The sequence below is a fragment of the Nocardioides sp. 31GB23 genome (genome assembly GCF_040012395.1).
Taxonomy (GTDB): Bacteria; Actinomycetota; Actinomycetes; order Propionibacteriales; family Nocardioidaceae; genus Nocardioides; species Nocardioides salarius.
Window position 1 is genome coordinate 1 of sequence record NZ_JBDYKJ010000030.1, and the last position, 52,192, is coordinate 52,192.

Here is a 52,192-nt window from a genome sequence, read left to right on the forward strand (position 1 = left end):
CGCTCGTCACTGCTCGACCAACGGCGGTCGTTGGTCGAGCAGCGAGGGCCGAAGGCTCGAGCGACGCCGAGACCCCGTGAGCACACGGCGTACGGCGAGCACGTCGACCAAGGAGGGTCAGGTGCCGTGCCGGCGCTCGCGCAGGGCGTAGGCCCGGATGGCGCGCAGGAAGTCGACGCGACGGAAGTCGGGCCAGTAGGCCTCGCAGAAGTAGAACTCCGAGCGGGCGCTCTGCCACAGCAGGAAGCCGCCGAGGCGCTGCTCGCCGCTGGTGCGGATCACCAGGTCGGGGTCGGGCTGGCCGCGGGTGTAGAGGTGCGAGCCGATCATGTCGACGTCGACGACGGCGGCGAGCTCCTCGATCGAGGTGCCGCGCTCGGCGTGCTCGAGCAGGAGCGAGCGCACCGCGTCGGCGATCTCGCGTCTCCCGCCGTAGGGCACCGCGATGTTGACGAGCATCCCGTCGACGTCGCGGGTGGCCTCCTCTGCCGCCTTGAGCCGCTCGGCGGTCGCGGCGGGCAGCAGGTCGAGCGCCCCCACGGGGTGCAGGCGCCAACGTCGCTGCACCGCCAGCGAGTCGACGGCGTCGCCGATGATCTGCAGCAGCGGCTCGAGCTCGCTCGCGGGCCGGTTGAGGTTGTCGGTCGAGAGCAGCCACAGGGTGACCACCTCGATGCCGACCTCGTCGCACCAGCCCAGCAGCGGCTCGATGTTGGCCGCCCCGGCCCGGTGGCCGTGCGCGGTGTCGTGCCCCACGGCGCGCGCCCAGCGTCGGTTCCCGTCGAGCATCACCCCGATGTGCCGCGGCAGGTTCTCGGGCAGGCGTCGCAGCAGCCGAGCCTCGTACGCCGGGTAGAGCACCCGCCGCACCCCTCGCTTCCAGTCCGCCACCTGCTCAGGCTACGGCCTGGGCGCTGCGACCCGCGCCGGACACGTGATGTTTGCCCCAGCGGGCCGCTCGAGCACCCCACGAGACGGACCGGACCGGTAGATTGTGACGGCATGAGCGCCCACCTCCCCGAGTCGGTCCGTCACGGCGTGGATCACCTGCAGGAGTCGGTGCACCACAAGTTCAACGAGATCAAGCCCAAGCTGCGTGGTTGGCTGCACCTGGGCATCGCCCCGTTGACGCTGGCCGCGGGCATCGTGCTGGTCGCGCTGTCGCCCGACACCACGACGCGCATCGGCTCGGCTGTGTTCACCGGCTCGGCACTGCTGCTCTTCACGGTCTCGGCGATCTACCACACCGGCACCTGGTCACCGCGCACCTGGGCGTTCCTGCGCCGCTTCGACCACTCCAACATCTTCGTGCTGATCGCCGGCTCCTACACCCCGCTCGCGCTGATCCTGCTGCAGGGCACCGAGCGGGTGGTGCTGCTGAGCACCGTGTGGACGTGTGCGGTGCTGGGCGTGCTGTTCCGGGTCTTCTGGACCGATGCCCCGCGCTGGCTCTACACCCCGATCTACATCGCCATGGGCTGGTCGGCGCTCTTCTTCATCCCCGGCTTCATCGACGGCGCCACCTCGCGGCTGGGCACCGGCATGGCCATCGGGGTGCTGGTCCTGATCGCGGCGGGCGGAGTGCTCTACACCCTCGGCGGCGCCGTCTACGGCTTCAAGTTCCCCGACCCCAGCCCGCGGTGGTTCGGCTTCCACGAGGTCTTCCACACCTTCACGATCCTCGCCTTCGTCACCCACTACGTCGGCGTCTCGCTGGCGACGTACTCGCTGCGCTGAGCGGTCTCAGCGCAGCACCGCGACGACCACCACCACCACCGCGGCCGCCGCGACGACGAGGGCGGCCAGGGCCGCCGCGACCCGCGGCGCTCGCGCCACCAGCACCTCCGCCGACCAGGCCAGCACGCTGAGCGCGCCCACCACGACGGTGACGTGCAGCAGGAGCGCCAGACCGGTGCCCAGCACCGCACCGGCCACCCGGAACCGGCCCCAGGCCAGCGCCAGCACCAGCGGCACCACCAGCGCCCCGGCCGCACCCGCCACGAGCTCCGCGGCGAGGGAGCTCTCGGGGATCCACGGCATCCCCGGGGCCAGCGGTCCGCTGCGGTCGAGCAGGTCCCAGGTGGCGCACCAGCCCAGCCAGACGATGATCAGCAGGCTGGCGACCACCGTGAGCCGGTAGCGCCAGCGCTGCCACGCCGGCCACGGCTGGTCGCGTCCGAGCAGCGTGACGAGGGTGACCGCCGACCACGCCAGCCAGCGGCGTACGACGCCGGTGCCGGTGTCGGCCATCGCGTCGCGGAAGACGCGGTCGGCCTCGACCCGGTCGACCACGTGCCCCTCGCTCGAGACGTACGCCGCCGCGCCGTCGTCGGCGGGCCCCACCAGCGCGTCGTGCACCAGCGCCGCGGGCAGGTGGGCGCCGGTGCGCGGCACCAGCCACGTAAGCACGGACGGCACCGACGTCAGGTCGCTGGTGAAGGTGGCCGGGTCGGCCGGGACGAGCAGCTCCCCGAGGTGGCGGTCGTCGTAGGCGATGCGCCGGAGCATCGCCCAGGTCTCCTCGCCGTCGGCGAAGCGCCGCTCGAGCAGCACCCGGGCCGGGGCTCCGCGGTCGGGCGGCTGGGTGGGCGTGCCGCCGTCGTGGAAGCGCCCGCCCTGCCCGCCGACCGGTGCCCTCACCGCTCGACGCCCACCGTCGCGCCCTCCCGGTGGGCCCCCTGCGCCGCTCCCCCCGGGGCCGCGCCGGTGGTCGAGCGGACCACGAGCTCGGTGGCGAGCTCGACGTGGTCGGTGGCCTCGGCGTCCTGCCGTGGGTCCATCAGCCTCAGCACGTGCTGGGCCGCCACCCGGCCCTGGTCGAGGACCGGTTGGCGCATCGTGGTGAGGTCGAAGAGCGCGGCCATCTCGTGGTCGTCGACCCCGACGACCGAGAGGTCCTCGGGCACCCGCAGCCCCTCGCGCCGCGCGGCCCGCAGCACGCCGAAGGCCATCTCGTCGGAGGCGCAGAAGACCGCCGTGGGCCGCGGCGAGAGGGCCAGCAGCCGGTGCCCCGCGGTCGTCCCGCCCTCGAGCGTGAAGCCGCCCTCGAGCTCGAGGTCGGGGTCGGGGTCGATCCCGGCGTCGCGCAGCGTGTCACGGTAGCCGCGCACCCGGGCCCGCGGCGTGGCCAGGCTCAGGCTCGCGTCGTTGAGCATGCCGACGTAGGCGATGCGGCGGTGCCCCAGCTCGAGCAGGTGCTCCACCGCGGTGCGCGCGACCAGCTCGTCGTCGACGCGCACGCTGGGCCACTGCGCCACCCGGGCGCCCACCGTGACCACCGGCATCCCCTGGTTGCTGAGCCAGTGCACCTCCTGGGGCGTGGGGCCCAGCCCGACGATGAGCATGGCGTCGACGCGCTTGGTCAGCAGGTGGGTGCCGAGCACCCGCCGTCGCGCCTCCTCGTCGTCGTCGAGGTTGTAGAGCAGCACGTCGTACCCGCGCTCGCGCAGCACCTGCTCGGCACCGGAGATCACGGTGGCGAAGAACCAGCGGGTCACGAAGAGCACCACGATCGCCACGGTGCGGGTCTGGCCGCCGCTGGCCAGGCCGACCGCGTGCGGGGACGGCACGTAGCCCAGGCGCACGGCCGCCTCCATCACCCGGCGCCGGGTGTCCTCGGAGACCCGGGGCAGCCCGCGCAGGGCTCGCGAGACGGTCGCCGTGGACACCCCGGTCTCCCGGGCCAGGTCGTGGATGCTGGTCATGACACTTCCTCTTTGTACCGGTCAACCATGTGGCTTACGGTGGAGCCATGAGCACACCTTCGCGACTGCCCGACGGCTCCACCCTCGAGCTGGGCACGGCCACCGCGTCCTACCAGGTCGAGGGTGCGACGGGCGAGGACGGCAGGGGTCCCTCGATCTGGGACACCTTCACCTCGCGGCCCGGCACCGTCACCGACGCCAGCGACGGCACCACCGCCTGCGACTCCTACCACCGCTGGGCCGAGGACGCCGACCTCGTCGCGGGCCTCGGCGTGCAGTGGTACCGCTTCTCGATCGCCTGGCCGCGGGTGCTGCCCGAGGGCCGCGGCCGGGTCGAGACCCGTGGCCTCGACTACTACGACCGCCTCGTCGACGGCCTGCTCGAGCGCGGCGTCAAGCCGACGGCCACGCTCTACCACTGGGACCTCCCCCAGCCCCTCGAGGACGCCGGCGGTTGGCTCGAGCGCGGCACCGCCGAGGCGTTCGCCGACTACGCCGAGGTCGTGCACGAGCGGCTGGGCGACCGGGTGGGGCTGTGGGCCACCCACAACGAGCCGTGGTGCTCGGCCTACCTCGGGTACGCCGCCGGCGTGCACGCCCCCGGTCGCCGCGAGGGCGGGGCCGCCCACCGTGCCGCCCACCACCTGGTGCTGGGTCACGCGCTGGCCGCCGAGCGGATGCGCGCCGCCGGCGCCCGCGACGTCGGCATCGTGCTCAACCTGGCCCCGGTCTGGCCCGAGCGCCCCGAGGCGGCCGACGTCGCCGACGGCGTCGACGCGATCCGCAACCGGGTCTGGCTCGATCCCCTGGTCGACGGCGCGTACGACGACGGGCTGCTGCGGGTCGCCCCCGAGCTGGCCGACCCCGAGCTGGTCCGCGACGGCGACCTGGCCCTGGCCCAGGGCTCGGCCGACTGGATCGGCATCAACTACTACACCCCGGTGCGCCCCGACGTGCCCGACCCGGCCCGCGCCGAGGGCCAGGAGCACCCCGAGGGCGGGGCCTACCCGGGCGTGGCCCCCTTCGAGCTGGCCGTGCGCGAGCCGCGTACCGACATCGGCTGGGAGATCGACGCCTCCGGGCTCGAGGAGCTGCTGGTCGAGACCCACCGACGCACCTCCCTGCCGCTGCTGGTGATGGAGAACGGCGCGGCCTGCGCCGACGACCGGGTCGAGGACGGCCGGGTCGACGACCAGGACCGCATCGGCTACCTGCGCGACCACCTGGGCGCCACCGACGCCGCACGCGCGGCGGGCGCCGACGTGCGCGCCTACCTGGTCTGGACGCTGCTCGACAACTTCGAGTGGGCCTACGGCTACACCAAGACGTTCGGGCTGGTGCACATCGACCCCGCCGACCAGACGCGCACGCCCAAGGCGTCCTACGACTGGTTGGCCGGGGTCGCACGCGAGCGCGCCGAACCCTGAGGGCCCCCCTGCACCCTCCCCCCGCTGCGGGGGGAGGGTCATCCCTTCACACTGCCGGCGAGCAGCCCGCGCACGAAGTAGCGCTGCAGGCCCAGGAAGACCGCGAGCGGGATCACCAGGGAGACGAAGGCGCCCGCCGAGAGCAGGTGCCAGTCCTCTCCTCGTTGACCCACGAGGTTGACCAGCTTGACGGTCAGTGGCGCCACGTCTGGTCCGCTGAAGACCAGCGCGACGAGCAGGTCGTTCCACACCCACAGGAACTGGAAGATACCGAACGCCGCGATCGCCGGCGCCATCAGCGGCAGCATGATCTTGGTGAAGATCTCGACGTGGCCGGCCCCGTCGACGCGCGCCGACTCGATGAGCTCGCCGGGGATCTCGCGCATGAAGTTGTGCAGCAGGAAGATCGCCAGCGGCATCGCGAAGATCGCGTGCGAGAGCCACAGCTCGTAGAGGCCACCCGCCGGGGCGTCGCGCCCGGCCAGCGGGCGCAGGTTGAACGGCGGCGAGGTGTAGAGCGAGAGCAGCGGGATCAGCGTCACCTGGATCGGCACGATCTGGAGCGCGAACATCGCCACGAACAGCGCGTCGCGCCCCTTGAACTTCATCCAGGCGAAGGCGTACGCCGCCAGCGTGGCCAGCGTGATCGGGATCAGCACGCCGGGGATCGTGATGACGATCGAGTTGACCAGGAAGGTCGTCAGGCTGGCGCTGCCCTCGCCGCCGAGCACCTCGCGGTAGTTGTCGAGGGTGAAGTCGGGGTTGGTGAAGACGTTCCACCACCCGTTGCCCTTCGCCTGGCTCTCGGGACGGAAGGAGGAGACCAGCAGGCCGAAGGTCGGCAGCGTCCAGAGCAGGGCGATGACCAGGCTGACGCCCGAGGCGGTCTTGCTGGACAGGCCCTCGCGGGCCGCCCGGGAGGCCGACTTCTTGCCGGTCGTGGGGCCAGGGGTCTCCTTGACCATCGCCGGCTCGGGAGTGGGCGTGGTGGTCATCGTGCCTCCAGCTTCCGCAACTGACGGACGTTGTAGATGATGATCGGGCTGACCAGCGCGAAGATCACCACGGCCAGCGCCGCGGCGAGGCCCTGGTTGAGCGAGACGAAGTACTGGAAGTAGTACTCGTAGGCCAGCACGCTGGTCTCGAAGCGACCACCGGTCGAGGTCTGCACGATGTCGAAGACCTTCAGGGTGCCGATGCTGATGGTCGTCAGCACCACGATCAGCGACGGTCGGATGCTGGGCACGGTGATGAAGAAGAACATCTTCAGCCCGCTCACCCCGTCGAGGCTGGCGGCCTCGACGATGTCGTCGGGGATGGCCTTGATCGAGGCCGAGAGGATCGTCATCGCGAAACCGGCCTGGATCCAGACCAGGATGATGATCAGGAAGAACGTGTTCCACGGGTCGTTGAACAAGAAGTTGTAGGTGTCGAAGCCCAGCGCCTTCAAGATGCCGTTGAGCAGGCCGATCTGGGTGTTCTCGGTGCCCTTGTACTCGTAGACGAACTTCCAGATGATCGAGGCGCCCACGAGCGAGATCGCCATCGGCAGGAAGACCAGTGCCTTCGCCAGCTTCTCGAAGCGGGAGCGGTCGACCAGCACCGCGTAGACCAGGCCGATGAAGGTCGACAGGGTCGGCACCAGCAGCACCCACAGCAGCGTGTTGCGCAGCACCGTGAGCAGGCTGGAGCTGGTGAAGATGTCGATGTAGTTGTCGATGCCGACGAAGTTGTCGCCGTTGGCGCCGAAGAAGGACTGGTAGGCGGTCTTGAGCGCCGGGTAGAGCAGTCCGACGGCCACCAGGAAGAGCGCCGGGCCGACGAAGGCCGCGGCTTGGATCCGTTCACCGCTGCGCGACTTCAGTCGCGCGGTCACCAGCAGGATGGCCGCCATCACGCCGACGAACAGCACGATGGCGATGACCATCTGGATGAGCTTCTCGGGTGTCGTCACGTCGTCCTACCCCGTCTCTCTCTCGTGGACCGGCCGGGTGGCCCGTACGCCGGGTCGCGGGGCTGCCGCGACCCGGCGTACGGGACCGTCTCGATCAGTTCGGCCAGGAGTCCTCGATGTTGGACAGCGCGGTCCCGCTGTCGTCACCGGTGACCCACGAGGTCATCTCCTTCCAGAAGGAACCGGCACCCACGGCGCTGGGCATCTGGTCGGAGCCGTCGAAGCGGAAGACGGCCTCGGGGTCCTGGAAGGTCTCGGCGGAGAGCCGGTCGATCGGGCTGTTGAGCAGCTCGATGTCGAGGCCGGTGTTGGCGCTGACCCAGCCGCCGGCCGGGGTGGCCTTGGCCTTCTCGTTGGCCCACACGTCGCTGGAGAGGTAGGTCTGGAAGGCCTGCACCTCCGGGCGGTCGTCGAAGGCGACGGTGAACTCGCCACCGCCGAGGACCGGGCGACCCTGCTCGTCGTTGGTGGTGGGCAGGTAGAAGGCGAAGACGTCGCCGTCCTCGGCCACGGTGGTCTGGTCGTCCCACTGGGCGGCGTAGAAGCTCGCCTGGCGGTGCATCGCGCACTCGCCCTTGGTGATCGGCAGGCCGCCGTCCTGGAAGGTGGTGGTGGCGATGGAGTTGACGTCGCCGTGGCCGCCGTTGACGAAGTCGGGGTTCTTCACGATGCCGCCGACACGGTCGAGCGACTCGACGACCTGCGGGTCGTCGAAGGGGATCTCGTGGTTGACCCACTGGTCGTAGACGTCGGCGCCGGCGTCACGCAGGAGCGCGTCCTCGAGCCAGTCGGTGAGCACCCACCCGGTGGCCTCGCCGGACTCGATGCCCACGCACCAGGGCTTCATGTCGCCCTGCTGGGCGATCTCCTCGGACAGGGCGATCATGTCGTCCCACGTCTCGGGGACCTCGTAGCCCTCCTGCTCGAACATCGTCGGGGAGTACCAGACGAACGACTTGACGTTGGCGCCCAGCGGGGCGGCGTAGAAGGTGTCGTCGACGGTGCCGTAGCCCTTCCAGTCCTCGCCCCAGAACTCGTCGACGTTCTCGGCGGTCGGCTCGGGAGCCGGCACCACCGAACCGGTGTCGACCAGGGTGGCGAGCAGGCCCGGCTGCGGGACGTAGGCGATGTCGGGGGCGTTGCCGCCGCGCACGCGCACGATGAGCTGGGTCTCGAACTGGTTCGAGCCCTCGTAGCTGACCTCGGCGCCGGTGCACTCGGTGAACTTCTCGTAGGACGCCTTGTGGGCGTCGGACTCGGGCTCGATGATCGAGGTGTAGACGTTGACCTCGGTGCCGCTGAGGTCGCCGAACTGGGTCAGGTCCTCGCAGCCCTCGACGCCCTCGCCGGGCGAGGTGCCCTCGGCGGTGTTCGTCTCGCTGGTGCTGGTGTCACTGGCACAGCCGGCCAGGACGAGGCCGGTGGCGGCCATGGCCGCGATCGTCGCGTGCCGGATCTTGCGTGAGCGCATCTGGCTCCCTCTCTCTGACGTGCTCCGGGCGGGTGGTGCGTTACCCCCGATGCAAGCGCTTACGCACGTCTGACGTCAAGGATCCCCAGGTCACGACTGTGTAACGCAGGTCACACGGGCGTCTCCGGCGTCGCCGGTGGTCTGGACCAGTGCCGTCGCCCGTCCGCCCAGGCGTCCCTACAGGGCGCTGCTGAGCACCGTGCGGCCCGCCTCGTCGCGCACCACGACCGCCGTCACGTCGGCGCGCAGCAGCGCCGACTGCAGGTTGCAGGTCATGTCGTCCCCGCCGGTGCCCAGGAACTGCCCCGCCGGCGTCAGGCGGCCCGTCCCGTCGCGGAACGCGGCCTGGTAGACCGCCCCCTCCTCGAAGCCCGCACCCACCAGGCGCAGCTCGGTGCCCCACGTGTGGGCGACCAGTCCCGCACTCTCGACCTCGATGCCCGCGCCCTCCCCCGGCGTCTCGACCTCGAGGCTGATCGCCTCCAGCGGCACGGCCGGAGGCTCCGGCGCGGTGGCCCGCCCCAGGCCGACTCCTGCGCCGAGGGCGAGCACCACCACGGCGGCGGCCGCGGTCAGCAGCGTCGTACGACGCCGGGAGCGCGAGCGCGCCGCCTCGTGCTCCTCGGCGCGCTCGCGCCGGTCGCGCTCGGACTGCTCGGCGGCGATGGCGCCGCGGATGCGTGCCCCCAGGCCGGCGGCCGGGGAGGGCCGCTCGTCGAGGTGGGTGGGGTCGACGGCGTCGAGGCGCGCCACCAGGGGCTCGAGGTCGGCGACCTCGGCGCGGCACGCGGCGCAGCCGTCGAGGTGGGCGCGCACGGCGCCCGCCTCGAGGTCGTCGAGGTGGCCCAGCACGTGGGCGCCCAGCAGCTCGCGCAGCTGCTCGTGACGGTCCTGCTGCTGGTCGTCGCTCACGGCGCCACCCCCATCTCGTCCATCGCGGCGCGCAGCGCCTTGAGCCCGTAGAAGACCCGGCTGCGCAGCGTGCCCACCGGCACCCCCAGCTCGGCGGCGACCTCGTCGTAGGGCCGTTCGCGCAGGTGGGTCTGCACGATCGCGACCCGGTGGTGCTCGCTGATGCGGCTCAGCGCCTCCTCCACGACCCACTGTCCCACCAGCCGCTCCGAGGGGTCGCCCTCGGTGCCGCCGGTCTCGTGGAGCGCGGCCTGCACCGCCTCGTCGCCGGCGAGCGCCGACTGCCAGGGCCGCACCCGGGCGGCGCGCGCGTGGTCGATCACCACGTTGCGCGCGATCCCGAAGAGCCAGACCCGCAGCGACGCGAGCGCCGGGTCGTAGCGCTCGGCGTGCCGCCAGGCCTTGAGGAAGGTCTCCTGGGTGACGTCCTCGGCGGCGCCGCGGTCACCGAGCGAGCGCAGCACGAAGCGGTAGATCTCGGGCCCGTGGCGCAGGTAGGCGGCGTGCACGGCGTCCTCGTCGTGCAGCCCCTCGCCGTCGCCGCCGGGCCTGGCCGCGCTCCGCCCGGGCCGGCCCGTCCGCGCCGCGCGCGCCGTCCTCCGAGCACCCGCCCACCCCTCGACCTGCGTCCCCATGCTGATGCCGCCGCCCTCTCCAGGACCCGTCGCGCCCATCCCTGTCGATGAGTACGGCGCCGACCTGCTCACCGTTCATTCGGAACCGGGCCCGCCGGGGATGGCCCGAGCGCGAAGTTCGGGCCGGGTCGACGCGAGGTCCGGGCCTGGTCGGCAATTGCGGGGAGGGATGAACGCGGGGCGCTCGGGCGGCGTACCCACCCCTGACAGACCACCGCGCCCCGCCGGGGCGCGCTCGCGCGGCCGCCAGGTCGCACCCCAGGAGAAGGGCACGACATGACGACACCCAGGACCCGAGGCGCGCGGCTGCTCAGCGGCGCCGCAGCCGGGGCGCTCGCGCTGGCAGCGGTCGCGGCCGCCCCCAGCGTCTCGCAGGCGGCCGAGCGGCCGTCCGAGCAGCGCAGCTCGAAGGCGGACAACGAGGCCGGGCTGCGCTCGGCCGTGGCGAAGGCCAACCGCAAGGGCGGGCTCGACCGCGTCAAGCTGCGCGACGACGTCCGCTTCAACGGCCGCCTCGGCGGGGCCATCGAGGTCACCGACGACCTGGTGCTCAACGCCCGCGGCCACACGATCGACGCCGCCGGCGTCGACCGCGTCTTCACCGTGGCCGACGGCGCCCGCCTGGTGGTCAAGAACGCGCGGCTGCGCCGCGGGGCGCCCGCGGCCGGCGAGAGCGGCGGGGCGATCCTGGTCAACGGCGAGCTGGTCGTGCGCAACACCTCGATGCTGGCCAACCAGGTCACCGGCACCGGCGCCTCGGGCGGCGCGGTCTTCAACGACGGCGGCAAGGTCCTCATCTCCGACTCGCGCCTGGCCCGCAACACCGCGACCCGCGCGGGCGGTGCGATCGAGGCGAACGAGGGGCTGACCCAGCTCATCGGCACCCGCCTGGTCAAGAACTCCACGGGCGACGAGCCCGGCAACGGCGGCGGCCTGCACCTGACCGGCGCCGGCGCCGTCGAGATCACCAGCAGCTGGATCGGCGGCAACTCCGCGGGCGCCGAGGGCGGCGGGCTGTGGAACTCGGCCGACGGCACCTTCGTCGTCGAGCGCACCCGCGTCGAGGGCAACACCGCCGGTGGCGCCGACGCCGACCAGGGCGGCGGCGGCATCTACAACGACGGCGGCTTCCTGCAGGTCACCGGCTCGCACGTGAACGACAACATCGCCTCCGGCGCGGCCGGCTCGGGCGGCGGCATCCTCAACAACCTCGGCACCCTCGAGGTCGTCGAGTCCACGGTGGCCGACAACGAGGCCCCGCGCGCCGGCGGCGGCATCGAGGCCGTCGGCGGCGACACGACCGTGCGCCGCTCCTCGCTCGAGGACAACACCGCGGGCGCGGCTCCCGGCAACGGCGGCGGCCTGCACCTGACCGGCACCGGCACGGTCGACGTCGTCGGCTCGACGGTGCGCGGCAACCTCGCGCTCGCCGAGGGCGGCGGGCTGTGGAACAGCGCCGGTGGCGTCTTCACCGTGCGCGGCTCCGAGGTCACCGACAACGTCGCCGCGGGCGCGGCCGCCGACCAGGGCGGTGGTGGCCTCTACAACGAGATGGGCGACCTGACCGTGCGCGGCAGCACCGTCACCGGCAACTCCGCGCCCGGCGCGGCCGGTTCCGGCGGCGGCGTCTTCAACAACCAGGGCACCCTGAGCGTCGTGCAGAGCGACGTCACGGGCAACGACGCCCAGCGCGCCGGCGGCGCGATCGAGGCCAACGTCGGCACCACGCGGGTGCTGCGCTCCTCGCTCAACGACAACACCGCGGGCGCGGCGCCCGGCAACGGCGGTGCGGTGCACCTGACCGGCGCCGGCAGCGTCGACGTCACCGGCACCGAGGTCAGCGGCAACACCGCCTCGGCCGAGGGCGGCGGGCTGTGGAACAGCGCGTCGGGCACCTTCACGGTCACCGGCTCCGACATCGTCGGCAACACCGCCGGCGGCAACGACGCCGACCAGGGTGGTGGCGGCCTCTACAACGACGGCGGCACCCTGACCGTGCGCGACTCCACCGTCGACGACAACTCCGCGACCGGCACCGCCGGCTCGGGCGGCGGCCTCCTCAACAAGGGTGTCCTCGAGGTCACCGGCACCACCTTCGACGCCAACACCTCGGTGCGCGCCGGCGGTGCGATCGAGACCACCGACGCCACGACCGTCGCCCTGCGCGACGTCGTGATGACCGGCAACGACACCGGCGCCTCGCCCGGCAACGGCGGCGGCCTGCACATCACCGCCGCGGGCGTGGTGACCTACGACGGCGGCCGGGTCACCGGCAACAACGCCGACAACGAGGGCGGCGGGCTGTGGAACAGCAGCACCGGCATCCTGACCGTCACCGACGTCGTCATCTCCGGCAACACCGCGCCGACCAACCCCGACAACCACAACGACGGCGGCGTCTTCACGATCGACGGCACCCCGGTGCCGCCGACCCCGTGACCCACCCGCGCTGAGCGCCACCGGCGCTCACGCACACCCACCGGTCCGTCCGGGGCTCCTCGCCCCGGGCGGGCCGGTGCCACGTTCGGGGCTACTTCAGCTCGGCGGTGAGCAGGTCGCCGGCCAGCTCGGCCAGCGACGGGGAACGCAGCTCGGGTGCGCGCAGGTGCGTGGGGTAGGCGTCGCGCCCGCTGCGGTCGACCCACCCGGTGCGCAGCCCGGCGCGGGCCGCGCCGTCGACGTCCCACGGGTGCACCGCCACCAGCATCGCCTCGTGCGCCTCGACGCCGCACTCCTCCAGCGCGTGCGCGTACGCCGCCGCCGCGGGCTTCCACGCCGGCGCGTCCTCGACCGAGAGCACCAGGTCGACGTGGTCGCGCAGCCCGGCGCGGTCGAGCAGCCCCTCGGCGACGCCGGCCGAGCCGTTGCTCAGCGTCACGACCCGCAGCCCGGCGGCGCGCAGCGCCCGGATGCCCGGGCCCACGTCGCGGTGCACGGTGAGGGTGGCGAACCGGCCCATCACGTGCTCGACCGCGGCCTCGACCTGGTCGGCGCCGGTGCCCTGCTCGAGCAGCCGCGCCCGCAGCAGCCCTGACGCCACGTCGGCGAAGGGGGCCGGCGCCCCGGCGAGCCCCAGGCCGAAGCCGTCGCGGAGCACGCCGGCGAACCACGCCTGCCGCTCGTGGGCGGCCAGCCCCACCTCGGTGAAGGCCTCGTCGAGGGGCGAGAGGTCCGAGAGCGTCTCGTTGACGTCGAGGACCACCACGCGGGGGGCACCGGTCTGATCGTCCATCCGGCGAGCCTAACGACGCCCTGGCCGGGGCCCACCACCCCGACGGGGCGGCCGGGTGGTGCCAGACTGCGCTCGTGGTCTCCCCCCTCCTCAACGACAGGTACGAGCTCGGCCCGCTGCTGGGCTCGGGCGGGATGGCCGACGTGCACCGGGCCACCGACCGGCTGCTGGACCGCCAGGTGGCGGTCAAGGTGCTGCGCGACGTGGCCGGCGACCCGGCCGACCGGGCCCGCTTCACCGCCGAGGCCCGCACCCTGGCCAACCTGTCGCACCGCGGCCTGGTCACCGTCCTCGACGCCGGCATCGACGAGGAGCACACGTTCCTGGTGATGGAGCTGGTCGAGGGCCGCTCGCTGTCGGCCGCGCTGGCCGAGGGCCCGCTGGGCGCGGTGGAGACCGCCCGGGTGGGCGCCGAGCTGGCCTCCACGCTGGCCCACACCCACGACCGGGGCGTGGTGCACCGCGACCTCAAGCCCGCCAACGTGCTGCTCGGCGACGACCGCCGGGTCAAGCTGGCCGACTTCGGCATCGCCCGGCTGATCGGCGACACCGTGCGCCACACCCGCACCGGCACCGCGGTGGGCACCGCCGCCTACCTCTCCCCCGAGCAGGTCCGCGGCGAGGACGTCAGCACCGCCGTCGACGTCTACTCCCTGGGCCTGGTGCTGCTGGAGTCGCTGACCGGCGAGCGCGCCTTCCCCGGCAGCCCCACCGAGTCGGCGATGGCCCGGCTGCACCGCGACCCCGACGTGCCCAGCACCCTCGACGACCGCTGGCGGCGGCTGCTGCTCGCGATGACCGCCGCCGACCCGGGGCAGCGCCCCGCCGCCCACGAGGTCGCCGCGTCGCTGGAGGACCTGCGCGCACCCCAGGGTGCCGACCCGACCGCGGTGCTGACCGCCCCCGTGCGGGTCACCGCCCGGGTGCCGGGCGAGACCTTGCCCGACCGGGCCGGCGCCGCGGTCGCGCACGCCCCGGGCCGGCTGTGGGCGCGGCTGCGCGAGACCCCGGCCCACCAACGCGGTGTGGCCGGCGCGGTCGCCGCCGTCCTCCTGCTGGTGCTCGTCGCGGGACTGGCCTCCGGGGGCGACGACGCCTCCGGCGAGCAACCCCCTGCCCAGCAGGGCCGAGGCCAGGACCAGCAGGGCCGGGGCCGATGAGCGCGCCCGACGACCCGCTGCACCACGCCGTCGACGTGGCCTGTGACGCCCGCCGCGCCTTCGAGGTCTTCACCGACCTGGGCACCTGGTGGGACCCCGCCTCCACCCCCGACGCGGCGGCCTTCGGCGGGATCGAGGTCACGCCCGGCGTCGGGGGCGAGGTCGTGCTGCACCTCGACGGGACACCCCGGCCGCTGGGCCGGGTCACCGCCTGGGAGCCGGGCGCCCACTACGCCCAGACCTACCTGCCCCACTGGTGGGGCCCCGAGGGCGTGCGGCCCACCTGGCTCGACGCGACCTTCACCGACGAGGGGGGCGTGTGCCTCGTCGAGCTGCGCCACGGCGGCTGGGACTCCACCAACCTGGTCCTGCGCCAGCGGTGCACCGACTGGCCCGACCTGCTGGGCCGCTTCGCCCGCGCCTGCGCGGGGTGAGGTGACCTCACGAGCGCGTCGTACGGTGGAGACATGGCAACCATCGAGCTGACCGAGGCCAACTTCGAGACCCACGTGAAGGAGGACGACATCCTCCTGGTCGACTTCTGGGCCGACTGGTGCGGGCCCTGCAAGCAGTTCGCGCCGACCTACGAGGCGGCCTCCGAGGCCAACTCCGACATCACCTTCGGCTCCATCGACACCGAGGCCCAGCAGCAGCTGGCCGCAGCGGCGGGCATCCAGTCGATCCCGACCCTGATGGCCTTCCGCGAGGGCATCCTGGTCTTCGCCCAGCCCGGCGCCCTGCCGGCCCCGGCGCTCGACCAGGTCATCCAGGCCGTGCGCGAGCTCGACATGGACGAGGTCCGCCAGCAGGTCGAGGCGCAGCAGACGCCCGAGGGCTGAGCGGCCCGGCGCCGAGTGCCCCGCTCAGGGGCGCGCGGCGTCGTTCCTGTCGTCCCCGTTGTTCCTGTCGTCCCCGTCGTGCCCGCCCTCGTGCGGCTCGGCGGGGACGTCGCCGTAGACCCCGGTCGCGCGGCCGTGCTCGACCTTGCGCAGCTGGCGGAAGAGGCTCCAGCCCAGCAGCGCCACGGCCAGCGCCATGCCGGCGAAGATCGCCAGCGCGCCCCAGCCGGCCTTGACGTCCTCGGGCTCGGGGACCTCGTCGGTCAGCCGGACCAGGTCGAGGACCGGGGCGAGGTGGACGACGAGCTCGGGCAGCAGCATGCTCACAGCGTGCCACCCGGGGCCTCGATGCCCGCGAAGAGGTCGTCCTCGGGCGTCGTCGAGGCGATGTGGCTCACCACGAGCTCGTAGTCCTCGGTCGGCCACACCTCGACCTGCAGCTCGCGCGGGATCGCGAACCAGTGGCCGTCGGGGTCGATCTGGGTGGCGTGCGCCAGCAGCGCCTGGTCGCGCACCCCGAAGTAGGCGCCGCACTCGACCTTGGTCGTGATCCGGGCGTCCCACTCGGGCTCCGGCTTCCAGGTCTTCAGCCGCTCCTCCCACGGCGACTCCAGGCCGTGGGCCTGCATCGCGGCGTGCAGCGCCTCCATGCGGGGGCGGTTGAACGAGTGGTGGTAGTACAGCTTCAGCGGCTGCCAGGGCTCGCCCGCGTCGGGGAAGCGCCCGGCGTCTCCGGCGGCCTCGAACGCCGCGACGCTGACCTCGTGGCAGCGCACGTGGTCGGGGTGCGGGTAGCCCCCGCGCTCGTCGTACGTCGTCAGCACGTGGGGGCGGACCTGGCGGATGATGCGCACCAGCGCCTCGACCGACTCCTCCATCGGGGCCAGCGCGAAGCAGCCCTCGGGCAGCGGCGGCTTGGGGTCGCCGTCGGGCCAGCCGGAGTCGACGAAGCCCAGCCAGTGCTGGGTGATGCCGAGGATGTCGCGCGCGCGCTCCATCTCCTGGCGGCGCACCTCGGTGATGTTGGCCAGGATGTCGGGGCGCTCCATCTTGGGGTTGAGGATCGAGCCCCGCTCCCCGCCCGTGCAGGTCACCACGTGCACCTGGGCGCCCTGGTCGACGTAGCGCGCGGTCGACGCCGCCCCCTTGCTCGACTCGTCGTCGGGGTGGGCGTGCACGTGCATCAGGCGCAACCCCTCGTAGGGGCGGCTGCCGTCGTGGTGGCTGGCCGGCGGGGCGCTGCTCGGCTGGGGGTGCTGCGACATGGGTTCCATCGTAGGTGTCACCATGGACGGGTGACCTCCCAGGACCTCCTCACCGAGCGGTACGGCGCCCCGTCGCCGTGGCGGCGCCGCTCGCTGCTCGCGGTGGTCGCCGTGGTGGCCGCGGCCTCGCTGGGCTGGCTGGCGTGGACGACCCTGGTGCACGCGAGCCCGCCGGTGCGCTCGGACATCGTCGGCTTCGAGGTCGTCGACGTCCACACGACCACCGCGGTGGTCGACGTGCGCGTCGAGAGCGACGCCACCGACGTGCAGTGCCTGGTGCGCGCCTACGCCACCGACAAGGTCGTCGTCGGCGAGCGGGTCTTCACCCCGACCGGTGACGGGCGCACCGAGATCAGCGTGCGCACCGAGCGGCTCGCGACCGCCGTGGAGAACGTCGGCTGCACCGCCGACGGCCAGCTCCGCCCCCGCTGACGGGCCCGTCCGGCCCGCCGCGACCCCCTCCGGGGGCCGCTCTCATCCCTACGGGCGGACGTCTCGGCCTGCGCTTTGGGCCCGGGATTGTTAAGGTGGTCGTTCTGACGCTCCCGCCGGGCCCGCCAGGACGAAGGCCCGCGACCGAGTCGAGCGCCTCTCTGGTGCTCCGACCACGTCAGATCCGCACGAGACACACCCAACGACAACGGGTGCGGACGACCACACCCTGACGCACCCCCCGTAGGAGCCACCCATGACGCAGTCGACCGAGCCGGGCAAGATCTGGCTGACCAAGGACGCCTTCGACAAGCTCAACGCCGAGCTCGAGGACCTCAAGGGCCCGGTGCGTGCGGACGTCATCGAGCGCATCAGCAACGCCCGCGACGAGGGCGACCTCAAGGAGAACGGCGGCTACCACGCCGCCCGCGAGGAGCAGGGCCGCATCGAGGGCCGCATCCGCCAGCTCGAGGACATGCTGCGCCGCGCCGAGATCGGCGAGACCCCTCCCGACGACGGTGTCGTCGAGCCGGGCATGAAGATCACCTACAAGTTCGTCGGTGACGACGACGACGAGGCCGAGACCTTCCTGCTCGGGGCCCGCGAGATCGAGGACTCGGTCGAGGACCTCAAGGTCTACTCCCCGCAGTCCCCGCTGGGCCAGGCCATCAACGGCGCCAGCCGCGGCGACACGGTCTCCTACGAGGCCCCCAACGGCAAGATGCTCGAGGTCGTCATCCTCGACGCGGTGCCCTACACCGTCTGAGGCACGCCCCACGCACGCGAGCCGGCTCGTTCGAACGAGCCGGCTCGACGCATGCCTGCCGCCGTTGGTCGAGCGACGCCCCCGTTGGTCGAGCAGCGAGGGCCGAAGGCTCGAGCGTCGCCGAGACCCCGTGACCCCACGGCGTACGGCGAGCAGGCACCTCACCGGTTCTCGACCACCGCTCGACCAACAAGGGTCGAGCACCCAGTGGTCACAGACGACAGAGCCGGGGTCCCGGACGATGTCGTCCGTGACCACTCGAGCACCGCGGCCGCCGTTGGTCGAGCAGCGAGGGCCGAAGGCTCGAGCGTCGCCGAGACCCCGTGACCCCATGGCGTACGGCGAGCAGGCATCTCACCGGTTCTCGACCACCGCTCGACCGACGAGGGCACGCTCACTCCAGGACGCGGTAGCCGTGCTCGCGCAGCCGCGCGAGCACGGTGTCGGAGTGCGCCGAGCCGCGCGTCTCGAGCTGCAGGTGCACCTCGACCTCGTCCATCGACAGGGCCGGCGAGATCCGCTCGTGGGCGACCTCGAGGACGTTGGCGCCCGCGGCGCTGACCTCGGTGAGCAGCCGGGCCAGGCCGCCGGGGGCGTCGGGGATGGTGACGTCGAGGTTGAGGTAGCGACCGGCGGCGGCCATGCCGTGCCGGATCACCTTGCCCAGCAGCAGCGGGTCGATGTTGCCGCCCGAGAGCACCGCCACCACCGGCGCCTCGAACGCGTCGGGGTGGTCGAGCAGGGCCGCGACCGCCGCCGCGCCGGCCGGCTCGCAGACCAGCTTGGCCCGCTCGGCCAGCGACAGCACCGCCCGCGCCAGCGAGTCCTCGCTGACGGTGACGACGTCGTCGACGTGCTCGACCACCGCGGCGAAGGTCAGGTCGCCGGGCCGGCCCACGGCGATGCCGTCGGCCATCGTGCGCATCACCGTCAACGGCGTCGGCCGGCCGGCCTCCAGCGAGCCCGGGTAGGCCGCGGCGTCCTTGGCCTGCACGCCCACGACGCGTACGTCGGGGCGCAGCGCCTTGACGGCCAGGGCCACCCCGGCGAGCAGCCCGCCCCCGCCGGTGGGCACCACCACGGTGGCCACCTCGGGCAGCTGCTCGATGATCTCCAGGCCCACCGTGCCCTGCCCGGCCACCACGTCGGGGTGGTCGAAGGGATGGATCAGCACCGCGCCGGTGCGCTCGGCGAACTCGTGGGCCGCGACCAGCGCGTCCTCGAGGTACTGCCCGGAGAAGACCACGTCGGCGCCGTAGCCGCGGGTGGCGCGCTCCTTGGGGATCGGCGCGCCCTCGGGCATGAAGACGGTGGCGGAGATGCCGAGCAGCTGCGCGGCCAGGGCCACGCCCTGGGCGTGGTTGCCGGCCGAGGCCGCGACGACGCCACGGGCCCGCTCCTCCTCGCTGAGCCGCGAGATGCGCACGTAGGCACCGCGGGCCTTGAACGAGCCGGTGCGCTGCAGGTTCTCGGCCTTCAGGCGCACCTCGCCGCCGACCAGCTCCGAGAGCCAGCGAGACTCCTCCATCGGCGTCCGCACCGCGACGCCGGCGAGGACCTCGCGCGCGGCCTCGATGTCGGCGAGCCCGACGGTGGGCACCTCGCTCACGACGGCTCCCCCGCGACCGGGGCGTCGGCGTGCTCCTGCACGTCGACCGAGGCGGCGCTCTCGCCGTAGTCCTCGGCGAGCTCCTCCTCGGGGTCGTCGCCCGGGGCGGTGTTGGCGGCGAGGTGCTGCACCACGGCGTTGAGCGCCGCGGCCAGCGGCACGGCGACCAGGGCCCCGGCGATGCCGGCGACCAGCACGCCGGTGGCGATCGCGACGATCACCGCCAGCGGGTGCACCGAGACCCAGCGGCCCATCAGGAAGGGCTGCAGCACGTGGCCCTCGACCTGCTGGACCACGATCACCCCGACCAGCATCAGCAGCGCGGCCACCGGCCCCTGGTCGACCAGCGCCACGAGGATCGCGACCGTGCCCGCGATGGTGGCACCGATCATCGGCACGAAGGCGCCCAGGAAGACCAGCACGCCGATGGCGGCCACGAAGGGCACCCCGAGGAACCAGGCCCAGCCGGCGATGCCGACGGCGTCGACGAGGGCGACCACGACGGTGGCCCGCACGAACTGGGTCAGCGAGATCCAGGCGACGCGACCCGAGGAGTCGACCCGGGGGCGGGCCACCCGCGGCGCGAGGCGCACCAGCCACGACCAGATCCGCTGGCCGTCGGCCATGAAGAAGTAGGTGGAGAAGAGGACGATGAAGAAGCCGGCGAAGACGTGGGTCAGCGTGGTGCCCACCTCGGTGAGCCGGGTGACCACCTGGCCGTCGCTGGTCTGGTCGGTGATCAGGCGCTGCGCGTCGTTGATCCACCGGTCGACCTGGGAGTCGCTGGCGTTGAGCGGCCCGTCCTCGAGCCAGCCGCGGATCTGGCCCAGACCGGCGACGGTCTGCTCGGCCAGGTCCGTGGCGCCGTTGGCCACCTGCTGGCCCACGAAGGTGAGCAGCGCGCTGACCGTGGCCAGCCCGCCCACCACGACCAGCAGCGCGGCGAGCCCGCGCGGCACCCGCAGCCGGGTCAGCAGGTCGACCGCGGGCACGGCCAGCGCCGTGACCAGCAGCGCGACCACGATCGGCAGCACGATCACCGAGAGGTAGCCGACGGTCCAGGCGATCACCGCGCCGGCCGCCACGATGACCAGGAAGCGCCATGCCCAGGCCGCCGCGAGCTCGACGCCCGGCGGCACGTGGGTGCGCGGGTAGGCGTCGGCCCCGCTGACCAGCTCGGGCGGGGTCAGCCGGCGCTCCCGCTCGTCGCGCAGCTGGCTCCACTGCTGGAAGAGCCGGTGCGCCAGGCCCTCCTCCTCCTCGACCGAGCGGGTGCGCAGGGCGCGCCGCCGCAGTCGCCCGCCGGGGGCCGGGGCCGCCGGGTCGGGCCGGGCCATCGCGACGTCGCCGGCGGGATCGGTGCCGGTCACCTCCTGCTCGTCCACACCGCTCAACCTATGCGACGCGGACGGCGCGTCGGCGGCGCCGCACGCGGCTCAACCGAGTGCGCGGTCGAGGTCGGCGACCAGGTCCTCGGCGGTCTCGATGCCGACCGAGAGCCGCACCAGGTCGGCGGGCACCTCGAGGTCGGTGCCGGCGACGCTGGCGTGGGTCATCCGCCCCGGGTGCTCGATGAGCGACTCGACGCCGCCCAGCGACTCGCCCAGGGTGAAGACCTCGGTGCCCTCGCAGACCGCGAGCGCGGCCTGCTCGCCGCCGCTGACGCGGAAGGAGACCATGCCGCCGAAGCGCTTCATCTGGCGCGCCGCGATCTCGTGGCCGGGGTGCGAGGCGAGGCCGGGGTAGACGACCTGCTCGACCTTGGGGTGGTCGAGCAGGAAGTCGACGACCTTCTCGGCGTTGTCGCAGTGCCGGTCCATCCGCACGCCCAGGGTCTTGAGGCCGCGCAGGGTCAGCCAGGCGTCGAAGGGCCCGGCCACTGCGCCGATGGCGTTCTGGTGGAAGGCGACCTTGTCGGCGATCTCGAGGTCGCGCACGACGAGCGCGCCGCCGACCACGTCGGAGTGCCCGCCGCAGTACTTCGTGGTCGAGTGCAGCACCACGTCGGCGCCCAGGGTCAGCGGCTGCTGCAGGTAGGGCGAGGCGAAGGTGTTGTCGACGACCAGCAGCGCCCCGGCCTCGTGGGCGACGGCGGCCAGCGCCTCGATGTCGCCGATGGTCAGCAGCGGGTTGGTGGGCGTCTCGACCCACACGATCTTCGTCTGCCCGGGGCGGATCGCCGCGCGCACGGCGTCGACGTCGGAGACGGCCGCCGGGCTGTGCTCGAGGCCCCAGGCCTTCTCGACCTTGTCGAAGAGGCGGTAGGTGCCGCCGTACGCGTCGTCGGGGATGACCACGTGGTCGCCGGGCGTGCACAGCGCACGCACCAGGGTGTCCTCGGCGGCCAGACCGGAGGCGAAGGCGAAGCCGCGCTCGCCCTGCTCGAGCGCCGCGATGTTGCCCTCGAGCGCGGTGCGGGTCGGGTTGGCCGAGCGGGAGTACTCGTAGCCGCCCCGCAGGCCGCCGACGCCGTCCTGCTTGTAGGTCGACGTCGCGTAGATCGGCGGGATCACCGCCCCCGTCGTGGGGTCCGGCTCGTAGCCGGCGTGGATGGCGCGGGTCTCGAAGCCCGCCTTGGCCAGGTGCTGCTGCTCGCTCACCCGTCGAGGGTACTCACGCGGGAACCATCTGACCTCCCCCGGTGTTGTACCCCTCGGACACCCACCCCGAGGAGGACCACCGCATGTTCTTCACCCGCAAGCAGAGCGACCTGATCGCCCCCGAGCAGACCCTGCCCGGGCGCAGCGAGAGCCCCTGGCACCTCTCCGACCGGCACGTCGTCCTCGACTCCCCCGTCGTGACCGACCAGGCGCCCGCCGGGCACGAGGTCGCGGTCTTCGGGCTCGGCTGCTTCTGGGGCGCCGAGGAGCTGTACTGGAAGATGCCCGGGGTCTGGTCGACCTCCGTCGGGTACGCCGGCGGCGACACCCCGCACCCCTCCTACGAGGAGGTCTGCTCGGGGCGCACCAACCACACCGAGGCCGTGCGGGTCGTCTTCGACCCGGCCGTCGTCTCCTACGCCGACCTGGTCAAGGCGTTCTTCGAGGTGCACGACCCGACCCAGGGCATGCGCCAGGGCAACGACGTCGGCACCCAGTACCGCTCTGCGATCTACTGGACCACGCCCGGGCAGGAGCAGACCGCCCTCGAGCTGACCCGCGTGTACGGCGACGAGCTCGCCCGCCGCGGCCTCGGCGAGATCACCACCGAGGTCCGTGAGGCGCCGACGTACTACTACGCCGAGGACGTGCACCAGCAGTACCTGGCCAAGAACCCCTACGGCTACCGCTGCCACAGCAACACCGGGGTGCCCTTCCCGACAGGCGCCTGAGCGCCGCCACCCCTGCGGGTGGGCTTGCGCGTCGGGGACGGAGGGCACGGTGCCTGTCGACCGATCCCCGACGACGCGCAAGGAGTACCTGATGGCCCGCGACACCCTGTCCCGCTCGATGCACGACCTCGGCCTGGCCGCCTGGTTCGGCGGCACCCTCGCCAACGCCGTGGCGCTCAACGCCGCCGCCGGCGCGGCCTCCGACAGCCGCGACACCGGAGCGGTCGCCAACGAGGGCTGGGACCGGTGGACGCCGGTCAACGCCGGGGCGATCGGGCTCCACCTGGTCGGCAGCGTCGGCCAGCTCATCGGCAACAAGGGCCGTCTCGCCGCCCAGCAGGGCGTGCCGACGATGGCCGGCACCAAGACCGCGCTCACCGCCGCGGCGCTGGGCGCGACGGCGTACTCGCGCTCGCTCGGGCGCACCGTCTCGGAGCACCGCGACGTGCCGGCGGAGTCCGGCACCACACCGCTGGACCAGACGCCCCCGCACGTCGCGCAGGCCCAGCGCCGGTTGTCCGCGCTGCAGTGGGTCGTGCCGGCCCTCACCGGTGCGGTCGTCCTGGTCAGCGCCTACGCCGGCGAGCAGCAGCGCGCCAGCGAGCAGCGACGCGGGCTGCGCAAGCGCCTCGTCGGCTGAGCACGCGCCCGTTTGTCGGGCCGGGTGACAATGGGCCCATGAGCGACATGCCGCGCAAGGCGTTCGGGCGGACCGCACGTCTGGCGGCACTGCCGCTGGGCTACGCCGGGCGCAACGCGATCGGGTTCGGCAAGCGCCTGGGCGGTCGCCCGGCCGAGGCGGTGATGAGCGAGATCCAGATGCGCACCGCCGAGCAGCTCTTCCGCACCCTGGGCGAGCTCAAGGGCGGGGCGATGAAGTTCGGCCAGGCGCTGTCGGTGCTCGAGTCGGCGCTGCCCGACGAGCTGGCGGCGCCCTACCGCGAGCAGCTGACCAGGCTGCAGGATTCCGCTCCCCCGATGCCGACCCAGACCGTGCGCGACACGCTCGCGCGCGACCTGGGCGCCGACTGGCAGGACCAGCTGGTCTGGCTCGACGGCGGGCCGACCGCGGCCGCCTCGATCGGGCAGGTGCACAAGGGCCGCTGGCACGACGGCCGCGAGGTCGCGGTCAAGGTGCAGTACCCCCGCGCCGGCGAGGCGCTGCGCTCCGACCTGCGCCAGCTGGCCCGCGTCGCGCGCAGCATCGGGCCCCTGGTGCCCGGCCTCGACGTGAAGCCGCTCGTCGCCGAGATGCAGGCGCGGATGGAGGAGGAGCTCGACTACGACCTCGAGGCCTCCGCCCAGCGTGCCTTCGCCGCGGCGTACGCCGGTGACCCCGACATCGTGGTGCCCGACGTGGTGGCCCACGGCCCGGCGACGCTGGTCACCGAGTGGCTCGACTCGACCTCGTCGCTGGCCAAGGTCATCGCGGAGGGCACGCAGGAGGAGCGCGACCGCTTCGGCGACCTGTTCACCCGGTTCCTGCTCGGCGCCCCCGGCCTGACCGGGATGCTGCACGCCGACCCGCACCCCGGCAACTTCCGGGTCGTGCCCGGCATCGACGGCGGGCCGCTGCGGATGGGCGTGCTCGACTACGGCGCCGTCGCGCGGCTGCCCGACGGGCTGCCGACCGCCATGGGCACGCTGATCCGGATCGCCAGCATCGAGGACGACGCCACGCTGCTCGAGGGGCTGCGCGAGGAGGGCTTCGTCAAGCCCGGTGTCAGCATCGGCTCGCGCGAGCTGCTCGACTACCTCGCCCCGTTCGTGGAGCCCGCGCGCACCGAGCGCTTCCAGTTCACGCGGGCCTGGATGCAGGAGCAGTTCCAGCGCATCAACGACCCCCGGAACCCGTCGTTCACGGTGGCGATGAAGATCAACCTGCCGCCGTCGTACCTGCTCATCCACCGCACCTGGCTCGGCGCGGTCGGCATCCTCTCCCAGCTCGAGGCCGACGTGGCCTTCGGCGAGATCCTGCGCGAGCTGCTGCCGGGCTTCGCCGAGCCGGTCTAGGGCCGCTGCGGGGCGACAGCGCCCAGCAGAGCCGCCAGGCTCGGCCTGGTGGCCGTCGAAGACGTGCTGCGCGTGGTCGGAGCCGGGGAGCAGCAGCACGTCGTTGTCGCCGGGCGCGGTCTCGGCCAGCTCGGTGGCGACGTCGGCGACGCTCTCGGCTCCCTCGTCCCTCAGCCGGTCCACCGCTGCCGTCATCGCCTCGGGCGTCAGGTCCTCGACCGCGACGACGCTGTTGCCCTGGTCGGCCATCGCCTCGGCCTGGTCCTGCCAGCTCGCGGCGTCGAACGCCGCGCCGTGCGCGAGCACGACGCCGTACGAGCCGTCGCCCCAGCGCAGCGCGTCGCCGTCAGGAGCGTGGCGAGCACTGCGGTCATGAGGGGGCGGCGGGGACGCGGGGAACGCAGACGGCATCTGCCCACCGTAGGTCGTGGGCCGCGCCGGGCCGCCTGGTACGGGCCTTGGCACCGGCGGCCGCGGACTTGTCAGGGAGCTCCTGCGCTTGATGGGCGTTGCAACACCTGACAAGCGTAGGAGTCCCCGGCCGGCCGGGGACTCCTGCAGGCCGGCTCAGAGGCCGGTGGCGCCATCGACCGACTCGCGGATCAGGTCGGCGTGACCCGCGTGGCGGGCGTACTCCTCGACCAGGTGCAGGAGGATCCAGCGCAGACTGGCTGTCTCGCCGTGCCGCTCGACGACGGCGAGGGTGTCGAGGCCACCGGCGGCCAGGGCCCGGTCGATCCCCTCGTCGGCGGCGCGCACCGCGGCCTCGTGCAGGGCCAGCAGCTCGTCGGCCGTCCGCCCGGCGGCGCGGTGCCAGTCCTGGTCGGGGTCGGCCGCCCAGTCGATGCTGCGCCACGGCTCGGCCGGCTGGTCGCCGTGCAGCACGTGGCCGCACCAGTAGTCCTCGACGAAGGCGAGGTGCGAGAGCATCCCGCCGAGCGTCATCGGGCTCGGCGCCAGCGCCTGGTCGAGCTGCTCGGCGGTGAGGCCCTCGACCTGGCGGCGCAGGGTCGCCCGAAAGTAGGCGAGGAAGGAGCGCACCGCGCTCACCTCGTCGGCGACGAACGGGATCTCGGGCAGCGGGGTCGGGGTCACCGCGACCACGCTAGTGCGCCGACCGCTCAGGCCGGGACGTCGTCGTCGGGCGGGTCGCCGGCGATGCAGTAGCGCAGCCCACCGGGGTCGGCCATCACCGTCCAGTGGTCGTGGCTGGTCACGACCCGCGCCCCGAGCGCGACGTGGCGGGCGAGCTCGGCGCCCACGTCGTCGGTGGTCAGGTCGAGGTGCACCGACACCTCGGACGCGTCGTCGTCGAGGCGCTGCACCAGCACCTGCAGCGGCTGCCCGGCCGGCACCTCGAGCAGGTGGAACTCCTCGTACGCCGTGCGGCGCAGCCGCCAGCCCGTCAGGTCGCGCCAGAACGCCAGCTCCGCCTCCAGCAGTCGCTCCGGGACGTCGATCGAGAGCTGGTCGACCTGCGAGTGGTGGCCGGTCGGCCACGTGGTGGGCCGGCTGCGCCTGCTCGCGGGGTGGCCCACGAAGCAGAAGGTCAGCCCGCCCGGCGAGCGCAGCACGACGTACCCCTCCTCGGCCGTGTGCACCACCTCTGCCCCCAGCCGCCGGGCGTGCTCCGCGGCGGTCGCCTGGTCGCCGACGTGCAGGTCGAGGTGGACCCGCGAGGGCCCCTCGTCGCGGCGCTGCACCCGCAGGTGGTCGTCGCCGTCGGGCGGGACCAGCGTCGTGAACTCGGCCCGCTCGCCGCGCACCGTCGACAGCGTGGTGCCGGTGACCTGCGCCCAGAACGCGGTGCCGCGCTCGAGCTCCTCGGCCGCGAGGTCGAGGAACGCGCTGATCCACAGCGGGCTCGACGCGGGCAGGTCGCCGCTCATGCGGGCCCGCCGCCGGCGGGTCGGTGCAGCACCGCACCGGTGGGGCGCACCCGCAGGCCGTCGCCGCTCACCTCGGCGGTGCCGTCGACGATCAGGGAGAAGTCGCCGGCCTGCAACGGCGGGAACAGCAGCGTCACCGTCTCGTTCGCCGCAGCGTTCGCCAGGGACCCTCGCCCCGGCGAGCCCAGCAGGAGCAGGTCGTCGTCGAGCACCGGTCGCACCGAGACCACCTTGACCCGCGCCGGCAGCACCGTCGGGTCGGTCGTCAGCAGGAACCCGGCACCGAACCTCGCCAGCGTCTCACCCAGGTCGGCCACCGCCACGGGGATGCTCATGCACCCCACCCTAGGGCTCGCCGGCCCCGCTCAGCCCGTCCACCGCTCGCCCAGCACGACCGGTTCGCCCGCTCCCCCGGTCACCTCGGCCAGCACCGCCCGGGTCGCCTCCTCGTCGGCCGGCGCGACGCCCAGCACCAGGTGCACGCTCGCGCCCCACCGCGCGTCGAGCACGTCCACGCCGCGCGCCCGCAGCTCGCCCTCGACCCGGCCGGCCTCGGCGTGGTCGACCTCGAGCCCGAGCTCGCGCAGCAGCCGCCGCTCGCGCGTGCCGGCCACCTCGAGCGCGGCGCGCACCGCGTCGCCGTACGCCCGCACCAGCCCGCCGGCGCCCAGCAGCGTGCCGCCGAACCACCGCGTCACCACCGCGACCGTGTCGCTGAGCCCGGCCCCGCGCAGCACCTCGAGCATCGGCGCCCCCGCGGTGCCCGCCGGCTCGCCGTCGTCGGAGGAGCGCTGCACCGGCACCGGCGGCGGCCCCACGACCATCGCGGAGCAGTGGTGGCGCGCGTCGTGGTGGCGCTTGCGCAGCCGCTCGACCACGCCGCGCGCCTCGTCCTCGCTCGCGACCCGCGCGACGGTGGCCAGGAAGCGCGAGCGCCTCACCTCGATCTCCACCTCAGCGTCACGGCCCACCACGAGGTACGACGCGTGCTCGCTCACCACTCGTTCACCACCCGCTCACCACAGCCCCGTCACGTCGCCGCCGATCTTGACCACGAACGCCGCCACCACGGCGATGAAGAACACCCGCACGAACCGCGACCCCTTGGCCACGGCGGTGCGGGCGCCGACGTACCCGCCGACGAGGTTGGCCAGGCCCATCAGCAGCCCGACCTTCCACAGCACCGCTCCCTGCGGGATGAAGACGACCAGGGCGGCGAGGTTGGTGGCCCAGTTGGCCATCTTCGACTTGGCCGAGGCCTCGAGGAAGCCGTAGCCGAGCAGCCCCACCAGCGCGAAGACGAAGAAGGAGCCGGTGCCGGGGCCCAGGGCGCCGTCGTAGAAGCCGATGGCGAAGCCGGTGCCCATCGTCGCCCCGGTGTGGCGGCGTCCGGCGAAGCGCAGCGCGGTCACCTGGCCCAGGCTGGGCTTGAACAGCACGTAGGCGCCCACGAGCACCAGCACCACCAGCACGATCGGCTCGAACGCCTCGCGCGGGATCAGGCTCGCCACCGCCGCGCCCCCCGCGGAGCCGAGGAACGCGGTGAGCATCAACGGGCCGAAGGTGCGTGGATCGGGGCGCACCCGCCGGTAGAACGTCACGCTGCTGACGCTCGTGCCGCAGATCGAGCCGAGCTTGTTGGTGGCCAGGATCTGCACCGGGCTGGCGCCGGGCAGCCCCACCAGCAGCGCCGGCAGCTGGATCAGCCCGCCGCCGCCGACGACCGCGTCGACGAAGCCGGCGACGAGCGCGGCGAGCCCCAGCAGGAGCAGCACGGTCAGGGTCGGATCCTCCACACCGCGACCCTAGGCCCGCCTCCTGGCCGGCCCGCCTACGGTGTCCTCCATGCGGCCACAGCGGATCGTCTCCCTCCTGCCCTCGACCACCGAGATCCTCTTCGACCTCGGGGCCGGCGACGACGTCATCGGCGTGACCTTCGAGTGCGACCACCCCGCCCAGGCACGCGAGCGCCGCATCGTCTCGTCGACGACCATGCCCGAGGGCCTGGACCCCGCCGGGATCGATGCGTACGTCGCTCGCGCGGCCGCCGCCGGCGAGGACCTCTACCGCCTCGACGCGGGAGCCCTGGCCGACCTCGACCCCGACCTGGTGCTGACCCAGGACCTGTGCGCGGTCTGCGCGATCGACGTCGGCTCGGTGGACGAGGCGCTCGACCACCTCGGCTGCCGGGCCGAGGTCCTCTCCTTCGACCCGCACACCCTCGCCGAGATCCGCGACAGCGTGCTGCGCATCGGGGCGGCCGTGGGGCGGCCCGACGATGCCTCCCGCCTGGCCGCCCCGCTCGAGGCCCTCGTCGAGCAGGCGGCGGCCCCGCCGACCGGCGCCCGCCGCCCGCGCGTCGTGGTGCTGGAGTGGACCGACCCGCCGTACGCCCCGGGGCACTGGATCCCCGAGATGGTCGAGGCCGCCGGGGGCGAGTGCGCGCTCGGCACCGCCGGGGCGAAGTCGGTGCGGGTGACCTGGGACGACGTGCACGCCGCGCGCCCCGACCTGGTCGTCGTCGCGCCCTGCGGCTACGACCGGCCCGCCGCCCAGGAGCAGGCCGACCGGATGGTGGCGGCGGGGCTGCTGCCGAGCGGCGTGCCGGTGCACCCCGTCGACGCCAACGGCCACTGGGCCCGCCCCGGCCCGCGCGTCGTCGACGGGGTCGCCGACCTGCGCTCGGCCCTGGAGGGTCACGGGCTGCTCGGCTGAGCGGCCCACCTCGAAGCCGGGTGGCCTACTGCAGCCCGCGGATCGCGCGGGCCGGGAGCAGCCGACCGGCGATCACGTCGACCATGTCGACGGTCTGCCGGGTCTCGACCACCTCGTGCACCCGGTAGATCCGGGCCCCGGCCAGCGCGCACACCGCGGTGGCGGCCAGGGTGCCGGTGAGCCGCTCGCCCACGGGCAGGTCGAGCGACTCGCCCACGAAGTCCTTGTTGCTCAGCGAGACCAGCACCGGGCGACCGGTGGCCACCATCTCCCCCAGCCGACGGGTCAGCTCGAGGGAGTGGAAGGTGTTCTTGCCGAAGTCGTGGGCCGGGTCGATCACCACGCTGCGCGGGTCGACACCCGCCGCGACCGCCCGGTCGGCGTACGCCGTGGTGTCGGCGATCGCCGCGGCCACCACGTCGTCGTACTCGACGCGGTAGGGGCGGGTCCGCGGGGTCGCGCCGCCGGTGTGGGTGCAGATGATGGCGGCGTCGTGGGCGGCAGCGACGTCCACCAGCTCGGGGTCGGCCCCGCCCCAGGCGTCGTTGAGCACGTCGGCGCCGGCGCGGCACACCGCGTCGCCCACCTCGGCGCGCCAGGTGTCGACCGAGATCACCAGGCCGGGGAAGCTCTCGCGGACCCGGGCCACGAAGTCGACCACGCGGCTCTTCTCCTCGGCCGCGTCGATCTCGGCGCCGGGGGCGGCCTTGATGCCCCCGATGTCGACGATCTCGGCGCCCTGCGCCACCACGGCGGCGACCCGCTCGAAGGCCTTGTCCTCGGCCCAGGTGGCGCCCTTGTCGTAGAACGAGTCGGGCGTGCGGTTGACGATCGCCATCATCAGCGTCTGGTCGTCGGCGAAGCTGTGGCGGCCGAGCTCGAGGGTCACACCAGGTGTCTAGCAGACGGCTCCACGCCGACCCGGCCGGTGTGCACCGGCCGGGTCGGCGTCGTCAGCGGCGCAGCGTGACGGTGCGGGTGGTGCCGCCCATCGAGAGCCGCGCCTTGCGGACCTTCTTCGAGCGCAGCGCCTTCCTGCCCTTCTTGGTGGCCTTGAGCACGACCTTGCCGGTGCTGTCGGCGCCCACGCTGTAGCGGCTGGTCGCCAGGGTGGTGCCCTTGCGGACCTTCGTGCCCCCCAGCCTCTGCGTCTTCAGCGCCACCAGCGTCGCGGTGCCCGCGCAGCCGTCGGTGGCCGAGGTGCAGGCCACCTGGGCGGCGACCTTGGTCCCGGTGACGACGACCTTGCCGCTGGTGGGCGTCGCGACCGACGTGCCCGGCCGCACCGTGAACGTCGCGCTGTCGACGTTGTCGGCCGTGCTGGTCTCGACCGACGCGGTGGTCACGCGTCCGGTGTTGGTGACGTCGGCCGGGGTGTCACCGCCCTGGGTGCGGGTCGAGAGGCACAGCAGCCACAGGTCGGCCTGCAGCGGGGCCGCGGTCGGGTTGAGGAGCTTGAACACCCGCACCACCGGACGCGGGTCGTTGCCGAGGTTGACCAGGCCCGGGTCGAGGTCCCAGCCGGCCACGACGCCCTTGGCGTCGCCGGTGCACGACAGGGTCACCTCGCGCACCTCCCCGGGCTGCACGGTCACGCTCTCGCGGACCTCACCCAGCACGAGCGGGTGGGTGTGGCCGGACGCCGCACCGACCTCCTCGTCGAGGCAGCGGATCGAGACGTCGGCCGAGGTGGCCCCGTCGGGGTCGAACCCGAAGGTCCAGCCCGTGGTGCCCGCGGGGTACGACGTCAGGCTCGTCGCGCGGCCGTCGAGCGACCACCCCGGCTGCACCGGGCGCGCGCCCGGGTCGCACTGCAGGGTGGTCGAGTCGGCGCCCGCGGACAGGTCGACGGTCGCGGTGAGCTCCGAGCCGACCTGCAGCGGGTGGTGGTGGCCGGCCTCGGTGAGGGTCGGCGTCTGCACGCAGACCGCGAAGACCTTGGCCTGGGCGCGGCCGGTGGCGTCGTTGACCGCCTCGACCTCCCACGTGTCGAGGCCGGTGGCCCGGCTGCTCAGCACCCCGACCGAGGCGAGGGTGCCGGTGCCCTGGTCGACGTGGTCGACGCGCCCCGAGCCGTCGGTGGCCAGGTAGCCCGACGGGCAGGTCACGGCGAGGGTGCGCCGCTGGCCGGGCTCGAGGTCGAGGTGCACCTCCGCCTTCTGCACGTCGACGAGGTGCTGGTGGTCGCCGCCGCCGGCGGGCAGCGCCTCGACGGTGGCCTTGATGCTGACGCTGCGCTCCTCCCCGGGTGCCAGGGTGTCCCACGCGCAGGTCACGGTGCCGCCGGCCTGGGTGCAGGGCGCGCTGGCGGAGACGAAGGTGACGCCGGTGGGCAGCACGTCGGTGAGCTCGACGTCCTGCGCGTCCCCGGCGCCCGCGTTGCGCACGGCGAGGGTGTAGGTGACGGTGTCACCGGCCTGCGGCGAGGCCTTGTCGACGTCCTTGGTGAGCACCAGGTCGGCGTCCTCGACGACGACGGGCACGATCGGCGTGCTGGTCGAGTCGCTGTCGTCGACGGTGCGGCCCGAGGGCGCCGTGCCGGTGGCGGTCGCGGTGTTGTCGATGCGACCGGTGTCGACGTCGGCCTGCGTGAGCGTGTAGGCGCGGGTCGTGCAGGTGACGGAGGCGCCGGCCGCCAGCGCACCGGAGGGGCACGTCGTGTTGGGCGCGGCACCACCGAAGAGCGGGTCGTGCACGGTGACCGGGTCGAGGGCGACCGGGCCGGTGTTGGTGACCTCGAAGCCGAAGGTGACGGTGTCGCCCGCGTCGGGCCCGTTGCCGTCGAGGTCGTCGATCGCCGAGGCGGTCTTGTCGAGGCGGATCCTCGGGGTCGCCACGACGGGGGTGGTGACGGTGTCGTCGTCGGTGACCTGGGGACCGCTCGGCGGGGTGCCGGTCACGGTCGCCCGGTTGGTGACCTCACCGGCGTCGACGTCGCCCTGAGTCAGCGGGTACGTCGCGTCGGTGCAGGAGCGGGACGCGCCGGGCGCGAGTGCGCCGCCGGGGCAGGTCACGTTGGGAGCCGGGCCACCCAGGCGCGGGTCGTGCACCGTGACCGGGGCCAGCGTCACGGTGCCGGTGTTGGTGACCTCGAAGGAGTAGGCGACCGTGTCACCGGCGTCCGGGCCGTTGCCGTCCTCGTCCACGACCGGACCGGCGCTCTTGACCAGCCGGACGCCCGGGCTGCCGACCACCGAGGTGCTGGTGTCGTCGTCGTCGTGGACCTTGGCCCCGCCCGGGGCGGTGCCGGTGGCGGTGGCGACGTTGTCGACCACGCCCCCGTCGACGTCGGCCTGGGTGAGCACGTAGGTCTTGTCGGAGCACGACACCTTCGCCCCGGGCGCCAGCGCGCCCGCCGGGCAGGTGATGGCGCCCAGCTTGGGGTCGACGACCGTGACCGGGTCGAGGGTCACGGCGCCGGAGTTGGTGACCTCGAAGGAGTAGGTGATCGTGTCACCGGCGTCCGGGCCGTTGCCGTCCCTGTCGACGACCGGGCCGGCGGTCTTGTCGAGCGCGATGCGCGGCTCGGCGTCCAGCGGGGTGCTGGTGGAGCTGGGGTCGCTGACCTTCGAGCCCTTCGGGGAGGTGCCGGTCACGGTCGCAGTGTTGTCGACCTTGCCGGCGTTGACGTCGGACTGCTGGACGACGTACGTCGTGGTGGTGCAGGTGGTGCTGGCCGCAGGGGCCAACGTCGTGGTGGCGCAGGTGACCGGACCGCCCAGGAGCGGGTCGACCAGCGTCAGGGACGAGAGCGTCGTGTTGCCGGTGTTCTTGACGGTGAAGTCGTAGACGATCCTGTCGCCGGCGCTCGCCCCGGTGGGGGCGACGTCCTGGTAGGTGGCCTTCTTGGTCAGCTTGACCGCCGGGGCCGCTCCCACCGGGGTGTTGGTCGAGCTCGGGGCGGTGACGGTGCGGCCGCTGGGCGCCTTGCCGGTGGCGGTGGCGGTGTTGGCGACCAGGCCGGCGTCGACGTCGGCCTGGCTCAGCGTGTAGGTGCGCGCGGTGCAGGTGCGCGAGGCGCCCGCCGCGAGCGACCCGGTGGGGCAGACCACGTTGGGTGAGGCGCCGCTGAGCCGCGGGTCGTGCACGGTGACCGGGTCGAGGCTGCTGTTGCCGTCGTTCTCGACCGTGAAGCCGAAGGTGATGGTGTCACCGGCGTCGGGCCCGTTGCCGTCGAGGTCGTTGATCGTCGAGGCGCTCTTGACGAGGCTGATGGCCGGCTTGACCGGCAGGTTCGTGAAGGTGCAGGTGATCGCGGCGCCGCTGGCCCCGGGCATCGTGAAGGTCCCGCTGCTGCCCGTCCCCTGGGCCAGGGTGGCACCCGCCGAGTCGAGGCACCTCCAGGTGCTCGTGTAGTCGGTCAGGGCCGTGGTGCCGACCGCGGTCTGCTTGACGGTGTAGGTCTGCGAGGGCACGAGCACGGCCGGCCCGGCCACCTCGGCGCCCTGGTCCTGCAGGCCGGTGTCGGTGCCCGCGGTGGTGCCGCTCACCGGCGCGGCCAGCCCGCCGCCGCTGAGCTCGACCTTGAACTGGTCGGTGCCGGCGTAGCGACCCTGCGGCAGGTCGACGCGGGCCTTCCCGGTGCTGGGCAGCGCGCAGGAGGCCAGGTCGGAGAAGTCGAAGCTGACGGAGGACGGGGAGCCCACCAGCGCCCCGGAGGCGGGGTTGACCCGCGCGACCACCTCGGCGCTGGTGCCGATCACCAGGTTGCCGGAGGAGTCGAAGGCCATCGAGTGGTACTGCCCGGCGTTGCCGGGGGTGGCGGTGAGCGTGCTCGTCGACAGCGCCACCGCGCCGGTCGTGGTGGGCAGTGCCTCGTTGACCCGGGCCAGGGTGCCCGCGTCGGTGTACCCGTCGTTGCTGACGACCCACAGGGTGCCGGAACCGTCGAAGGCGAAGTCGCCGTTGCCGCCCAGACCGGTCCCGGCGATGGTGGCGACCTGGCCGATGGCCTGCTCCGTGACGGTGTTGAAGGCGTAGACGGTCCAGGTGCTGCCGCCGGCCGCGTAGTAGTAGATGCCGGTCGCCGGGTTGATCGCACCGGCGACGACGTCGCGCGCGTTGCTGTTGGTGGACAGGGCGTAGCGCTTCGTGGTGTGCGTGCGGGCGAAGCGCAGGACCTGGTTGGCCTTGCGGTCGAACGCCCAGATGTGGTCGCCGCCCCCCTTGGGCAGCGCCAGGGCGTTGACGGTGTGGTCGTCGTCGACGGGGTCGAAGTCACCGTGGGCGCTGCTGGCCCCGGTGACGCTGTTGACCTTGCGGATGTCGAAGCCCTTGGAGCCCTTGACGGTGTAGACGGTGTTGTCGGTGCACACGAACGGCGACACCGTGGCCGACGCCGGTGCCGCGGGCAGCAGCGCCAGCCCGGCCCCGGCGAGCGCCGCGGTGACCACCGAGGTGGTCCACCGCCGTGTCCGTGAGTGGTGCGCGCGAGAAGTCGTCGGCATTGCTCAGCCCCCCAGCTGTCCGCGTCCGCTGCCGGACGCCTCGTGAACGGGTGCGCCACGGCCCTCCCGGCGGACGCGGGACCGATCCTCACCCCGGCGCGGCGCCTCCCCGGGGCGAACGGTGCACTCGTGCCGCAACGTGCACGTCGTGTGCACGAACCGTTGACCCGGCGAGCACCCGGTGATGTCGTCGCGAGGCACGCACGTCGGTGCCGGCGGGTAGAACCGCTCCCGTGCTGCCCACCGACCCCGACGCGCCCGAGCCGTACCCCGACGAGTGCGTGGCCTGCTACCTGCGCCGGGTCGTGGGCGACCACGGTTGCGTCCACGCGGCGCCGGTTGCGCTGGGCTGGGCCGAGCGCTTCCGCGACCTGCGCTCCCCCACCGCCCACTCCCTCGTACGCCGCCTGCTCGCGCTCGGCGGCTGCGACTGCGCCGTCGTGCGCGAGGGCCTGCGCCCGGTGCGCGAGGTGATGGTGCGCGACCTGCACACCGACGAGCTGGAGGAGCCCGAGCGCTGGCCCGGCTGTGCCGGGGTGGGGGTCACCAGCAGCCGGCCCTGCCGGCACTGGGAGCGCCGGCCGCGCGCCCGACGGGGGTGAGCGGGTCGTGGCGGCCGGGTCAGTCGCCGACCCAGGAGCCGCGGCCGCCGAACCAGTCGCCCATCGACCCCGGGGCCGCGCCACCGCCCCCTCGGCCGGCGCGCCCGCCGAGGTAGGAGCCCACGACGGCGGCGCCGAGGTCGTCGAGCTCGGGCGCCACGACGCGGCCGTCGACCCGGCGCGCCATCTGCTCGATGAACCGGGCCAGGCCGGGGTCCTCGCCGAGGCGGAAGAACGTCGTCTGGGCGCCGAGGCGCATGGAGGTGTCGAGCTCGCGCACGGCGTGCGCGACGGTCAGCGGGTGCGGCGGGTAGGAGAAGAAGACCTCGCCGCCGGCCTCGAGGTGCGAGGTCGGCTCGCCGTCGGTGACCACCAGCAGCACCGGCTGGGCGTTGGGGTGCTTGCGGAAGTGCCGGTTGGCCAGCAGCAGCGCGTGGTGCAGGTTGGTGCCCTTCTCCCACCGGGCGTCGAGAGCGGTGAGCTGCTCGATCTCCATCACCTCGGCGTGCCGCCCGAAGCCGACCAGCTGCAGCGCGTCGCCGCGGAACCTGCTGCGGATCAGCGTGTGCAGCGCCAGCGCGGTGCGCTTCATCGGCACCCAGCGCCCGTCCATGGCCATCGAGAAGGACGTGTCGACCAGCAGCGCGACGGCCGCCTGGGTGCGCGCCTCGGTCTCCTGCACCTCGACGTCGTCGACCTGCAGGCGCACCCCCGCCGCCGGCGAGCCGCCCTCGCCCACGGTGCGGGTGATCGCGTTGGTGACGGTGCGGGTCACGTCCCACGGCTCGGTGTCGCCGTACGCCCAGGCCCGGGTGGCGCCCGAGCGCTCGCCCGCGGCGCCGGCGCGGTCCATGTCGCGCTGGCCCTGCCGGCCCGACATCCGCTGGGCGACGTCGCGCAGCAGCGAGCGGCCGAGCTGGCGCATCGCCTTCGGGGTCAGGCGCAGGGCGCCGTCGGAGCCGCGCTGCAGGGTGCCGGAGTCGCGCAGGGCGCGCTCGAGCTGCTGCAGCTCGCCGGCGCTGACCGCGGCGTCGTCGCCCAGCTGGCGGGCCAGCGCGTCGAGGTCGAGGTCGTCCATGCGGGCGCCGCCGTAGGACTGCGAGAGCTGCTCGGAGAGCGCGTCGAGCTCGGCGAGGTCCTGGAAGACGCCGGTGCCGTCACCGAGCCCGACGCCCTGGGCGCCCTCGCCGCCCATCTGCTCCGAGCCCGACCAGTCCTCGCCGGGTCGCAGCGCCTGCAGGTGGGAGTCGAGGCGTGCCAGCGACTCCATCAGCTGCGGTGAGCCGAAGGCCTGCGCCGAGAGCTCCATCAGCTGCTGGCGCTGCTCGGGGCTCATCGAGGCGAGCATCCGCTGGGCCGCCGCCGCCCGGGCGGCCATCGCGTCGAGCAGCTCGTCGAGGTCCTGCGGCTGCTCGGGGAAGTGCTGGCCGTGCGCGGCCATGAACTCGTCGAAGTCCTGCTGGGTGTCCTCGCCGCGCTCGCGCTTCTCGAGCAGCTCGTTGAGGTCCGAGAGCATCGCGTCGATCGCGGCGCGGTCCTCGTCGGTGGCGTTCTCGAGGGCCTGCTTCATGCCCTGGAAGCGCTGGTCGAGCAGCTCGCGGCCCAGCAGGTCCTTGATCTGCTCGTAGGCCTCGCGTGCCTGCGTGCTCTGCCAGTCGTAGGAGCCCAGCGCGCTCACCGCGGCCGCGGGGTTGGGCGGCAGGCTGTCGAGCTGCATCTCGCGCAGCGCCCGGTCGCCGTCGTCCATGGCGACGTCGCGGGCCAGCTGCTTGCGCTCCTCGAGCACCGCGGTGTCGAGGAGCTCGCGGATCTCCTGGAGGGTGCCGTCGAGGTCGTGCTCGGCCAGCAGCCGGCGGCGCCGCTCGGCGACCCGCCTGGCCAGGTCGTCGAGGCCCTCCCGGTCGCCGGCCCCACGGCGCAGCAGCTCGCGCAGCGCGCGCTCGGGGCTGTAGCCGGCCATCACGTCCTCGCCGATCTCGTCGAGCGCCTCGGCGAGGTCGACCGGGGGCGCGAGCGGGTCGGGGCCGCCGTCGTAGCGGCCGTAGCGCGTCGCGCGTCGCTGCGACCAGATGTCAGCCATACACGCTCTCACCGCGCCCGGAGGCCTTGCTGACCCGCCGGGCCAGGAAGAGCCCCTCCAGGGCCAGCTCGATCGCGCCGGCACGATGCCCGTCGGTGGTGGCCTCGAGCCGGTCGCAGATGTCGTCGTAGAGCTCCGACTCCCCCAGCACCGGCAGGCCGGCCAGGAAGTCGCGGGCGGTGACCTGCTCACCGGTGGTCACCATCTGGCCGGCCTCGAGGGCGTCGACCAGCACACCCATGTCGAGGCCGGGCAGGTGCACGCGCACGGTCTCGGCGACCGCGGTGCGCAGCAGGTGGGTGAGGATCTCGGCCTCGCGGCCCTCCTCGCCGCTCTCGAACTCGATCTTGCCGCCCAGCACGTCGACGGCGGTCTCGAGGTCGACCACACGGGCCACGGCGGCCTCCTCGCCCTGGGCGGTGGCCCGGTGCAACGCGGCGGCCGCGATCGTCTCGGCGCCGGCGATCGCGAAGCGGGCCGAGACGCCCGAGCGCTGGTCGACCGAGCTCGACTCGCGCAGGTGGCGGGTGAAGCGGGCCAGGATCTCGACGAGGTGGTCGGGCACGTCGACGAGGGCCGGGTCGATGGCGGCCTCCTGGCGGATCACCGCGACCTCGTCGTGCAGCTCGGTCGGGTAGTGGGTGCGGATCTCGGCGCCGAAGCGGTCCTTGAGCGGGGTGATGATGCGTCCGCGGTTGGTGTAGTCCTCGGGGTTGGCGCTGGCCACGACGAGCACGTCGAGGGGCAGCCGCAGCACGTAGCCGCGGACCTGGATGTCGCGCTCCTCCATCACGTTGAGCATCGCGACCTGGATCCGCTCGGCGAGGTCGGGCAGCTCGTTGATGGCCACGATGCCGCGGTGGCTGCGCGGCACCAGCCCGTAGTGGATGGTCTCGGGGTCGCCGAGCGAGCGGCCCTCGGCCACCTTCATCGGGTCGACGTCCCCGATCAGGTCGGCCACCGAGGTGTCGGGGGTGGCCAGCTTCTCGGCGTAGCGCTCCTCGCGGGCGCGCCACTCGACCGGCAGGTCGTCGCCGAGCTCGAGGGCCCGGCGGCGCGAGGCCACGGTGATCGGCTCGTAGGGGTGCTCGCCCAGGTCGGAGCCGGCGATCACGGGGGTCCACTCGTCGAGCAGGCCGACCATCGTGCGCAGCAGCCGGGTCTTGCCCTGGCCGCGCTCGCCCAGCAGCACCACGTCGTGCCCGGCGATCAGGGCCCGCTCGAGCTGGGGCACCACGGTGTCCTCGAAGCCGTGCAGGCCGGGCCACGGGTCGCGCCCCTCGCGCAGGTGGGCCAGCAGGTTGTCGCGCAGCTCGGTGCGCAGCGGCCGGTGCTCGTGGCCCGACGCGCGCAGCTCACCGAGCGTGGCGATCGTGGGCCGGGGGGTGGCGGGCGCGGTCTCGGCGGAGGTCACGTCGACCACGCTACTGCGCCCACCAACCTCGATGTCCGGGGAGACGGACGCCGGCTCAGTCGCGCGCCGGCACCACCATCACCGCGCCGTGCGCGTGCTCGAGCACCGAGGTGACCACCGACGGGAAGAGCGCCTCGCCCAGCGCGTGCTGGCGGTGGTAGCCCAGCACCACCAGGTCGCGGTCCTTCGACTCGGCCACCAGCACCTGGTCGGCGAGGCCGCGCACGATGCGCACCTCGACCTGCACGTCGGGGTGCTTCTCGGCCAGGCCGGCGGTCGTCTCGGCGACCAGGGCGCGCACGTCGGCGGCGTCGTCGGTCTCGTCGACGACCATCGCTCCGGCGTAGGCGACCCGCGCGTCCCAGAAGCAGTGCAGCACCGTGAGCCGCTGCCCGGTCGCCGCCGCCTGCTCGTAGGCGGCCGTCACGGCGCCCATCGAGCGCTCGGTGCCGTCGACGCCCACCAGGATGCCGCCGCCGCCCTTGCCGCCGGGGCGCACGACCACGACGGGGCTGTGGGCGTGGCGGGCGACCGCCGCGCTGACCGAGCCGAGCAGCAGCGAGCGCAGCGGCCCGCGCCCGCGGGAGCCGAGGACCAGCAGCGAGGCGTGCTGCGAGAGCCGCAGCAGCTCGCCGCGGACGTCGCCGCGAGCCACCGCCGTCTCGACGCTGAGCCCGGGGTGCAGCGAGCGCGCCTTCTCGGCGGCGGCCTCGACGCGGTCGGCGCCGGCCGAGGCGAGCTCGGCGTAGAGCACGGTGTGGTTGATGCCGGTGGTGTCGAGCCACATGCTCGGCACCGGCTCCCAGACCGAGACCACGGCCAGCGGCCGGTGGTGCAGCGTCGCGTGCTCGGCCGCCCAGGCGAGCGCCTCCTCCGCGTGCTCGGAGCCGTCCACGGCCACCACCACGGCGCCGGTGGACGAGAGGTGGTCGGCGACCGTGGGGCCGCTCGCCGGCTCGGCGTCGGGGTTGCCCTGGCTGTCGGAGTTCTCGAGATCGGTGTCCATGTCCTCACCCTGGGCCCGGCGTGCCCCTGCTTCTCAGGGGCGGTGGTCGTGCGGGCTCGGGACCTTGGTCCCGAGCACCCGGGCGCCGGGAGCCGGACCGCACTAGGCTGCCGGGGTGCAGACGGCGACAGGGGTGGCAGCCGTGCTGCTGGTGGCGGTGCTGTCGACCGCCCTCGTCGTCGTCGGCGTGCTGCTGGTGCGCACCCGCCGCGAGCTCGACGTGTCGCGACGGATGCTCGCCCAGCTCGAGGCCGACCTCGACGCCGCCCTGCGCCCCTCCCCCGCGCTCTCGCCGACCGAGCGAGCGCTGCGGGCCGTGGTCGGGACCGCCTCGCGGGTGCGGCGCCAGGGTGTCGCCGGCGTGCTGGGCTCCTCGCTGGAGGACCTCCAGGCCTGGGCCCTCGAGAAGCGCCCCGACATCCTGCAGGTCGCCGCGGCCGACGGCACCGTCACCCTGCTCTTCTCCGACATCGAGGGCTCCACGACGCTCAACCACCGGCTGGGCGACCGCACCTGGGTCAAGGTGCTCGAGGCGCACGACCAGGTGGTCCGCACCCACGTCGAGCGGCACCGGGGCCAGGTCGTCAAGAGCGCCGGCGACGGCTTCATGGTCGCCTTCCGCGACCCCTACTCGGCGGTGCGGGCCGCCCGGGGGATCCAGCGGTCCCTGGCCCGCACCCTCGACCCGCGGCTGCGCCTGACGCAGGTCAGGGTGCGCATCGGCGTGCACTGCGGGCCGGTGATCTCTCGCGACGGCGACTACTTCGGGCGCAACGTGGCGCTGGCCGCCCGGGTCGCCGACCTCGCCGACGGCGGGGAGGTGCTGGTGACCGACGAGGTGCGCCTGCAGGTGGAGGGCACCGACGAGCGGCGGATGTGCTTCGAGGAGGCCGGCGAGGTCGAGCTGAGGGGCCTGCCCGGAGAGCACACCCTGTGGAGGTTGGTGGTGGAGACGTGAGCACCGGACAGCACGCGCTGGGCGCGGCGGGGGCCGGCCCGTGCCCCTGCGGCACCGGCGCGACGTACGACGCCTGCTGCGGGCCGCTGCACCGGGGAGCCCGGCGGGCGGAGACGGCGGTCGAGCTGATGCGCAGCCGCTACAGCGCGTTCGCGCTGGGCCACCTCGACCACCTCTTCCGCACCTGGCACCCGCGCACCCGCCCGGCCGGGCTGCTCGAGGACGGGCTCGACCCGGCCCGGGAGTGGACCGGGCTGGAGGTGCTCGACCACGGCGAGGGCTGGGTCGAGTTCGCCGCCCACCACCGTGACACCTCCCCGGCCGGGGTCGCGAGCAGCGGCACGATGCGCGAGCGCAGCCGCTTCGAGCGGCGGGCGGGCCACTGGGTCTACGTCGACGGCACTTTCGGCGGCTGACGTCGGGACCAAGGACCCTGTAGGGCCCCCGCGGGACGGCGTGACGATGGACGTCGTCCTGGTCCCCGTCCCATCGTGAGGTCACCGTGCTGGAGTCAGCAGAGCTGTCGGAGAGCGAGTGCGAGGCCCTGCTGCGCGCAGGGATCGTGGGACGGGTCGCGGTCTCCACACCCGACGGACCGCACATCGTGCCGGTGAACTACGCCGTGGTCGACAGCCGGGTCGTGGTGCGCACGACGCCGTACTCCGTGCTGGGCAGCAACGCACGCGGGGCCGTGCTCGCCTTCGAGGTCGACGGCTTCGACCACGAGCGGCAGCGGGGCTGGAGCGTGGTGGCGCGCGGGCGCAGCGAGGTGCTGGGCGACGCCGAGGACCTCGAGCAGGTGCGCAAGGTGTGGGAGCCCCGGCCGTGGGCCTCGGGCACGCGCTCGCTCTACGTCGCGATCGCGTGGACCACGATCTCGGGTCGCCGGCTGGGCAGCGGGTGGGACCCGGTGAGCACGTTGCCCACCCGTCGTCTGGTCTGAGTCTCCCCACCCGCGCCCGGGCCTGTGACAATGGCTCCATGCCCGACCCGTCGCCGCGCCACCCCGAGCTGGCCGGCTCCGCGCAGGCGCTGCTCGACGCGGTGGTGGCGGTCTCCTCCGACCTCGACCTGCCCAGCGTGCTGAGCCGCATCGTCGAGTCGGCCCGCGAGCTCACCGGGGCACGCTTCGGTGCCCTGGGGGTCGTGGGCCCCGACGGCGACCTCAGCGAGTTCATCACCTCGGGGCTCGACCCGCACCAGCGCGAGCAGATCGGCGCGCCACCACGGGGCCGCGGCATCCTGCGCCTGCTCATCGAGCACCCCGAGCCGCTGCGGATGCCCGACCTCGGTGAGCACCCGGCCTCCTACGGCTTCCCGCCCAACCACCCGCCGATGCGCTCCTTCCTCGGCGTGCCGGTGCGGATCCGCGGCACGGTCTTCGGCAACCTCTACCTCACTGAGAAGCAGGGCGCCGACCAGTTCAGCGACGCCGACACGGTCCTGGTCGAGGCGCTCGCCTCGGCGGCCGGGTTCGTCATCGACAACGCGCGCGCCTACGGACTCAGCGAGCGGCGGCGCGAGTGGCTGCAGGCCAGCGCCGAGCTCAGCGACGCCCTGCAGCCGCCGGTGGCCCGCGAAGCCGCACTCGAGCAGATCGCCTGGTCGGCCGCCTCGATGGCCCGGGCCGACGCCGCCGCGGTCGTGAGCCTGTCGGTGCCGGCCGGGGAGGCGGCGCAGGCAGCAGCCCTGGCCGACCTGCGCGAGACCCGGCGCGACGGCGGGCGCGAGGGGGAGGGCCGCGGCGTCCTGCGCAGCGTCGTGGAGGACTCCCTCGTCGCGCTCGCCGACGGCGTCGAGCCGGTGGAGGGCGACGCCGGCCACTACCGCGCGCTGGTGCTGCCGCTGCGAGCCCACCTGGCCGAGCGCACCGCGCTCGTGCTCCTCTTCGAGGGGGCCGCCCCGCTCGAGGGCGAGGAGCGTGAGCTGATGATCTCCTTCGCCGACCAGGCAGCCCTGGCGCTCGACCGGGCGCAGGCGCTGGAGGAGCGGGCCGAGCTGGCGGTGATCTCCGACCGCGAGCGGATCGCGCGCGACCTGCACGACGTGGTGATCCAGCGGCTCTTCGCCACGGGCCTGCAGCTGCAGGGCGCCCAGATGCTCGCCGGCCCCGAGATGGCCGGGCGGCTCGACAAGGCGGTGGCCGACCTCGACCTGACGATCCGCGACATCCGCGGCTCGATCTTCGAGCTGCAGCACCGCGAGCGGGCCTCGCTGCGCTCGGAGGTGCGCACGCTGGTGCGCGAGTACGTCCCGGCGCTCGGCTTCACCCCGGTCGTGCGCACCGCGGGCCCGCTCGACACCGGGGTGCCGGGTGCGGTGCGGGAGCAGCTGGTGCCGGTGCTGCGCGAGGCGCTCTCGAACGTCTCGCGCCACGCCCTCGCCGAGCAGGCCGAGATCGACCTCAGCCTCGGTGACCGGGCGCTGGTGCTGCGCGTCGACGACGACGGGGTCGGCATCCCCGAGCAGCTCGCCGAGAGCGGCCTGCGCAACGCCCGGCGTCGCGCGGCGGCGCTCGGCGGCAGCTGCGAGGTCTCGCGCCGCGAGCCGCACGGCACGTCGTTCGTCTGGAGCGTGCCGGTCGGCTGAGCGGCCGGACCGAGTCCGCAGGCTCGGGACCAAGGGCCCGGGGCTCGGGACACCCGGCCCCTGCGCCGCGTCGTCCCGGGGCCCCAGTCTGGGCAGGGGTCCACCGAGGGACCTCCGACGACAGGAGACACCACATGAGCACGATCCAGCACGGTCACCCGCAGCCCGGCGCCGACCGAGTCGCGCAGGCGGCCCCGGCGGCAGCGTCCGGAGGCCCCGTCGCAGCACGCGCCCTGGCGCTGCTGCGGATCGGTTTCGGCCTGACCTTCCTGTGGGCCTTCCTCGACAAGCTGCTGGCGCTCGGCTTCGCCACCGGTCGTGGTCCCGAGGGACAGGTCGACCGGTTCGGCGACGCGGCCTGGGTCAACGGCGGCAGTCCCACCGAGGGGTTCTTGACCTTCGGTGCCGACGGCCCGTTCGCCGACTTCTACCAGGGCATCGCCGGCGCGGTCTGGGCCGACGTCCTGTTCATGCTCGGGCTGCTGGGCATCGGCGTGGCGCTGACCCTGGGCGTCGGGATGCGCCTGGCAGCCGCGAGCGGCGCGCTGCTCTACGTGCTGATGTGGAGCGTGGCGCTGCCCCCGGCCAACAACCCGGTGCTCGACGACCACCTCCTGGGTGGGCTGACGCTGGTGGTGCTGGCGGCGTTCCACGCCGGCGACACCTGGGGACTCGGCCGGCGCTGGCGCGAGGCGCTGCTGGTGCGCCGGCTGCCCGTGCTGCGCTGACGACCGGCCCCGGCCCGGTCACCACGCCCGTCACCACCTCAGGCCCAGTGCCTGCGCCTCCTCGCGCAGCTCCTCGCGCACCCGCGGGTGGGCGGCGTGCTCGACCAGCTGGCGGGCCTGCTCCTGCTGGGTCAGCCCGAAGACCTCGGCGACGCCCTGCTCGGTGACCACCGCACTCATCTGGAACGACGTCACCGGCTCGTCGACCATGGCCACCACCGTCGAGCAGTCGGCCTTGGGGTGCCAGGAGCGCAGGGCGATCACCGCCTGGCCGCCCGGGCTGTGCATGGCCCCGACGATGAAGTCGGTCTGGCCGCCGAAGCCCGAGTGGATCCGCGCATCGATCCTCGAGGCGTTCGCCTGGCCGAAGAGGTCGACCTGCAGGGCGGTGTTGACGCTGGTCATCGCGGGGTTGCGGGCGATCCGCCCGGGGTCGTTGGTGACCTCGGTGCGGGCCATCCGCACCCGGTCGTTGCCGTCGACCCAGGTCAGGAGCTCCTCGGAGCCGAAGAGGAAGGACGCGGTGATCGGCTCCGAGCGCTCCAGCGCCCCGGCCCGCTCGAGACGCAGCACCGAGTCGGAGAACATCTCGCTCCACACCCGCAGTCCGCGTCGCCCGACCAGGCCGCTGACCGTCGCGTCGGGCACCGCGCCGATGCCGGTCTGCAACGTGGCCCCGTCGGGCACGCGGGCGGCCACCAGCTCGCCGATGCGCGCCGCCTCGGGCCCGACAGGTGCCTCCGGCGCGGTCATCAGCGCCTCGTCCGCCTCGACGACGACGTCGACGTGGTCGAGGTCGAGCTCGGAGTCGCCGAAGGTCCACGGCACGTGCCGCGAGACCTGCGCGACCACCACGCCACCACGGCGACGCACCTGCTCGACCGCGGCGGGCAGCACGTTGACCTCGGTGCCCATCGAGACCCGGCCGTGCCGGGGCGGGGTCGTGTGCAGGACGACCGCGTCGGGCGGCACCCGCGAGGCGAAGAGCGTGGGCACCATCGAGAGCCGCGAGGGCACGTAGGCCAGCCGCGGGCTGCGGCGCATCCCGGGGCCGACGAAGGAGGTCTCGAGGGTGACGCCGTCGCGGTCGGGCAGGCCCTGCTGGGCGTTGAGCATCCACAGCCGGTAGCTGGGCAGCAGCGAGTCGAGGAGCCCCAGCGTGTGCCACGGCGTGGCGTGGTTGCCCGCCACCACGACCCGGGGGTCGGGCGGGAGCGCGCGCAGCACCGCCGCCAGGTCGCTGCGTGGCATCGGGTCAGGACCGGCCGTCGGGGCCCAGCAGCCGGCTGGCCAGCACCGCGGCCTGGGTGCGTCGCTCGAGCCCCAGCTTGGCCAGGATGGCCGAGACGTAGTTCTTGATGGTCTTCTCCGCCAGGAACATCCGCTCCCCGATCTGGCGGTTGGTGAGTCCCTCCGCGATCAGGGCGAGCAGCTCCATCTCCCTCTCGGTGAGGCTCTCCAGCTCCGGCGCCGTGGAGGGCCCGTTGCGGACCCGGTCCAGCACGCGGGCCGTCAGCGCGGGGTCGATCAGCGACATGCCCCCGGCGACCTGGCGGACCGCGGTGACGAGGTTGAGACCCGTGACCTCCTTGAGCACGTAGCCCGAGGCGCCGGCCATGATCGCGGCGAAGAGCGCCTCGTCGTCGTCGTACGACGTCAGGATGAGCGCCCGGATCGAGTCGTCGACCGCCCGGACCGCTCGGCACACCTCGATCCCGGAGCCGTCGGGCAGCCGGGCGTCGAGCACCGCGACGTCGGGTCGCAGGGCGGGGATGCGGGCGGTGGCCTCCTCGGCCAGCCCCGACTCCCCCACCACCTCGATGTCGCCTGCTCCCTCGAGCAGCGCGCGCAGGCCCTGCCGCACGACCTCGTGGTCGTCGAGGAGGTAGACGCGCACGCGCCGGCCGTCGGTTCGGGTGTCAGGCATGAGGCTGCTCCTGGGTGAGGGTGCGTCCCCGTACATCTACCACCTCCTCGACGCGGTCGAGACCGGCGCGCGCGTGGGTGATCCACACGACCGAGCGTCCGGCCCGGTCCCGAGCGGCCCGGGAGCCGCCGTCGACGCGCCGCCGGGCGCCCAGCACCTCGGCCGCGAGTTCCTCGGCCGTCGCCTCGTCGAGGTGCGCGGTGGGCTCGTCGAGCACCAGCACCCGCTGGTCGGCCAGCAGCGACCGGGCCACGGCCAGCCTGGCCCGCTCGCCGCCCGAGACCGCGGCGTGCCCGTCTCCCAGCCAGGTGTCGAGCCCCTCGGGCAGCTGGTCGAGCCAGTCGCCGAGCCGGGCACTGCGCAGGGCGGCCTCCACGTCGGCGTCGGAGGCGCCGGGCCGGGCCAGGCGGACGTTCTCGACGAGCGTGCTGGCGAAGACGTGCGGGTCGTCGTCGACCAGGCCGACGGTGCCGCGCACGTGGTCGAGGGCCAGCGTGCCCAGGCACCGCCCGCCCAGCGCCACGTCGCCCGAGACCGGGTCGAGGAAGCGCAGCAGCAGCGCCGCGACGGTGCTCTTGCCGGAGCCGGACGGTCCGACCAGGGCGACGCTCCCGCCCTGGGGCAGGCGCAGGCCGAGGTCGCGCACCGCGTCCGCCCCCTCCCAGCCGGCGCTGACGTCCTCGAGGGCGACCTCGTGCCCGGCCGGGGCCGGCGCCGGCTCCGGCGAGTCGACGACCGCGGGGGTGCGCCCGACGAGGTCGGCGACCCGACGACGCGCCGCGTCGGTGCGGGCCGACAGCGCCCCGGCGTCGGCGAGCGGGAGCGCCACGTCGGCCAGGGCCAGGGGCACCAGGACCAGCAGGGCCAGCACGGGGGCCGACAGTGCACCGGCGACCACCAGGTCGTCGAGCCACCAGGCGCTCGCCGCCACGCCGATCCCGGTGACCAGCAGCACCCAGGCCCGCGCCGCTCCCCACCAGGCCGCGGCCCGCGTCGCGGCGGCCCCCAACCGGTCGCTGAGGCCGACGACGGGGCCGACCGCGACCCGGTCGACGCCCTGCCACATGACCAGCTCGTCGGCCAGCGCGGTCGCCGCCACCACCTGGTCCGACAGGGCGGCGCGCAGGGCGATCCCCTGGCGCTCGGCGCGGGCCGCGCCCCACCTGCCCAGCAGGTACGCCGCCGCCCCGGCCAGCACCGAGGTCAGGGCGACGACCAGGGCGGCGCGGGGCTCGAGCAGGGCGGTCACGCCGACCGCCAGCACCACGACCAGCGCGAAGGCACGCACCGGCAGCTGCACCCGCAGGCGGTGGTCGAGCTCGGAGTCGACGTCGTCGACCAGGGCCGCCAGCAGGTCGCCGCGACGACGACCCAGCCGGCCGGGCACCAGCGGGACCAGGGCGTCGTACACCGACACGCGACGCTCGGCGAGCATCCGCAGCACCACGTCGTGGGAGAGCAGCCGCTCGGCGTAGCGCAGCGCGGGGCGGGCCAGGCCGAAGGTGCGCACCCCCACGATCGCCACCATCAGCGTCAGGACTGGCGGCATGGTCGAGGCCTGCACGATCAGCCACCCGGCGGTCGCGGTCAGCGCCACGCCCGAGGCCGAGGCCGCCGCGCTGAGGAGGGTCGCCAGCCCCAGCCCCGGGTCCCGCCGTGGGGCCGGGTCCTGCGCCGCTCCGGGAGCGGGCGTGCGTGCCGGGGCGGAGGCTGGAGCGCTGGACCGGGGGGCGACGGGGACGGGCGCGGCCGGCCCGGGCAGGGCGACGACGTGGTCGGCCAGGGCCACCAGCGCCGGGCGGTGGGCCACCACGACCACCGCGCGGCTGCGGGCCAGCTCGACCAGCGTGTCGGCGACCACCTGCTCGGTCAGCTCGTCGAGGTGCGCCGTGGGCTCGTCGAGCAGCAGCCAGGCACGGTCGGCCACGACCACCCGGGCCAGGGCGAGCCGCGCGCGCTCGCCGGCCGACATGCCGGCGCCGTCCTCGCCCAGCCACGATCCGAGACCGTCGGGCAGGTCACGCACGCGCTCCTCGAGGGCGACCCTGGCCAACGCCTCCCAGAGCTCGTCGTCACCGGCCCCGCTGCGGCCCAGCCGCAGGTTGTCGGCGATCGTGCCCGCCACGAAGCCCGGGCGCTGGGGCAGCCAGGCGACCTGGCGCTGCCACGACTGCGCGGTGACCTCCAGGGGCGCGCCGCCACGCGTGAGGTGACCGGCCGTCGGCTCGAGCAGCCCGGCCAGCAGCGACAGGAGCGTCGACTTGCCGCAGCCCGAGGGCCCGGTGAGCGCGGTCAGCCCCCGCTCCGGCACCACCAGGTCGAGGTCGTGCAGCACCGGGGCCTGCCGTCCCGGGCGGGTCAGCGACAGGCCGTGGACGACCAGGGGCCCTGGACCGGCAGCGGGCGCGGCACCCTCGAGCGGCACGGCGGCGGGGGCGTCGAGGACCTCGCTGAGCTGCTCGAAGGCCGCCACGCCCTCGGCGGCGGCGTGGAACTCGGCGCCCACCCGTCGCAGCGGCCAGTAGGCCTCGGGCGCGAGGAGCAGCACCACCAGCGCGGTGCGCAGGTCGAGGCCGCCTTCGGCGAGCCGGAGCCCCACGGTCACCGCGACCAGGGCGACCGACAGCGTGGCGACCAGCTCGAGGACGGCCGAGCTGGCGAAGGCGACGCGCAGGGTCCCCATGCTCCGGCGCCGGTAGTCGTCGGTGACCCGGCGGATCGTCGACGACTGTGCCTGCGCACGTCGGAACCCGACCAGCGTCGGCAGGCCGCGCACCACGTCGAGGAAGTGCCCCGACAGCGACGACAGCGCGCGCCACTGGGCATCGGCGCGGTCCCGGGTCGCCAACCCCACGAGGATGCCGAAGACCGGCACCAGCGGCAGCGTGGCCACCACGATGCCCGCGCTGAGGACGTCCTGCGTGGCGATCGCTGCGACGGTGAGGAGCGGCAGCACGGCTGCCAGCACCAGGGCCGGCAGGTAGCGGGTCAGGTAGGGCTCGGTGGCGCTGACCCCCCGGGTCACCAGCAGCGAGAGCCGGCCCTGGGCCACGTCGGGCCCGCCCGGCGCCAGCAGGCGCGCGACGAGGTGCCGGCGTACGTCGCTGCCCACGAGCGCGGCCGAGCGGGCTGCGGCCACGTCGCCGACCCATCCGACGAGCCCCCGACCGGCGAGCACGGCGACCGTGGCGAGCACCCAGGACCCGGCACCAGCGCCCTCGACGGCGGCGACGACCAGGCCCGTCACGGCGAACGCCTGCGCGATGACGAGCAGTGCGCCCACCCCGCCGCAGGCCAGGACCACGGCCAGCGGCAGCCGGGCGGGGCCCAGGCGGCGCAGCAGCCGGGGGTCGGTGGGCCTCACGCGTCGGTGCCGGCCAGCACCGGCTCGGGGATGTGGTGCACGGCGATCCGCCGGCGGAAGACCCAGTAGGTCCACGCCTGGTAGCCGATCACGACCGGGGTGAAGACCACGGCGACGACGGTCATGATGCCCAGGGTGTAGTCGGTCGCGGCTGCGTTGGTGGTGGTCAGGCCGACCCCGCCGGCCAGCGTGGTGGGCATGACGTCGGGGAAGAGCGCGACGAACAGCCCGCCCACCCCGAGCACGATCGTCGCGAAGGTGCCGATGAACGCCCAGCCCTCGCGTCCGGCCCGGGCCGCGCCCAGGCCGGCGACCAGGGCCAGCGCGGCGACCAGGAAGAGCGCGGCCGAGGCGGCGTTCCCGGTCTCGAGCTGGGTCCAGCCCAGGAACGCCACGGCGACCACGGCCGCCGCGACGCCGACCTTGAGCGCCAGCGCCCGGGCGGCGTGCCGGATCGGGCCGTCGGTCTTGAGGGCGATGAACATCGCGCCGTGGGTCAGGAAGAGCAGCAGCGTCATCGCGCCGCCGAGCAGCGCGTAGGGGGTGAGCAGGGTGAAGAAGCCGCCGGCGTACTCGAGGTCGGCGTCGATGGGGACCCCGCGCACGATGTTGGCGAAGGCCACGCCCCACAGCAGCGCCGGCACCACGGACCCGACGACGATGGCGGCGTCCCAGCGCGCCTTCCACTGCGCCTCGGGGCGCTTGGCGCGGTACTCGAACGCCACGCCCCGCACGATCAGGGCCAGCAGGATCAGCAGCAGCGGCAGGTAGAACCCGCTGAAGAGGGTGGCGTACCACTCGGGGAACGCCGCGAAGGTCGCTCCGCCCGCGACGAGCACCCACACCTCGTTGCCGTCCCACACCGGCCCGATCGTGTTGATCAGCACGCGGCGCTCGCGCTCACCGTGTCCCAGGACGGGCAGCAGCATGCCCACCCCGAAGTCGAAGCCCTCGAGGGCGAAGTAGCCGATCCACAGCACCGCGATCAGCGTGAACCAGATGGTGGTCAGTTCCATGTGTCCTGCGTTCCTCGTCGGGTTCGTCGCTCAGTAGGCGAAGGCGAGCGGGCGGTCGGGGTCCTGGTCGTCGTCGCGTTGCGTGGGGGCCTCGAAGGCGTCGGCTCCACGCACGATGTAGTGCAGGAGGAGCTTGAGCTCGACGACGGCCAGCACCCCGTACAGCGCGGTGAGCACGAGCAGCGAGGTCAGTGCCTCCGCCGGGCTGACGCCTGGCGAGACTCCGCGCTCGGTGGTCATCAGCCCGAAGACGACCCAGGGCTGGCGGCCCATCTCGGTGAAGATCCAGCCGAAGCTGTTGGCGAACAGCGGCATCAGCGGGAGCGTGACGCCCAGCCACACCCAGCGCGACGACCGGAGCCGCCGGCCACGGCGGGTGGCCCAGAGCACGGCGACCGCACCGGCCGCGCCGGCCATGCCGAGCCCGATCATCAGGCGGAAGCTCCAGTAGGTCAGCGGGATGACGGGGGTGTAGTCCCCGGCGGAGTAGTAGGCCTCTCCCGGGTCCTGGCCGTAGGTCTCGACGTACTCCTCGCGCAGGTCGTCGATGCCCCGCACCTCGGCGTCCAGGCTGCCGGAGCCGAGCCAGGACAGCAGCCCCGGCACCTTGATCGCGAAGCTCTCCTCGGTCCCGTCGAGCGACCCGATCGTCAGGATCGAGAACGCGGCAGGCTGCTCGGTCTCGTAGAGCCCCTCGGCGGCAGCCATCTTCATCGGCTGCACCTCGGTCATGATCTTGCCCTGGACGTCACCGGAGACCGTGACGGCCACGGACGCCGCGAGCAGCACCCAGGCCCCGGTGCGTGCCGCGCTGCGGTACATCCGGGCGTCCTGCCCCTCGTCCCGGCCCTGGCCGCGCACCAGGTGCCACACCGAGATCCCCACCACGAAGGCGGCGCCCGTCATGTACGCCGCCGCGACGGTGTGCGGGAAGGTCACGAGCTGCACCTTGTTGGTCAGCACCGCGACGAAGTCGGTCAGCTCGGCGCGTCCGGTCTCGGGGTTGAACGCGTAGCCGACCGGGTTCTGCATGAAGGAGTTGGCGGCCAGGATGAAGTAGGCCGAGAGCACGGTGCCGATGTGGACCAACCACATGGTCGCGGCGTGCAGCTTGGGCGGCAGCCGGTCCCAGCCGAAGATCCACAACCCGAGGAACGTCGACTCCAGGAAGAACGCCAGCAGCCCCTCGATGGCCAACGGTGCCCCGAAGACGTCACCGACGAAGCGCGAGTAGTCCGACCAGTTCATCCCGAACTGGAACTCCTGCACGATGCCGGTCACCAGGCCCAGGGCGAAGTTGATCAGGAAGAGCTTGCCGAAGAACTTCGTCAGTCGCAGCCACTGCTCGTTGCCGGTGCGCAACCACGCGGTCTCGTAGCCGGCCACCATGGCCGAGAGACCGATGGTGATCGGCACGAAGAGGAAGTGGTAGACGGTCGTGATGGCGAACTGCCAACGGGCAATGTCGAGGGTGTCGAGATCCACGACCTGATCCTCGGGCCCGCCGAGGCGCCGGGGCAGCGTCGTGGGTCCCCGACGATGGGGACCAAGGTCCCATCCTTTCCGGCGCGGAATGGGCCTGGAAATGACAGCAGCCCCACCGCGGTGCGGTGGGGCTGCTGAGAAGAATTGTCCGGCGGCGTCCTACTCTCCCACAACCTCTCGGTTGCAGTACCATCGGCGCTGAAAGGCTTAACTTCCGGGTTC

General features: G+C 73.8%; 47 protein-coding genes and 1 rRNA gene. 18 read left to right on the forward strand and 30 right to left on the reverse strand.

Annotation, left to right across the window (positions count from 1 at the left end):
- Positions 1-117 precede the first annotated feature (117 nt).
- Entirely contained in the window at positions 118-891 is a 774-nt protein-coding gene (locus ABKW28_RS11230; RefSeq protein ID WP_348609441.1) for an isoprenyl transferase, read from the reverse strand.
- 111 nt (positions 892-1,002) lie between these two features.
- On the opposite strand from ABKW28_RS11230, the gene ABKW28_RS11235 reads away from it, so the two are divergent.
- Positions 1,003-1,737 carry a hemolysin III family protein gene (locus tag ABKW28_RS11235; protein WP_193668994.1) on the forward strand — a complete coding sequence of 245 codons (735 nt, stop codon included), beginning with the start codon at positions 1,003-1,005 and terminating at the stop codon, positions 1,735-1,737.
- Positions 1,738-1,743: 6 nt separating this feature from the next.
- On the opposite strand, the gene ABKW28_RS11240 is transcribed toward ABKW28_RS11235, so the two are convergent.
- Positions 1,744-2,640, reverse strand: a complete 897-nt coding sequence (locus tag ABKW28_RS11240) for a DUF1353 domain-containing protein (RefSeq protein ID WP_348609444.1) — start codon at positions 2,638-2,640, stop codon at positions 1,744-1,746.
- On the reverse strand, positions 2,637-3,704 hold the full coding sequence (locus ABKW28_RS11245; RefSeq protein ID WP_348609447.1) for a LacI family DNA-binding transcriptional regulator: 1,068 nt from the start codon (positions 3,702-3,704) through the stop codon (positions 2,637-2,639). The genes ABKW28_RS11240 and ABKW28_RS11245 overlap by 4 nt, the downstream gene beginning before the upstream one ends.
- Before the next feature lie 47 nt (positions 3,705-3,751).
- Between ABKW28_RS11245 and ABKW28_RS11250 the strand changes: the two genes are divergently transcribed.
- A complete protein-coding gene (locus ABKW28_RS11250; RefSeq protein ID WP_348609450.1) occupies positions 3,752-5,131 on the forward strand; it encodes a GH1 family beta-glucosidase in 1,380 nt (459 codons plus the stop codon).
- Between the two features lie 38 nt (positions 5,132-5,169).
- Here the strand turns inward: ABKW28_RS11250 and ABKW28_RS11255 are convergent, their stop codons facing one another.
- From ABKW28_RS11255 to ABKW28_RS11275, 5 genes are all read right to left on the reverse strand, one after another.
- Complete coding sequence (locus ABKW28_RS11255; RefSeq protein ID WP_193668990.1) at positions 5,170-6,126, reverse strand: carbohydrate ABC transporter permease; 957 nt, start codon at positions 6,124-6,126, stop codon at positions 5,170-5,172.
- Positions 6,123-7,085 carry a sugar ABC transporter permease gene (locus ABKW28_RS11260; RefSeq protein WP_348609453.1) on the reverse strand — a complete coding sequence of 321 codons (963 nt, stop codon included), beginning with the start codon at positions 7,083-7,085 and terminating at the stop codon, positions 6,123-6,125. The genes ABKW28_RS11255 and ABKW28_RS11260 overlap by 4 nt, the downstream gene beginning before the upstream one ends.
- Before the next feature lie 94 nt (positions 7,086-7,179).
- The gene (locus tag ABKW28_RS11265) at positions 7,180-8,556 is read right to left on the reverse strand and encodes an ABC transporter substrate-binding protein (protein ID WP_348609456.1); all 1,377 of its coding nucleotides are present in this window, start codon (positions 8,554-8,556) and stop codon (positions 7,180-7,182) included.
- Between the two features lie 177 nt (positions 8,557-8,733).
- A complete protein-coding gene (locus ABKW28_RS11270) occupies positions 8,734-9,468 on the reverse strand; it encodes a zf-HC2 domain-containing protein (protein ID WP_348609459.1) in 735 nt (244 codons plus the stop codon).
- A complete protein-coding gene (locus ABKW28_RS11275) occupies positions 9,465-10,103 on the reverse strand; it encodes a sigma-70 family RNA polymerase sigma factor (protein WP_348609461.1) in 639 nt (212 codons plus the stop codon). Before ABKW28_RS11275 ends, ABKW28_RS11270 begins: the two co-directional genes overlap by 4 nt.
- A gap of 276 nt (positions 10,104-10,379) precedes the next feature.
- On the opposite strand from ABKW28_RS11275, the gene ABKW28_RS11280 reads away from it, so the two are divergent.
- Positions 10,380-12,542, forward strand: a complete 2,163-nt coding sequence (locus tag ABKW28_RS11280) for a hypothetical protein (RefSeq protein WP_348609464.1) — start codon at positions 10,380-10,382, stop codon at positions 12,540-12,542.
- A 91-nt stretch (positions 12,543-12,633) separates the two neighbouring features.
- On the opposite strand, the gene ABKW28_RS11285 is transcribed toward ABKW28_RS11280, so the two are convergent.
- Positions 12,634-13,335: a haloacid dehalogenase type II gene (locus tag ABKW28_RS11285; RefSeq protein WP_348609467.1), complete on the reverse strand. Its 702-nt coding sequence runs from the start codon at positions 13,333-13,335 to the stop codon at positions 12,634-12,636.
- Positions 13,336-13,409: 74 nt separating this feature from the next.
- Here ABKW28_RS11285 and ABKW28_RS11290 point away from each other — a divergent pair, with 74 nt between their 5' ends.
- Genes ABKW28_RS11290 through trxA form a run of 3 tightly spaced genes read left to right on the forward strand, consistent with a single transcriptional unit; the run spans position 13,410 to position 15,334 of the window.
- Positions 13,410-14,495, forward strand: coding sequence for a serine/threonine-protein kinase (locus tag ABKW28_RS11290; protein ID WP_348609470.1), 1,086 nt, complete (start codon positions 13,410-13,412; stop codon positions 14,493-14,495).
- Positions 14,492-14,929 carry a hypothetical protein gene (locus ABKW28_RS11295; protein WP_348609473.1) on the forward strand — a complete coding sequence of 146 codons (438 nt, stop codon included), beginning with the start codon at positions 14,492-14,494 and terminating at the stop codon, positions 14,927-14,929. Before ABKW28_RS11290 ends, ABKW28_RS11295 begins: the two co-directional genes overlap by 4 nt.
- Positions 14,930-14,962: 33 nt before the next feature.
- Positions 14,963-15,334 carry a thioredoxin gene (gene trxA / locus ABKW28_RS11300; RefSeq protein ID WP_193668983.1) on the forward strand — a complete coding sequence of 124 codons (372 nt, stop codon included), beginning with the start codon at positions 14,963-14,965 and terminating at the stop codon, positions 15,332-15,334.
- A gap of 24 nt (positions 15,335-15,358) precedes the next feature.
- Here trxA and ABKW28_RS11305 read toward each other — a convergent pair whose 3' ends face one another.
- Complete coding sequence (locus tag ABKW28_RS11305; protein WP_348609476.1) at positions 15,359-15,655, reverse strand: hypothetical protein; 297 nt, start codon at positions 15,653-15,655, stop codon at positions 15,359-15,361.
- A 2-nt stretch (positions 15,656-15,657) separates the two neighbouring features.
- Entirely contained in the window at positions 15,658-16,599 is a 942-nt protein-coding gene (gene mca / locus ABKW28_RS11310) for a mycothiol conjugate amidase Mca (protein ID WP_348609479.1), read from the reverse strand.
- Between the two features lie 30 nt (positions 16,600-16,629).
- Here mca and ABKW28_RS11315 point away from each other — a divergent pair, with 30 nt between their 5' ends.
- Positions 16,630-17,031, forward strand: a complete 402-nt coding sequence (locus ABKW28_RS11315) for a DUF4307 domain-containing protein (protein WP_348609482.1) — start codon at positions 16,630-16,632, stop codon at positions 17,029-17,031.
- Positions 17,032-17,287: 256 nt separating this feature from the next.
- Positions 17,288-17,797 (forward strand): transcription elongation factor GreA, encoded by a 510-nt coding sequence (gene greA, locus ABKW28_RS11320; protein ID WP_193668979.1) that lies wholly within the window; start codon positions 17,288-17,290, stop codon positions 17,795-17,797.
- A gap of 394 nt (positions 17,798-18,191) precedes the next feature.
- On the opposite strand, the gene ilvA is transcribed toward greA, so the two are convergent.
- The 3 genes from ilvA to ABKW28_RS11335 are packed head-to-tail and all read right to left on the reverse strand — an operon-like array spanning position 18,192 to position 22,006.
- Positions 18,192-19,406, reverse strand: coding sequence for a threonine ammonia-lyase (gene ilvA / locus ABKW28_RS11325; protein WP_193668978.1), 1,215 nt, complete (start codon positions 19,404-19,406; stop codon positions 18,192-18,194).
- The gene (locus ABKW28_RS11330; RefSeq protein ID WP_307822834.1) at positions 19,403-20,791 is read right to left on the reverse strand and encodes an AI-2E family transporter; all 1,389 of its coding nucleotides are present in this window, start codon (positions 20,789-20,791) and stop codon (positions 19,403-19,405) included. Before ABKW28_RS11330 ends, ilvA begins: the two co-directional genes overlap by 4 nt.
- 51 nt (positions 20,792-20,842) lie before the next feature.
- Positions 20,843-22,006: a cystathionine gamma-synthase gene (locus ABKW28_RS11335; RefSeq protein WP_348609485.1), complete on the reverse strand. Its 1,164-nt coding sequence runs from the start codon at positions 22,004-22,006 to the stop codon at positions 20,843-20,845.
- An 83-nt stretch (positions 22,007-22,089) separates the two neighbouring features.
- On the opposite strand from ABKW28_RS11335, the gene msrA reads away from it, so the two are divergent.
- The 3 genes from msrA to ABKW28_RS11350 are packed head-to-tail and all read left to right on the forward strand — an operon-like array spanning position 22,090 to position 24,750.
- On the forward strand, positions 22,090-22,737 hold the full coding sequence (msrA, locus tag ABKW28_RS11340) for a peptide-methionine (S)-S-oxide reductase MsrA (protein ID WP_348609538.1): 648 nt from the start codon (positions 22,090-22,092) through the stop codon (positions 22,735-22,737).
- Between the two features lie 49 nt (positions 22,738-22,786).
- Positions 22,787-23,377 carry a hypothetical protein gene (locus tag ABKW28_RS11345; RefSeq protein WP_348609488.1) on the forward strand — a complete coding sequence of 197 codons (591 nt, stop codon included), beginning with the start codon at positions 22,787-22,789 and terminating at the stop codon, positions 23,375-23,377.
- A gap of 38 nt (positions 23,378-23,415) precedes the next feature.
- Positions 23,416-24,750 (forward strand): AarF/ABC1/UbiB kinase family protein, encoded by a 1,335-nt coding sequence (locus ABKW28_RS11350; RefSeq protein ID WP_348609491.1) that lies wholly within the window; start codon positions 23,416-23,418, stop codon positions 24,748-24,750.
- A gap of 567 nt (positions 24,751-25,317) precedes the next feature.
- Here ABKW28_RS11350 and ABKW28_RS11355 read toward each other — a convergent pair.
- From ABKW28_RS11355 to ABKW28_RS11375, 5 genes are read right to left on the reverse strand one after another with little or no spacing between them, the layout of a single operon-like run.
- Positions 25,318-25,845, reverse strand: coding sequence for a DinB family protein (locus ABKW28_RS11355; protein WP_341231553.1), 528 nt, complete (start codon positions 25,843-25,845; stop codon positions 25,318-25,320).
- 26 nt (positions 25,846-25,871) lie between these two features.
- Complete coding sequence (locus tag ABKW28_RS11360) at positions 25,872-26,639, reverse strand: VOC family protein (protein WP_348609494.1); 768 nt, start codon at positions 26,637-26,639, stop codon at positions 25,872-25,874.
- A complete protein-coding gene (locus ABKW28_RS11365) occupies positions 26,636-26,974 on the reverse strand; it encodes a pyridoxamine 5'-phosphate oxidase (RefSeq protein ID WP_348609503.1) in 339 nt (112 codons plus the stop codon). The genes ABKW28_RS11360 and ABKW28_RS11365 overlap by 4 nt, the downstream gene beginning before the upstream one ends.
- Positions 26,975-27,004: 30 nt before the next feature.
- Positions 27,005-27,637: a YigZ family protein gene (locus tag ABKW28_RS11370; protein WP_348609506.1), complete on the reverse strand. Its 633-nt coding sequence runs from the start codon at positions 27,635-27,637 to the stop codon at positions 27,005-27,007.
- 18 nt (positions 27,638-27,655) lie between these two features.
- On the reverse strand, positions 27,656-28,435 hold the full coding sequence (locus ABKW28_RS11375; RefSeq protein WP_341231557.1) for a TSUP family transporter: 780 nt from the start codon (positions 28,433-28,435) through the stop codon (positions 27,656-27,658).
- A gap of 49 nt (positions 28,436-28,484) precedes the next feature.
- On the opposite strand from ABKW28_RS11375, the gene ABKW28_RS11380 reads away from it, so the two are divergent.
- Complete coding sequence (locus tag ABKW28_RS11380) at positions 28,485-29,354, forward strand: ABC transporter substrate-binding protein (protein ID WP_348609509.1); 870 nt, start codon at positions 28,485-28,487, stop codon at positions 29,352-29,354.
- A gap of 25 nt (positions 29,355-29,379) precedes the next feature.
- On the opposite strand, the gene folP is transcribed toward ABKW28_RS11380, so the two are convergent.
- Both folP and ABKW28_RS11390 read right to left on the reverse strand, forming a co-directional pair.
- Positions 29,380-30,243 (reverse strand): dihydropteroate synthase, encoded by an 864-nt coding sequence (folP, locus tag ABKW28_RS11385; protein ID WP_348609512.1) that lies wholly within the window; start codon positions 30,241-30,243, stop codon positions 29,380-29,382.
- 64 nt (positions 30,244-30,307) lie between these two features.
- Positions 30,308-34,747, reverse strand: a complete 4,440-nt coding sequence (locus ABKW28_RS11390; protein WP_348609515.1) for a DUF11 domain-containing protein — start codon at positions 34,745-34,747, stop codon at positions 30,308-30,310.
- A 287-nt stretch (positions 34,748-35,034) separates the two neighbouring features.
- Here ABKW28_RS11390 and ABKW28_RS11395 point away from each other — a divergent pair, with 287 nt between their 5' ends.
- Positions 35,035-35,403, forward strand: coding sequence for a DUF2695 domain-containing protein (locus tag ABKW28_RS11395; protein WP_307822839.1), 369 nt, complete (start codon positions 35,035-35,037; stop codon positions 35,401-35,403).
- Between the two features lie 19 nt (positions 35,404-35,422).
- On the opposite strand, the gene ABKW28_RS11400 is transcribed toward ABKW28_RS11395, so the two are convergent.
- Genes ABKW28_RS11400 through ABKW28_RS11410 form a run of 3 tightly spaced genes read right to left on the reverse strand, consistent with a single transcriptional unit; the run spans position 35,423 to position 39,903 of the window.
- Complete coding sequence (locus ABKW28_RS11400; RefSeq protein WP_348609518.1) at positions 35,423-37,483, reverse strand: VWA domain-containing protein; 2,061 nt, start codon at positions 37,481-37,483, stop codon at positions 35,423-35,425.
- Complete coding sequence (locus ABKW28_RS11405; RefSeq protein ID WP_348609520.1) at positions 37,476-38,897, reverse strand: sigma 54-interacting transcriptional regulator; 1,422 nt, start codon at positions 38,895-38,897, stop codon at positions 37,476-37,478. Before ABKW28_RS11405 ends, ABKW28_RS11400 begins: the two co-directional genes overlap by 8 nt.
- 55 nt (positions 38,898-38,952) lie before the next feature.
- Positions 38,953-39,903 carry a universal stress protein gene (locus ABKW28_RS11410; protein ID WP_348609523.1) on the reverse strand — a complete coding sequence of 317 codons (951 nt, stop codon included), beginning with the start codon at positions 39,901-39,903 and terminating at the stop codon, positions 38,953-38,955.
- Between the two features lie 115 nt (positions 39,904-40,018).
- Between ABKW28_RS11410 and ABKW28_RS11415 the strand changes: the two genes are divergently transcribed.
- The 5 genes from ABKW28_RS11415 (at position 40,019) to ABKW28_RS11435 (ending at position 44,178) form a co-directional block, all read left to right on the forward strand.
- Positions 40,019-40,861 (forward strand): adenylate/guanylate cyclase domain-containing protein, encoded by an 843-nt coding sequence (locus ABKW28_RS11415; RefSeq protein WP_341229777.1) that lies wholly within the window; start codon positions 40,019-40,021, stop codon positions 40,859-40,861.
- Positions 40,858-41,277 (forward strand): YchJ family metal-binding protein, encoded by a 420-nt coding sequence (locus ABKW28_RS11420; protein WP_348609526.1) that lies wholly within the window; start codon positions 40,858-40,860, stop codon positions 41,275-41,277. The genes ABKW28_RS11415 and ABKW28_RS11420 overlap by 4 nt, the downstream gene beginning before the upstream one ends.
- Positions 41,278-41,363: 86 nt before the next feature.
- On the forward strand, positions 41,364-41,804 hold the full coding sequence (locus ABKW28_RS11425) for a pyridoxamine 5'-phosphate oxidase family protein (RefSeq protein WP_193668959.1): 441 nt from the start codon (positions 41,364-41,366) through the stop codon (positions 41,802-41,804).
- A 38-nt stretch (positions 41,805-41,842) separates the two neighbouring features.
- A complete protein-coding gene (locus tag ABKW28_RS11430) occupies positions 41,843-43,450 on the forward strand; it encodes a GAF domain-containing protein (RefSeq protein ID WP_193668958.1) in 1,608 nt (535 codons plus the stop codon).
- Between the two features lie 134 nt (positions 43,451-43,584).
- Positions 43,585-44,178 carry a hypothetical protein gene (locus tag ABKW28_RS11435; protein WP_348609529.1) on the forward strand — a complete coding sequence of 198 codons (594 nt, stop codon included), beginning with the start codon at positions 43,585-43,587 and terminating at the stop codon, positions 44,176-44,178.
- A 30-nt stretch (positions 44,179-44,208) separates the two neighbouring features.
- On the opposite strand, the gene ABKW28_RS11440 is transcribed toward ABKW28_RS11435, so the two are convergent.
- The 6 genes from ABKW28_RS11440 to rrf form a co-directional block, all read right to left on the reverse strand.
- Positions 44,209-45,429 (reverse strand): acetyl-CoA hydrolase/transferase C-terminal domain-containing protein, encoded by a 1,221-nt coding sequence (locus ABKW28_RS11440; RefSeq protein WP_341230300.1) that lies wholly within the window; start codon positions 45,427-45,429, stop codon positions 44,209-44,211.
- Between the two features lie 4 nt (positions 45,430-45,433).
- Positions 45,434-46,105 carry a response regulator transcription factor gene (locus ABKW28_RS11445; RefSeq protein WP_341230301.1) on the reverse strand — a complete coding sequence of 224 codons (672 nt, stop codon included), beginning with the start codon at positions 46,103-46,105 and terminating at the stop codon, positions 45,434-45,436.
- Entirely contained in the window at positions 46,098-49,469 is a 3,372-nt protein-coding gene (cydD, locus tag ABKW28_RS11450) for a thiol reductant ABC exporter subunit CydD (protein ID WP_348609532.1), read from the reverse strand. Before cydD ends, ABKW28_RS11445 begins: the two co-directional genes overlap by 8 nt.
- Positions 49,466-50,485, reverse strand: coding sequence for a cytochrome d ubiquinol oxidase subunit II (gene cydB, locus ABKW28_RS11455; RefSeq protein ID WP_193668953.1), 1,020 nt, complete (start codon positions 50,483-50,485; stop codon positions 49,466-49,468). The genes cydD and cydB overlap by 4 nt, the downstream gene beginning before the upstream one ends.
- Positions 50,486-50,515: 30 nt before the next feature.
- A complete protein-coding gene (locus ABKW28_RS11460) occupies positions 50,516-51,970 on the reverse strand; it encodes a cytochrome ubiquinol oxidase subunit I (protein WP_348609535.1) in 1,455 nt (484 codons plus the stop codon).
- 146 nt (positions 51,971-52,116) lie between these two features.
- A 5S ribosomal RNA gene (gene rrf, locus ABKW28_RS11465) occupies positions 52,117-52,192 on the reverse strand; the annotation flags it as partial.

Excerpts from the sequence above, each read along its gene's own strand:
- ABKW28_RS11235 (WP_193668994.1), top strand. The coding sequence starts at position 1,003 with ATGAGCGCCCACCTCCCCGAGTCGGTCCGTCACGGCGTGGATCACCTG.
- ABKW28_RS11245 (WP_348609447.1), bottom strand. The coding sequence starts at position 3,704 with ATGACCAGCATCCACGACCTGGCCCGGGAGACCGGGGTGTCCACGGCG.
- ABKW28_RS11250 (WP_348609450.1), top strand. The coding sequence starts at position 3,752 with ATGAGCACACCTTCGCGACTGCCCGACGGCTCCACCCTCGAGCTGGGC.
- ABKW28_RS11255 (WP_193668990.1), bottom strand. The coding sequence starts at position 6,126 with ATGACCACCACGCCCACTCCCGAGCCGGCGATGGTCAAGGAGACCCCT.
- ABKW28_RS11265 (WP_348609456.1), bottom strand. The coding sequence starts at position 8,556 with ATGCGCTCACGCAAGATCCGGCACGCGACGATCGCGGCCATGGCCGCC.
- ABKW28_RS11275 (WP_348609461.1), bottom strand. The coding sequence starts at position 10,103 with ATGGGGACGCAGGTCGAGGGGTGGGCGGGTGCTCGGAGGACGGCGCGC.
- ABKW28_RS11280 (WP_348609464.1), top strand. The coding sequence starts at position 10,380 with ATGACGACACCCAGGACCCGAGGCGCGCGGCTGCTCAGCGGCGCCGCA.
- ABKW28_RS11285 (WP_348609467.1), bottom strand. The coding sequence starts at position 13,335 with ATGGACGATCAGACCGGTGCCCCCCGCGTGGTGGTCCTCGACGTCAAC.
- ABKW28_RS11295 (WP_348609473.1), top strand. The coding sequence starts at position 14,492 with ATGAGCGCGCCCGACGACCCGCTGCACCACGCCGTCGACGTGGCCTGT.
- trxA (WP_193668983.1), top strand. The coding sequence starts at position 14,963 with ATGGCAACCATCGAGCTGACCGAGGCCAACTTCGAGACCCACGTGAAG.
- ABKW28_RS11305 (WP_348609476.1), bottom strand. The coding sequence starts at position 15,655 with ATGCTGCTGCCCGAGCTCGTCGTCCACCTCGCCCCGGTCCTCGACCTG.
- mca (WP_348609479.1), bottom strand. The coding sequence starts at position 16,599 with ATGTCGCAGCACCCCCAGCCGAGCAGCGCCCCGCCGGCCAGCCACCAC.
- greA (WP_193668979.1), top strand. The coding sequence starts at position 17,288 with ATGACGCAGTCGACCGAGCCGGGCAAGATCTGGCTGACCAAGGACGCC.
- msrA (WP_348609538.1), top strand. The coding sequence starts at position 22,090 with ATGTTCTTCACCCGCAAGCAGAGCGACCTGATCGCCCCCGAGCAGACC.
- ABKW28_RS11350 (WP_348609491.1), top strand. The coding sequence starts at position 23,416 with ATGAGCGACATGCCGCGCAAGGCGTTCGGGCGGACCGCACGTCTGGCG.
- ABKW28_RS11360 (WP_348609494.1), bottom strand. The coding sequence starts at position 26,639 with ATGAGCGGCGACCTGCCCGCGTCGAGCCCGCTGTGGATCAGCGCGTTC.
- ABKW28_RS11365 (WP_348609503.1), bottom strand. The coding sequence starts at position 26,974 with ATGAGCATCCCCGTGGCGGTGGCCGACCTGGGTGAGACGCTGGCGAGG.
- ABKW28_RS11380 (WP_348609509.1), top strand. The coding sequence starts at position 28,485 with ATGCGGCCACAGCGGATCGTCTCCCTCCTGCCCTCGACCACCGAGATC.
- ABKW28_RS11400 (WP_348609518.1), bottom strand. The coding sequence starts at position 37,483 with ATGGCTGACATCTGGTCGCAGCGACGCGCGACGCGCTACGGCCGCTAC.
- ABKW28_RS11410 (WP_348609523.1), bottom strand. The coding sequence starts at position 39,903 with ATGGACACCGATCTCGAGAACTCCGACAGCCAGGGCAACCCCGACGCC.
- ABKW28_RS11430 (WP_193668958.1), top strand. The coding sequence starts at position 41,843 with ATGCCCGACCCGTCGCCGCGCCACCCCGAGCTGGCCGGCTCCGCGCAG.
- ABKW28_RS11435 (WP_348609529.1), top strand. The coding sequence starts at position 43,585 with ATGAGCACGATCCAGCACGGTCACCCGCAGCCCGGCGCCGACCGAGTC.
- ABKW28_RS11440 (WP_341230300.1), bottom strand. The coding sequence starts at position 45,429 with ATGCCACGCAGCGACCTGGCGGCGGTGCTGCGCGCGCTCCCGCCCGAC.
- ABKW28_RS11445 (WP_341230301.1), bottom strand. The coding sequence starts at position 46,105 with ATGCCTGACACCCGAACCGACGGCCGGCGCGTGCGCGTCTACCTCCTC.
- cydB (WP_193668953.1), bottom strand. The coding sequence starts at position 50,485 with ATGGAACTGACCACCATCTGGTTCACGCTGATCGCGGTGCTGTGGATC.